General features: G+C 72.6%; 46 protein-coding genes (1 of these 46 running past the window's edge). 15 read left to right on the forward strand and 31 right to left on the reverse strand.

The genetic code is table 11. The features are described from left to right. Positions 1-80: 80 nt before the first annotated feature. From ABZ923_RS22345 to ABZ923_RS22365, 5 genes are all read right to left on the reverse strand, one after another. Positions 81-968 (reverse strand): FadR/GntR family transcriptional regulator, encoded by an 888-nt coding sequence (locus ABZ923_RS22345; protein ID WP_361474560.1) that lies wholly within the window; start codon positions 966-968, stop codon positions 81-83. A gap of 162 nt (positions 969-1130) precedes the next feature. After that, entirely contained in the window at positions 1131-3710 is a 2580-nt protein-coding gene (locus ABZ923_RS22350; RefSeq protein WP_361474562.1) for an ATP-binding cassette domain-containing protein, read from the reverse strand. Between the two features lie 186 nt (positions 3711-3896). After that, positions 3897-4655: an NUDIX hydrolase gene (locus tag ABZ923_RS22355; protein ID WP_361474565.1), complete on the reverse strand. Its 759-nt coding sequence runs from the start codon at positions 4653-4655 to the stop codon at positions 3897-3899. Positions 4656-4806: 151 nt separating this feature from the next. Continuing rightward, a complete protein-coding gene (locus ABZ923_RS22360; RefSeq protein WP_361474568.1) occupies positions 4807-6717 on the reverse strand; it encodes a glycogen debranching N-terminal domain-containing protein in 1911 nt (636 codons plus the stop codon). Positions 6718-7671: 954 nt separating this feature from the next. Beyond that, positions 7672-9213: a DUF4192 domain-containing protein gene (locus tag ABZ923_RS22365; RefSeq protein ID WP_361474571.1), complete on the reverse strand. Its 1542-nt coding sequence runs from the start codon at positions 9211-9213 to the stop codon at positions 7672-7674. Between the two features lie 142 nt (positions 9214-9355). On the opposite strand from ABZ923_RS22365, the gene ABZ923_RS22370 reads away from it, so the two are divergent. Next, positions 9356-11521, forward strand: a complete 2166-nt coding sequence (locus ABZ923_RS22370) for a RecQ family ATP-dependent DNA helicase (RefSeq protein WP_361474574.1) — start codon at positions 9356-9358, stop codon at positions 11519-11521. Positions 11522-11849: 328 nt separating this feature from the next. Further along, the gene (locus ABZ923_RS22375; RefSeq protein ID WP_361474577.1) at positions 11850-12470 is read left to right on the forward strand and encodes a hypothetical protein; all 621 of its coding nucleotides are present in this window, start codon (positions 11850-11852) and stop codon (positions 12468-12470) included. Positions 12471-12906: 436 nt separating this feature from the next. Here the strand turns inward: ABZ923_RS22375 and ABZ923_RS22380 are convergent, their stop codons facing one another. From ABZ923_RS22380 to ABZ923_RS22390, 3 genes are all read right to left on the reverse strand, one after another. Continuing rightward, entirely contained in the window at positions 12907-13539 is a 633-nt protein-coding gene (locus ABZ923_RS22380; protein ID WP_361474579.1) for a hypothetical protein, read from the reverse strand. Positions 13540-13607: 68 nt separating this feature from the next. Beyond that, positions 13608-14309, reverse strand: coding sequence for a ribonuclease HII (locus tag ABZ923_RS22385; protein WP_361474582.1), 702 nt, complete (start codon positions 14307-14309; stop codon positions 13608-13610). Positions 14310-14390: 81 nt separating this feature from the next. Beyond that, positions 14391-15014, reverse strand: coding sequence for a TetR/AcrR family transcriptional regulator (locus tag ABZ923_RS22390; protein ID WP_361474585.1), 624 nt, complete (start codon positions 15012-15014; stop codon positions 14391-14393). Positions 15015-15195: 181 nt separating this feature from the next. Here ABZ923_RS22390 and ABZ923_RS22395 point away from each other — a divergent pair, with 181 nt between their 5' ends. Further along, entirely contained in the window at positions 15196-16746 is a 1551-nt protein-coding gene (locus ABZ923_RS22395; RefSeq protein ID WP_361474588.1) for an MFS transporter, read from the forward strand. A gap of 352 nt (positions 16747-17098) precedes the next feature. Here ABZ923_RS22395 and ABZ923_RS22400 read toward each other — a convergent pair whose 3' ends face one another. The 3 genes from ABZ923_RS22400 to ABZ923_RS22410 form a co-directional block, all read right to left on the reverse strand. Then, on the reverse strand, positions 17099-18004 hold the full coding sequence (locus ABZ923_RS22400) for an ADP-ribosylglycohydrolase family protein (RefSeq protein WP_361474591.1): 906 nt from the start codon (positions 18002-18004) through the stop codon (positions 17099-17101). Positions 18005-18016: 12 nt separating this feature from the next. Continuing rightward, positions 18017-18676, reverse strand: coding sequence for a histidine phosphatase family protein (locus ABZ923_RS22405; RefSeq protein WP_361474593.1), 660 nt, complete (start codon positions 18674-18676; stop codon positions 18017-18019). A 149-nt stretch (positions 18677-18825) separates the two neighbouring features. Further along, positions 18826-19431 carry a YdbC family protein gene (locus tag ABZ923_RS22410; protein ID WP_361474596.1) on the reverse strand — a complete coding sequence of 202 codons (606 nt, stop codon included), beginning with the start codon at positions 19429-19431 and terminating at the stop codon, positions 18826-18828. A 153-nt stretch (positions 19432-19584) separates the two neighbouring features. On the opposite strand from ABZ923_RS22410, the gene ABZ923_RS22415 reads away from it, so the two are divergent. Then, positions 19585-20118 (forward strand): TerD family protein, encoded by a 534-nt coding sequence (locus ABZ923_RS22415; RefSeq protein ID WP_361474599.1) that lies wholly within the window; start codon positions 19585-19587, stop codon positions 20116-20118. 68 nt (positions 20119-20186) lie between these two features. Here ABZ923_RS22415 and ABZ923_RS22420 read toward each other — a convergent pair whose 3' ends face one another. Beyond that, positions 20187-23087: a vitamin B12-dependent ribonucleotide reductase gene (locus tag ABZ923_RS22420; protein ID WP_361474602.1), complete on the reverse strand. Its 2901-nt coding sequence runs from the start codon at positions 23085-23087 to the stop codon at positions 20187-20189. Between the two features lie 165 nt (positions 23088-23252). Next, a complete protein-coding gene (gene nrdR / locus ABZ923_RS22425) occupies positions 23253-23804 on the reverse strand; it encodes a transcriptional regulator NrdR (RefSeq protein ID WP_361474605.1) in 552 nt (183 codons plus the stop codon). Positions 23805-24392: 588 nt separating this feature from the next. Between nrdR and lexA the strand changes: the two genes are divergently transcribed. Then, positions 24393-25172 (forward strand): transcriptional repressor LexA, encoded by a 780-nt coding sequence (lexA, locus tag ABZ923_RS22430; protein WP_030342891.1) that lies wholly within the window; start codon positions 24393-24395, stop codon positions 25170-25172. Positions 25173-25365: 193 nt separating this feature from the next. On the opposite strand, the gene ABZ923_RS22435 is transcribed toward lexA, so the two are convergent. The 4 genes from ABZ923_RS22435 to ABZ923_RS22450 all read right to left on the reverse strand — a co-directional run bounded on the left by ABZ923_RS22435 (position 25366) and on the right by ABZ923_RS22450 (position 32560). Continuing rightward, the gene (locus ABZ923_RS22435) at positions 25366-27357 is read right to left on the reverse strand and encodes an ATP-dependent DNA helicase (RefSeq protein ID WP_361474608.1); all 1992 of its coding nucleotides are present in this window, start codon (positions 27355-27357) and stop codon (positions 25366-25368) included. A 466-nt stretch (positions 27358-27823) separates the two neighbouring features. After that, positions 27824-28594, reverse strand: coding sequence for a GNAT family N-acetyltransferase (locus ABZ923_RS22440; RefSeq protein WP_361474611.1), 771 nt, complete (start codon positions 28592-28594; stop codon positions 27824-27826). 109 nt (positions 28595-28703) lie between these two features. Further along, positions 28704-30899: an IucA/IucC family protein gene (locus ABZ923_RS22445; protein ID WP_361474613.1), complete on the reverse strand. Its 2196-nt coding sequence runs from the start codon at positions 30897-30899 to the stop codon at positions 28704-28706. A 188-nt stretch (positions 30900-31087) separates the two neighbouring features. Next, the gene (locus ABZ923_RS22450; protein WP_361474616.1) at positions 31088-32560 is read right to left on the reverse strand and encodes a diaminobutyrate--2-oxoglutarate transaminase family protein; all 1473 of its coding nucleotides are present in this window, start codon (positions 32558-32560) and stop codon (positions 31088-31090) included. 512 nt (positions 32561-33072) lie between these two features. On the opposite strand from ABZ923_RS22450, the gene ABZ923_RS22455 reads away from it, so the two are divergent. Continuing rightward, positions 33073-34302: a hypothetical protein gene (locus ABZ923_RS22455; protein ID WP_361474619.1), complete on the forward strand. Its 1230-nt coding sequence runs from the start codon at positions 33073-33075 to the stop codon at positions 34300-34302. A gap of 88 nt (positions 34303-34390) precedes the next feature. Here ABZ923_RS22455 and hflX read toward each other — a convergent pair whose 3' ends face one another. The 6 genes from hflX to miaA form a co-directional block, all read right to left on the reverse strand. Continuing rightward, positions 34391-35881 (reverse strand): GTPase HflX, encoded by a 1491-nt coding sequence (hflX, locus tag ABZ923_RS22460; protein ID WP_361474622.1) that lies wholly within the window; start codon positions 35879-35881, stop codon positions 34391-34393. 176 nt (positions 35882-36057) lie between these two features. After that, on the reverse strand, positions 36058-37587 hold the full coding sequence (locus tag ABZ923_RS22465) for a M1 family metallopeptidase (protein ID WP_361474625.1): 1530 nt from the start codon (positions 37585-37587) through the stop codon (positions 36058-36060). A gap of 82 nt (positions 37588-37669) precedes the next feature. Next, the gene (locus tag ABZ923_RS22470) at positions 37670-39925 is read right to left on the reverse strand and encodes an HD domain-containing protein (RefSeq protein WP_361474628.1); all 2256 of its coding nucleotides are present in this window, start codon (positions 39923-39925) and stop codon (positions 37670-37672) included. A 186-nt stretch (positions 39926-40111) separates the two neighbouring features. Further along, on the reverse strand, positions 40112-40981 hold the full coding sequence (gene dapF, locus ABZ923_RS22475; RefSeq protein ID WP_361474631.1) for a diaminopimelate epimerase: 870 nt from the start codon (positions 40979-40981) through the stop codon (positions 40112-40114). Positions 40982-41072: 91 nt separating this feature from the next. Beyond that, positions 41073-41576: a hypothetical protein gene (locus ABZ923_RS22480; protein ID WP_361474683.1), complete on the reverse strand. Its 504-nt coding sequence runs from the start codon at positions 41574-41576 to the stop codon at positions 41073-41075. A 368-nt stretch (positions 41577-41944) separates the two neighbouring features. Beyond that, positions 41945-42883, reverse strand: a complete 939-nt coding sequence (miaA, locus tag ABZ923_RS22485) for a tRNA (adenosine(37)-N6)-dimethylallyltransferase MiaA (RefSeq protein WP_361474633.1) — start codon at positions 42881-42883, stop codon at positions 41945-41947. Between the two features lie 183 nt (positions 42884-43066). On the opposite strand from miaA, the gene ABZ923_RS22490 reads away from it, so the two are divergent. Then, positions 43067-43372, forward strand: a complete 306-nt coding sequence (locus ABZ923_RS22490) for a hypothetical protein (RefSeq protein ID WP_361474636.1) — start codon at positions 43067-43069, stop codon at positions 43370-43372. A gap of 25 nt (positions 43373-43397) precedes the next feature. Then, positions 43398-43685 (forward strand): antitoxin, encoded by a 288-nt coding sequence (locus ABZ923_RS22495; protein WP_361474638.1) that lies wholly within the window; start codon positions 43398-43400, stop codon positions 43683-43685. Positions 43686-43820: 135 nt separating this feature from the next. Here the strand turns inward: ABZ923_RS22495 and ABZ923_RS22500 are convergent, their stop codons facing one another. The 3 genes from ABZ923_RS22500 to ABZ923_RS22510 all read right to left on the reverse strand — a co-directional run bounded on the left by ABZ923_RS22500 (position 43821) and on the right by ABZ923_RS22510 (position 47721). Then, positions 43821-44534, reverse strand: a complete 714-nt coding sequence (locus ABZ923_RS22500) for a class III extradiol dioxygenase subunit B-like domain-containing protein (RefSeq protein ID WP_361474641.1) — start codon at positions 44532-44534, stop codon at positions 43821-43823. A 294-nt stretch (positions 44535-44828) separates the two neighbouring features. Then, complete coding sequence (gene miaB, locus ABZ923_RS22505) at positions 44829-46355, reverse strand: tRNA (N6-isopentenyl adenosine(37)-C2)-methylthiotransferase MiaB (protein WP_361474644.1); 1527 nt, start codon at positions 46353-46355, stop codon at positions 44829-44831. A 469-nt stretch (positions 46356-46824) separates the two neighbouring features. After that, complete coding sequence (locus ABZ923_RS22510) at positions 46825-47721, reverse strand: LysR family transcriptional regulator (protein WP_361474647.1); 897 nt, start codon at positions 47719-47721, stop codon at positions 46825-46827. 52 nt (positions 47722-47773) lie between these two features. Between ABZ923_RS22510 and ABZ923_RS22515 the strand changes: the two genes are divergently transcribed. From ABZ923_RS22515 to ABZ923_RS22525, 3 genes are all read left to right on the forward strand, one after another. After that, positions 47774-48643 carry an oxidoreductase gene (locus ABZ923_RS22515; protein ID WP_361474650.1) on the forward strand — a complete coding sequence of 290 codons (870 nt, stop codon included), beginning with the start codon at positions 47774-47776 and terminating at the stop codon, positions 48641-48643. Between the two features lie 243 nt (positions 48644-48886). Then, positions 48887-49342, forward strand: a complete 456-nt coding sequence (locus ABZ923_RS22520) for a regulator component (RefSeq protein ID WP_361474653.1) — start codon at positions 48887-48889, stop codon at positions 49340-49342. Continuing rightward, positions 49335-50492, forward strand: coding sequence for an MAB_1171c family putative transporter (locus ABZ923_RS22525; RefSeq protein ID WP_361474656.1), 1158 nt, complete (start codon positions 49335-49337; stop codon positions 50490-50492). The genes ABZ923_RS22520 and ABZ923_RS22525 overlap by 8 nt, the downstream gene beginning before the upstream one ends. 7 nt (positions 50493-50499) lie before the next feature. On the opposite strand, the gene ABZ923_RS22530 is transcribed toward ABZ923_RS22525, so the two are convergent. Next, a complete protein-coding gene (locus ABZ923_RS22530) occupies positions 50500-51336 on the reverse strand; it encodes an SDR family oxidoreductase (RefSeq protein ID WP_361474659.1) in 837 nt (278 codons plus the stop codon). A 454-nt stretch (positions 51337-51790) separates the two neighbouring features. Here ABZ923_RS22530 and ABZ923_RS22535 point away from each other — a divergent pair, with 454 nt between their 5' ends. Next, positions 51791-53056 (forward strand): cation:proton antiporter, encoded by a 1266-nt coding sequence (locus ABZ923_RS22535; protein ID WP_361474662.1) that lies wholly within the window; start codon positions 51791-51793, stop codon positions 53054-53056. 17 nt (positions 53057-53073) lie between these two features. Here the strand turns inward: ABZ923_RS22535 and ABZ923_RS22540 are convergent, their stop codons facing one another. From ABZ923_RS22540 to ABZ923_RS22555, 4 genes are all read right to left on the reverse strand, one after another. After that, entirely contained in the window at positions 53074-53694 is a 621-nt protein-coding gene (locus ABZ923_RS22540) for a DUF1697 domain-containing protein (RefSeq protein ID WP_361474665.1), read from the reverse strand. 4 nt (positions 53695-53698) lie between these two features. Then, complete coding sequence (locus ABZ923_RS22545) at positions 53699-54391, reverse strand: RES family NAD+ phosphorylase (protein ID WP_361474667.1); 693 nt, start codon at positions 54389-54391, stop codon at positions 53699-53701. Further along, on the reverse strand, positions 54391-55074 hold the full coding sequence (locus ABZ923_RS22550) for a hypothetical protein (RefSeq protein ID WP_361474670.1): 684 nt from the start codon (positions 55072-55074) through the stop codon (positions 54391-54393). The genes ABZ923_RS22545 and ABZ923_RS22550 overlap by 1 nt, the downstream gene beginning before the upstream one ends. Before the next feature lie 134 nt (positions 55075-55208). Then, positions 55209-55751 (reverse strand): hypothetical protein, encoded by a 543-nt coding sequence (locus ABZ923_RS22555; protein ID WP_361474672.1) that lies wholly within the window; start codon positions 55749-55751, stop codon positions 55209-55211. 294 nt (positions 55752-56045) lie between these two features. On the opposite strand from ABZ923_RS22555, the gene ABZ923_RS22560 reads away from it, so the two are divergent. The 3 genes from ABZ923_RS22560 to ABZ923_RS22570 all read left to right on the forward strand — a co-directional run. After that, entirely contained in the window at positions 56046-56405 is a 360-nt protein-coding gene (locus tag ABZ923_RS22560; RefSeq protein WP_361474674.1) for a DUF6204 family protein, read from the forward strand. 60 nt (positions 56406-56465) lie between these two features. Then, positions 56466-56909 (forward strand): MarR family winged helix-turn-helix transcriptional regulator, encoded by a 444-nt coding sequence (locus tag ABZ923_RS22565; protein WP_361474676.1) that lies wholly within the window; start codon positions 56466-56468, stop codon positions 56907-56909. A 201-nt stretch (positions 56910-57110) separates the two neighbouring features. Further along, positions 57111-57671, forward strand: partial view of a hypothetical protein gene (locus tag ABZ923_RS22570; RefSeq protein WP_361474677.1) — the beginning only. Its footprint extends 855 nt past the window's final position; only the first 561 of its 1416 coding nucleotides appear in the window; it begins with the start codon at positions 57111-57113; its stop codon lies off the right edge, out of view.

Below are 57671 nucleotides of genomic sequence, written 5' to 3' on the forward strand. Positions count from 1 at the left end.
GCCGGCGCCCGTGGCCCGGCGCCGCCGTGAGCACCACGAGCACGCCGCACACCGGCGACCGCACCGCGCCCCTCGCGAGGTCAGTGCTCGCGCGGGGCAGGCACCACACGCTCCACCTCGGGGTGGACCGTGAGCAGCTGGCGCATGGCCGCCTCCGCCGCCGTACCGTCGCCGGTGCCCAGCGCGTCCACGATCCGCGCGTGCTGGGCCAGGGACGCCTCGTTCGGCCGGTCGCAGGCCGTGACCGGGCCGCCGGAGACCTGGAGGGCCGCCGAGACGATGCCGGAGAGGTGCTCCAGCATGCGGTTGCCCGCGATCTGGATGAGCAGCGCGTGGAACTCGGTGTCGGCGCGCGAGTAGGTGAGCGCGTCGCCCTGCGCCATGGCGTGGCTCATGATCTCGACCATGTCACAGAGGCGCTGCTGCACCTCCTCGCGCCCGTGCCCGGCGGCGAGACGGGCGGCGAGCGGCTCGATCGTCCAGCGCAGCTCGCTCAGCTCCCGGCGCTGGTCGTCGCGCTGCGGCCCGAAGGCCCGCCACTCGATGATGTCCGGATCGAGGAGGTTCCAGTCACTGACGGGACGTACGCGCGTGCCGACGTTCGGGCGGGCGCTGACCAGGCCCTTGGCCTCGAGGACGCGGAGGGACTCGCGGACGACGGTGCGGGACACCTCGAAACGCTGGCCGATCTCCTCCGGCACCAGCGGGCGGTCCGCCCCGAGGTCGCCGGAGACGATCATCTGCCCCAGCTGCTGGACGAGTTGTCCGTGCAGCCCGCGTCCGCGGCTGCCCGCGGCCCGCCGGCCGACACGGCCCAGCTCCGGCTCCCCGGTGTCCCAGTGGGGCGCGCCGACGCGGTCGGCCACCGGGGCCTCGGCGTAGGGGTAGCGGTCGAGTTCGCCCGGGCCGACCAGACCAGAGTCTGCGGAGCGGGCGGCGGTCATCATGGTGTGCGCAAGGGTACTCACGGATCCTTTGTCGGCGTCGCCTCCAACTCCCTTGAGGTCTTTGGTGAAAAGCACACGAAAGGGTGATCGCTCACGCCGTCGCAATTGACGCCTTATCGGAAAGAAATGGGCTTTCTTCGGGGAGTTGTGTGCACATCGGAACCGGAAGCGTACGCACGGTAGTCATCGGAAGCGGGTGCGCAGTGCCGTGAGCAGGTAGGCACAGAGCAGCGCCGCGAGCGACAACGCCAGTGCTCCACCCACGGGTTGGGCGAGGATCCGCGCGGCCGCGAGCAGGTACCGCTCGCCTCCGAACGGCCACTGCAGCAGGTAGACCTCCCGCAACCGCACCGGGAAGTCGGCCGCCATCCGCAGGGCCGGGCCCTGCAGGGCCCGGTGCACGAGGGGTACGACGAGGACGGGTACGGCGAGGACGGCGGCCAGTCCGGCCGTCGTGGACCGGAACACCCCGGCCGCCAGCACACCGGCCCAGGCGCAGCCGACGACCAGCCCGAACCAACCGGCGGTGAGCGAAAGCCAGTCCGCGGGAACTTCCGTCAGCTCCCGTCCGTAGACGATGTAGAGCACTTCGGCGTCGCAGCCCACGGTGAGGAAGGCCAGCAGCAGCGCGGTGGCTCCGGAGACGAGCAGCTTCGCGGTGAGCAGCCCCAGCCGGCGGGGGACGGTGCCGCGGTCCGCCGCCAGGGCGGGGTGGCGGAACTCGTCCCCGAAGGCCAGTGCGCCGAGCAGCCCTGCCGCGAGCGCCGCGGGCGGCAGCGGCAGCTCCCGCGGCCACGCCGCGAACAGCCGCTCCTTCGGAGTGTGACCGAGCCGCGCCAGGAGTACGGCGGTGAGCGCGGACACCACCAGCACGGCGCCGCAGGTCAGGAAGCCGGTACCGATTCCGGTGGCGCGCCGGAGTTCGTAGCGCAGGGGGCGCAGGGGGCTGCGGGCGGGGCGGACGGAGATGGGGGGCGGGAGGGGGGAGGGGGCGGCGAGGGAGCGGACACCGTCGGGGCGGCTGGTGCGGTCGGCCTGCCACTGCCGGGCGTCGGGGTTCCTGGCACCGGGGAGGAAGGTGCGGGCGCCGGTGCCGGTCCTGGCCGGGGTGCGGGCGCTGCCGGTCTCCGGCTCGGAGGCTGTCACCACTCCGCCCGTGCCGGGGGCGGGGGTGGCCGCCGCGCCGCTGGACCGGCCGGCGCCGGCTCTGGCAGGCGTCTCGCCGAGGCTGCCACCGGCCGCGCCCTTCTCGCGGGGCGTGGTCGGGCTGTGCGCCGCGCCGTCCTCCGGCGAGGCCATGGCGGCCGGTGATCCGTCGCAGGTCGGCGGACGGTCCGGCGCGGCTTCAGCGACAGCTTGGCCGGATGCGGGCCACTCGCCGTCGGCGGTGGCCGGGTCGGGCTCCGGCGCGACCGGGAGTCCCCGCGCCGGCGTGTCCGGATCCGGTGCGGACCGGTCGAGGGCGGCGGTGTGTGGTCCGGCCGTTGCAGGGTCGGGCGTCATGGAGCCGGATTCCGCTGTCGGCCCGGTGGTGTGCGGCTCCTCCACCGGAGGGCCGGCAGTCATGGGGTTTTGCGACACCTCGACCCTCGCGTGCACGGGTGCCGGCGAGGACACGTCCACGGCTCGGCCGGGGTCCGCGGGTGAGCCGCCGAGTGCGGCGGGGCCGGATTCCCGTGTGGAGACACCGGACGCCACGTGTTCGCCATCCGCCCGCGCCCGGCCGGCCGGGGCGCGCTCCCGCTCCCCGTGCGGGGTGTCGAAGGCGGCCGGGGCCTGTTCCGCCGGGCCGCGTTCCGGGCGGGCCTTCCGGTCCGCCGACGCGTCCTGCAGGACCTGCTGGGGCTCGGCGGAGCCTTTCCCGCCGCCGTCCTCGGTACCGGCGCCCGGCCCCATGTCGCCGACTTCGTCGGCCAGTTGGTGGACGAGGATGCCGTGATGGAACGCGATCTCGCCGACTTCGGCGGTCGTCGTGCCGTACACCGACAGGCGGTTGCCGCCCTCACGGACGACTTCGACGGAGCGGCGGGCGGTGCGGGCGTCCTTGGTGAGCAGGGCCGCGAGGCGGGCGGCGTGGGGGCTGCGGACGGCCACGCGCGGGCGCAGCCGGGTGCGGGCGAAGTCCCTGGCCTCCTGGTCGGCGACGAGTCTGCCGCCGTCGAGCGTGACGACCCGGTCGGCGGTGCGTGCGGCCTCCTTGGTGTCGGCCGTGGTGAAGAGCACCGTGCCGCCCTGGGTGGCGTGGGCCCGCAGCATGCCGTGCAGCCACTGGGCCTCCCGGACGGAGAGACCGTCCGTCGGCTCGTCCAGGACGAGCGTGTGCGGGTCGGGCAGCAGGGCGCAGGCGAGGCCGAGTCTGCGGTCCATGCCTCGGGACAGCGTGCCCAGGCGCTCTTCACGGAGGCTGACGAGACCGACCACTTCGAGGACCTCGTCGGCTCGTCGCGCGGGAACTCCCGCCGCGGCGCACAGCATGCGCAGGTGCCCGCGGACCGTGCGGGACGGGTGACCCGGTACGTCGGCGAGGAGTACGCCGACTTCCCGCGAAGGGTGGGTGATCGCATGCAGGGGACGGCCTCTGAAGTAGGTGATGCCGCGCCCCGTTTGGAGCTCAAGCATCAGTTTGAGCGCCGTCGTCTTGCCCGCGCCGGCGTTCCCGAGGAGCGCGGTGACATGCCCGGCGCGCGCTTCGAAGGAGACGTCGTCGACGGCGGGCGGATGCGCCTTGCGGGGATTGCTGGTCAGTCCGAAGGCCTGGATCACCTGCAGCAAGATAGCGCGAGATATCCGGTTTTTCCGTTATAAGGCGCCTTGTGAGCACAAGCCGCGTGGTCTGTCGCCTCATCTGTCCGCCGTTCGATGGAGCACGACGGGGAGATCGTGCTCGGCCTCGTGCTCGGCAGGGGCGACCGGCGTGCCGGTCGGGCGACAGGCCCGCCGCCGTGCCTCTCAGACCTCGGGGCGCAGCATCGGCGGGTTGAGCAGGGTGGCGCCGCCGGCGCGGAACAGCTGGGCCGGCCTGCCGCCCTGGCGTGTGGTCGTACCGCCCGTGGGGACGAGGAATCCCGGGGTCCCGGTGACCTTGCGGTGGAAGTTACGCGGGTCGAGTGCCACGCCCCACACCGCCTCGTACACCCTGCGCAGCTCTCCGACGGTGAACTCGGGCGGGCAGAAGGCGGTGGCCAGCGACGAGTACTCGATCTTGGAGCGGGCGCGTTCCACTCCGTCGGCGAGGATCTGGGCGTGGTCGAAGGCGAGCGGTGCCACGGGTTCGCCGTCGCGGCCGTAACCACCCTGTTGGAGCAGTTCCTCGACCGGGGCCCAGCGGGCGTTGCTGGCGTCGCCTCCGGCGCGCGGTGCGGGCAGGTCGGGGGCGAGCGCGAGGTGCGCGACGCTGACCACGCGCATGCGCGGGTCCCTCTTGGGGTCGCCGTAGGTGGCGAGCTGTTCCAGGTGGGCTCCGTTGTCCTGGGCCGGGACCGCGGGGTCGTGGGCGCACAGCCCGGTCTCCTCGGCCAGCTCGCGTGCCGCCGCCTGGGACAGGTCCTCGTCGGCCCGTACGAAGCCGCCGGGCAGCGCCCAGCGCCCCTGGAAGGGGGGCTCACCCCGGCGGACCGCCAGCGCGCACAGGGCATGGCGGCGCACGGTCAGCACGACCAGGTCCACGGTGACGGCGAAGGGCGGAAAGGCTGACGGGTCGTAGGGCATGCCGCGATCATAGTCGTCTTCCTGACGATAAACACTCCCCTCATCGGGCGCATCGGTGGTGGTTCCGCTTCGTTCCGGTACGGCTTGCCGGGCCGGCTTCCTCTCCGCCGGACCGGTGGTGTCGTTCGAGGTCACCAGCCTGGCGGGGAGCTCAGGCGCCCAGTTGCAGGCCGTCCGCCGCCTCCTCCACCATGGCCAGTCCCAGTCGGCTGATCCGTACGGCGAAGGGCGCGCCCGCGACACGCATTCCGCTGAGGTTGAGTTCGCCGAGCGGGGCGCTCCGCACGGGCCGCAGGGTGACGGTGCGGGCCGGGACGTCGGGACGGATACCGGCGAGGGCGGTGAGCAGCAGGACCACGGAGGCCGCGGCGGTGGCCGCCGGGCGGCAGGCGGCGGGGTGCGGGAGGGGCGCGGCGCCGACGGAGCGCTGTTCGCCGGCGAACATCTCGGGCAGCCGGTGACCGAAGTGTTCCGCCGCTTCCAGCAGCCCTTTCAGCAGGCCGGACGCCTCCTTCTCGTAGCCGGCCGCCGCCAGTCCCGCGACGGCGAGTGCGGTCTCCTGGACCCGCACCGCTCCCGTCCGGTGACCGAACGGGTTGTGTCCCGCCTCCTTGGCCCCGAGGCTCCGCAGTCCCCAGCCCGCGTCCATGGCGGGGGTGCCGAGCAGCCGGGCGAGGTGTTCGGTGTGCACCTTGTCGAGCAGGCCGGGGGCCGGTCGGCCGCCGCCGAGCAGGCCGGTGTCGAGGAGGTGGACGGCGGTGGCGGACAGGTGGGGCACGGGGCGGCCGTCGGGGGCGAGGGCCGCGGCCGGGCGGCCGCCGCCGCGGTCCTCCACCCAGAAGTCGGCCAGGAAGGCGGTCCGCAGGGTCTGGGCCCACTGGTGTAGCTCCGTGGCGCCCGGTCTGTCGTAGGCATCGAGGAGATCGGCGCCGATCAGGGCGGCGCGATAGGCGTGGGCCTGGGTTTCGCAGCGGGCCGGACCCCCGGGGTGCGGGTCGGGGAGGTAGGTGCCGTCGCCGACGGTGGTCCGCAGCCAGGTCAGGCAGCGCTCGGCCGCGGGCAGCAGTTCCTGTGTCTCCTGCTCGGGGAGCCCCCAGCGGCGGGCTTCGGCGAGCAGGACGGGGAAGAGCAGGGTGGCCTCGGTTCCGGTGCAGCTCGGTGGAAGGTGCGGGCCGGCGTCGCGCCGGGGGCCCGGGATCATGCCGGCCCGGGGGTCCGGGCCCCGGAGCTGGGTGCGGGCCAGGGTGCGCAGGGTGCCCGCGGCGAGGCGGGTACCCAGGGGCAGCGTCATGCGGGCGGCGGCGAGCGCCTCGGCGGGAGCCATTCCGCAACGCCAGGGGGCGCCGGCCGCGAGATAGGTGTCGGACGGGTGTGCGGGGTCGCGCAGGAGCAGTGCCTGGAGGTCGGCGACGGCCGAGTGCAGCAGCGGGGCCACCCGGGGGTCGTCGCCCGCCGCCCTCGCGGGGGCCAGGGGGCTGGTGGCCGCGTGTCCGGCTGGTCGCAGAGGGCCTGCGCCTTCGGGCCGCACCCGCAGCTCCACCGTCGCCGTCCCGGCCGGTGGCAGTTCCAGCTCCCAGCGCAGGAGTCCGGCGGACGCCAAGGCGTCGGAGGGCGGAGGGTCAGCGGTGACGCAGGCGGCTGCGTCGGCCGTGGCCCAGCGCAGGCCCGAGTCGTGAACGCTGGCCGGGAGTTCGGGGACTGCGGCACCGGCGGCGATGGCGGCGAGTTCCGCCAGGTCGGTGCCGAGGGCGATCTCGACGGGCAGGCGCAGCGGGCGCAGGGCGGCGTTGCGGAGTGTGATGCGTTCCGTGCCGTCGGCGTGACGGGTCCGTTCGACGACGACATCGGGGTCGGGGCCGGCGGCCGGGGAAGCGCGCAGCGTCCCCACGAAGCGGGCGCTGTCGGCTCCGGTCATCCTGGCCTGCACCGGCAGCGGCTCGCGGCCTGCCACCCGGACCTGGCACCGGGAGAGCAGGCGTCTGCCGCCTCGGTAGAACCCGTCCAGTCCCCGGCCGGCCAGTTGGCCCGGCTCGCCGGAGATGACGAGGCCGGGCAGAGCCACACAGATCAGTGCGGTGTGCGTGGGCGGCAGCTCGAGTGCCGGGCGGCCGGGCGGTGCCGTGGCGGGACGGCGGGGCCGGGTGGTGGCGGGGGACGCAGGGCTCGGCTGGGTGGCCGGGGACGGCGGACGTGGGTCCCCGGACGACGGCGGTGGTGGATCGGTGGGCGCCGGTGTGCCGGGGCGGGGGCCTGCCGTCGGGAACGGCTCGTGCCTGCTCCAGGGCGGACGTTCGGCGGTGGAGGGCGGAGTCGGCTGTTGGTGCATGGCGTCGCTTCTTCTGCGCTCGGTGCGCCTCGGACGTGCTGGGCGGTCGGTGGGCCGCCCCGGAGGACGGGGGAGGTTCGACGGCAGCGCCCGTTCAGGCGTTCCGCCACTCAGGTGAACGGAAGCGGACTCGCCCGGGTCACGGCTCGCCTGACGGAAGACGACCGAATGGCGGTGTGACCGGCCGGCTGGGGCGGCCGGTCAGAGCCCGCCAGGCCCGCCGACCTCGGCTCTGCGCTGGAAATGCGGTCCGCTGGTGTGCGGTGCCGTCTCCGGTGTCCGCCGCTGGAACGTCGGCCGTTCCGGTGAACGCCGGCGCCGGCTCGGACCCGCGCCGACGGGCGTTCGTCCGACAAGCTGCGGGTGCCGGCCGGCCGACGGCACACCGCCGCACGTGGCGTCGCCGCGAGCCACCGCGTGCGTGCGCGTGCCGGCCGATGCCGCCGGTGCCGGGACCGGCGGCATCGGTGAGTGACACCCGTTCCCGGGGAGCTGATGCCTGCCTGGACTTGCGCCGGCCGACCCTCGTCCGTCCACCCCGCGCCGCAGGTGCCGGCCGGCCGCCAAGGCACCGCCAGCCCACACCCATGCGCGTGGCACTCGGGCTGCGGGCGTCCGGCCCCGCGGCGATCGGCTGGCGTCGGCGTTCCGGTGAGCGCCCACGCCGGTCCGACTCCCGCCGGCCGGCGTTCATCCGTCGGCCTCGGGCTGGCGGCTGTCCGACGGGACGCCGCCAGGCGTGGCGTCACCGGGGGCCGCCGCACGGGTGCGTGTGGCGGCCGGGCCGCGGGTGCCGGGGCCGGTGGCGTCGGTGGCGGGCGTCCGGGGGCGGGAGTCGGCCGGCCTCCGCCGGTCTCGCTTCGCCCGGGCCGTGTGGCGGCCGTCGTCCCCCTCGCCGCGTACGCGGCGCCGTCGCTGCCCGCCCTTCCTGGAGCCGGGTTCGGCATGCTGGTCGCTCTGCTGGGGGTCGGCTTCGGGCGCCAGGGGCGGGGCCTGCGGAGGCTCGGCGAGAGCAGGCTGAGGTGCCGGGGGCGTCGGTCGGGTCGGCGTGTGCTCCGCCCGTTCGGCGCGCAGGCAGCGGCGGACCGCCTCGGGGTCGAGTCCTTCGTTGCAGGCTTGGTGGAGCAGGCGGGCGAAGAGGTAGTCGGGGTCCGCGGCCAGTGCCATGGCCAGTGCTTCCCGTGCCTCCAGTTCGTCGCCCGTGGACCAGGCGACCCAGCCCGCGAGGGTCAGCGGTGCGGCGGCGTGCTCGCCGTAGGGTCCGACACAGCGGCGGGCCAGGGCGCGCCAGAGGCGGAGCGCCGGACCGGCCTCGTCTCCTTCCATCCAGGCGGCGGCCTTGTCGCGGGTCGTGCGGTCCTGGAGACCGAGGATCAGGGTTGCCGCCTCGTCGTCCGCGAGGAGGTCGTCGTCGCGTACGTCCGCGGGGTGAGTGCCGGAGACCGGCGTGGCCGTGGCGTAGCGGCGGATGATCCGCTCGGCGAGGGCGATGGTCTCCTCCGCCACTTCCAGGCGGCTCCCCTCGTCCAGCATGCGGGGCACCACGCTCATGCCGACCGCGTCCAGAGCGATCTCCTGTTCCAGTGCGGCAGTGGTCTCCCACGGCTGGAGCCTGGCGCGCAGCTCCCGCAGGGTGCCGCGCACCTGGATTCCGGCGTAGGTGGCCGCGGCCGCGAGCACGGAGGTGCCGGGGAGGCCCATCGGTGAGCCGTCCGCGGGGCAGCAGCCCTCGACCGGGCAGCAGTACGACCAGAATCGGCCGTCCGAGATGCACAGGGCCTCGATGACCGGCACGTCGAGGCTGCCGCACTCGGTGCGCATCAGGTGGGCCAGCCTCTCCAGCCGCCGTTTGACGTCCCGGCCGGACTCTCCCGGACCCGGCTCCTGGCAGACGTAGGCCACCATCCGCTCGGGCCGGCCGCCGCGCCGCTCGCTGCCGGTCACCAGCCCGCGGGCCAGCTGCCGGGCGGCAGCCTCCCAGTCCTCGTCGTTGGCGGGGATGCCGAGCCGGGCCCGGCCGCCGAACCTGCCGCGGCCCGCGTGGTCGTGCAGGGCGACGAGCACCATGCTGTCCTCGGGGCGGTAGCCGAGGAGGTAGGGCAGGGCGTCGGCCAGCTCGGCCGGGGTGCGCAGAGTGACCTGGGTGGCGTGCTCGGTCGGCCCGGACGGCGGCTCCTGCCCCGAGATGTCGTTGCTTTCGAACGGTCCGGTGGTTTCGCTGTGATTCGTCATGCGCCGACGATCTCGCGGATCTTGAGATTCCGGTTGAGCCTGTGGATAAGTCGAATCAGGGACACGACAAGGCCGTTCTCGTCGTCCACAGCCTCGGCCCTGGCCCGCCCGGTTGTCGGTCCCGTCCTGTTGTATGGGACGCATGGAGCACACGAGCAACGCGGACCTCCGCGCACAGGCCGACGCCGTCCTCGCCCGTCTCGTCGGGGATGCCACCGGCGCCGCCCGGCTGCGCGAAGACCAGTGGCGGGCGATCGAGGCACTGGTCGCCGACCGGCGCCGGGCCCTGGTCGTGCAGCGCACGGGATGGGGCAAGTCCGCGGTGTACTTCGTGGCGACGTCGCTGCTGCGGGCCGGCGGAAGCGGGCCCACGGTGATCGTCTCGCCGCTGCTCGCGCTCATGCGGAACCAGGTGGAGGCCGCGGGCCGGGCCGGCATCCACGCCCGGACCATCAACTCCGCCAACACCGAGGAGTGGGAGTCCGTCCAGGCCGAGATCGCGGCGGGCGACGTCGACGTGCTGCTCGTCTCGCCGGAGCGGCTGAACAACCCCGACTTCCGTGACCAGGTCCTGCCCAAGCTGTCCGCCGCCACCGGCCTGCTGGTCGTGGACGAGGCCCACTGCATCTCCGACTGGGGCCACGACTTCCGCCCCGACTACCGCCGCCTGCGCACCATGCTCGGCGACCTGCCGCCCGGCGTCCCGGTACTGGCCACCACCGCGACGGCCAACGCGCGGGTGACCGCGGACGTCGCCGAGCAGCTCGGCACGGGCGGCACCTCCGACGCTCTGGTGCTGCGCGGGCCGCTCGACCGGGAGAGTCTGAGCCTCGGCGTGCTGCGCCTCCCGGACGCCGCGCACCGGATGGCCTGGCTCGCGGACCATCTCGACGACCTGCCGGGGTCCGGCATCATCTACACGCTCACCGTCGCCGCCGCCGAGGAGGTCACCGCCTTCCTGCGGCAGCGCGGGCACGCCGTCGCCTCGTACACGGGCAAGACGGAGAACGCCGACCGGCAGCAGGCCGAGGACGACCTGCTCGCCAACCGCGTCAAGGCGCTGGTCGCCACCTCCGCGCTCGGCATGGGCTTCGACAAGCCGGATCTCGGTTTCGTGGTGCATCTCGGCTCGCCCTCCTCCCCCATCGCCTATTACCAGCAGGTCGGCCGGGCCGGCCGCGGCGTCGACCACGCCGAGGTACTGCTGCTGCCGGGCAAGGAGGACGAGGCGATCTGGGAGTACTTCGCCTCGCTGGCCTTCCCCTCCGAGGATCTGGTGCGGCGCACACTGGACGTCCTCGCCCGGGCGGACGGGCCCCTGTCGCTGCCCGCTCTGGAGCCGCTGGTCGAGCTGCGCCGCTCACGCCTGGAGACCATGCTGAAGGTCCTCGACGTGGACGGGGCGGTGCGCCGCGTCAAGGGCGGCTGGATCGCGACCGGACAGCCGTGGTCGTACGACGCCGAGCGCTACGCGTGGGTCGCCCGGCAGCGCGCGGCCGAGCAGCAGGCGATGCGCGAGTACGCGACCACCACCGAGTGCCGGATGGAGTTCCTCCAGCGTCACCTGGACGACGAGGGCGCCAAACCCTGTGGCCGCTGCGACAACTGCGCGGGCCCCCGCTTCACGTCCGACCTGTCCGCCACGGCGCTGGACGCGGCGCGGAGCGACCTGGGGCGGGCGGGGGTGGAAGTGGAGCCCCGTCGCATGTGGCCGACCGGCCTCCCGGCCATCGGCATCGACCTCAAGGGCCGTATCCCGGCCGGAGAGCAGGCCTCATCGGGGCGTGCCCTGGGGCGCCTGTCGGACATCGGCTGGGGCAACCGGCTGCGGCCGCTGCTCGCTCCCCAGACGCCGGACGCCGACGTGCCGGACGACGTGGCGCGAGCCGTGGTCGATGTCCTGGCGGACTGGGCCCGGGGTCCCGGCGGCTGGGCCTCCGGTGTCTCCGACGCCCAGCCCCGGCCGGTGGGCGTGGTCACCGTGGCCTCACGCAGCCGGCCCCGGCTGATCCACTCCCTGGGCGCGCGGATCGCCGAGGTCGGCCGGCTGCCGCTGCTCGGCTCGGTGGAATACGGCGGGGACGCGCCCCGGTTGCCGCGCAGCAACAGCGCGCAGCGGCTGAAGGCCCTCGACGGCGCGTTGACGGTGCCGCCCGCACTGGCGTCGACGCTGGCCGAGGCGCAGGGCCCGGTGCTGCTCGTCGACGACTTCACGGAGACGGGCTGGACCCTGGCTATCGCGGCACGCCTGCTCCGCAAGTCCGGGGCGCGCGGCGTGCTGCCTCTGGTCCTCGCCGTCCAGGGGTGACCAGCGCGTCGCCACCGCGCCTCCCGGGACCGAGCGGTGTGTCGCGGCTGGTCCTCGCGAGTCCGGGAGGCTCGCGCGGCCGCTCGCCGGGCGCTGACGGGACACCTCAGGCGTCATGAGCCAACCCTTTGGGTAGGGATATAAGCCACGCACCACCTGATAACAGTCGGCGGCCCCAATTGCTCGTTGCCGCAACCAAGTTCGACAGGAAGAATTGAGGTCCGCTCCCCGCACGGCTCGTCCGTGATCCGGTTGGGCTCCGCTGCGGTGCGCGCTCCCCCGAATCCGACCTCGCCCGCAGTATGGGCGCGTAGCCGAAGGGAGGAACGTGACCTTCGGATTCGCCTCGTCCTCGGCGGCCTCGTTGTCGACGTCCGCGTCCGCCGCTTCCGCCAGTCGCCTGCTCGAGCCGGCCGAATGGGCCGCCGCCGGAATCCCTCTGCTGCGCAACCCCCGTGAGGTCGTCAGCGGGCTGCACGCCCGCCACCACCCGAAGCCGCTCACGGCGATCGTGGCGGTTCTGGACCCGGACGAGCGGCTGCAGGCCAGCGCCTCGTTCACGCGCCGTCCGGCCCCGGCCGACGGCTGGATGTTCCGCAACGCGCTGCTGGCCCAGCTGCGCCGGGTGATCCCCCACGACCTGCGTCGCCGTACCCCCGTGCGCACGGCCGTCCTGCTCTACTGCCGGGAGGGCGACGCGCGTTGGACCGAGGAGGACGGCGCCTGGATGTGGGGGCTGCGCGATGCCTGCACGCTGCACGGCCTGCGGTGCGGGGCGTACATCACGCTGACGCACGAGGGCTGGCAGGTGCTGGGCGAGGGTCGCGGCGGACGCCAGCCCAACGCACACTCGGTGCCGGAGCCCGTCGCCACCGCGGAGGCCCCGCCGCTGGTGCCGCGCACCGGCGGCCCGGTCTCCGATGTGCTGCGCCGGGCGGCGGCCCGCTGAAGACGGCGGGACCGGCGGTACGACGACTCGTGCCGCCGGTCGGCGGCACGAGCGGCACTCGGGACCGGTGTGACGGTGACCGGGCGAGCCGGCCCGCCCCGCGAACCTCGCCGAAGAGCAGACACAGGCTCTCTCCTGGAGTTCCGGCACGAGAGCAGCCCGGGAAGCGGCCTGCCCGGTCGCCTGAGCCGCGGCCGCTCAGGCCGGCCGCAGGCTCGGAACTCGGCGCTCCACCACGGCGATCTGGATCAAACCCGCCCGACGACCCCGCTGCCGCTCCCCGGGGCGTCCTGTCGTTCCCCGGGGCATCCGGGAAGGCAGCCTCACCACCGGTACGACGCCGGCCCGTCGTCCGGGCATGCCAAAAGCCGCACCGTGCGGATTCCGCCGGAGCGGCTCCTTCGGCACCCCGGTGTCCCGAGGGGCCGGGCGCGGCTCAGACGCCGGCGCCCAGCACCGAGTTGATCTGCTGCGGGTCGCCGCAGACGATCAGCAGTGCACCGGCTCGGGCGTGCGCCAGCGGGAGGGCGGTGGCAGCGGCGGAGGCGGGACCTCCGTTGACGGCCACGACGACCACCGGGCGGGACGCGGCGCGGGAGGCGACGGTGGCGTCCGCATAGAACACGTCGTCGCCGGCGTCGTGCTGCGCCCAGTAGGACGTTTCACCGAAGGACAGTTCGTGCTCGGCCCACGGGTGCTGGCTACCAGTGGTGATCACCAGCACGTCGCCGGGGGCACGGCCCGAGTCCAGGAGCAGGTCCACCGCCTCCTCGGCGGCGTCGAGCGCCCCCTCGGCCGAGGCCGGGATCAGCTGGATCTGCGGGCTCGCCGCGGTGGCGGCTGGAGCGGCCTGGCCGGAGGGGCCGGGCTTGGCCGGAGCCACGTCACGCGGCGTGCGCTGCACCGGCGCCGCGGGCCGCGGAGGGCCGGGACGACCGGGGCGGGCCGGAGCCGCGGGGCGGGGGCCGGGTACGGGGCGGGGGGTCGGCGCGGTACGGCCGCTGGCCGGCGTGGCGCGGGGACCCTGGGCACTCTCGTAAATCTGAGGCTCCTCGGGAATGAGAGGCATGAGCTGATATTTATCAAACGTTGGTGCGGCGCGGATGACCGGGTGGCACATCAGTGCGAGCGGAACCGTCAGAAATCGAAGCCGAGCTGACCCTCAATTTCCGGAACGCTTCCGTCCGCCCAGCTGCGGACCTTCTTGAGGTGCCGCCACTGAGGCAACGCATCAAGATACGCCCACGACAAGCGGTGGTGCGGGGTGGGCCCCCACTCCGCCAGTGCGGCCTTGTGCACGGGAGACGGATACCCGGCGTTGTCCGCAAATCCGAAGTGTGCATGGTCGACACCCAGTTCGGCCATCATTTTGTCGCGCTGAACCTTGGCGATCACCGACGCAGCCGCCACGGCCACGCACGACCGATCGCCTTTGATCACCGTGCGCACCTGCCAGGGGGCACCGAGGTAGTCGTGCTTCCCGTCGAGGATCACAGCCTCGGGACGCACCGGCAGGGCGTCCAGTGCGCGGCCCGCGGCCAGCCGCAGCGCGGCCGTCATCCCCAGGTCGTCGATCTCCTCGGGGGAAGCATGCCCCAGCGCATAGGCCGTCACCCACGACTGCAGGATCCGGGCGAGTTCCGTACGCCGCTTGAGGGTCAGCAGTTTGGAGTCGGTCAGCCCCTCGGGTGGGCGGCGCAGTCCGGTGATCGCCGCGCAGACGGTGACGGGCCCGGCCCAGGCACCGCGCCCCACCTCGTCGACACCGGCAATGACCTTCGCTCCGGTCGTGGCGCGCAGGGAGCGCTCGACGGTGTGAGTAGGTGGTTCGTACGGCATGGCGCCCTTAGCGTACGCCGCCGCTGTCACCCCGCGACACCCCGGTCACCCGGCCCGCGCGTAGCCCGCCGGCCGGGGCGGTCAGGTCCCGTAGGGCCGCAGCAACGGCACCATCAGCTGGTCGATCATCTCCACCAGATCCTGGTCGCTCCATTCGCTGGCGCACATTTTCGACCGGTACATCATCATGGCCGGGATGGCGTCGAAGACGTATCCGTTGGCCGCGTCATCGCGGACCTCTCCACGCTCTATTCCACGGGTGATGACCTCGCGAAGGAGTTTGACGGTCGGCTCCACGACGCTCCCGACGATGACCCCTTCGAAGCGCGCAACCTGCACGTGGTCGCATTCGTGAATGACCGAACGCAGGGCGACACCGGGGCGGGAGTACATGATGTCCCGCACCTGGCGGCACAGGGTGAGCAGGTCTTCGCGCACGCTGCCGAGGTCCGGAGCCTTGTCCACCTGAGGCAGTCCGGACACCAGGGCATCCGCGACGAGGTCCTCCTTGGAGGGCCAACGGCGGTAGACCGCGGCCTTGCCGGTCTGGGCGCCGGCTGCGACGCCCTCCATGGTCAGCCCCTTCCAGCCGACCGTACTGAGCTGCTCCAGGGCGGCGTTCAGGATCGCACGCTCCAGCACCGCACCGCGCCGACGAGGGGACGCCGTCCGGGCAGGGGCGGCCGTCCAGCGCGAGGTAACCATATTTCTCCAGCATGCAAGGGAAGCGGGGATTCCGGGGGCAGTGGCGCCGGGCTGCAGCAACAGGGGGACGCAGGACGCGACGCGCGATTAAGTGAACGCTTGCGTTCACTGTTGGGGACTCACTACCGTGGACGCGACAGTGAACGCAAGCGTTCACTAACGCCTTCAGGGGGGACCCATAGTGACGACCTCTCAGTTGCTCAAGGACGAACCAAAGCCGGGCGCGGCCCGCCGGGAGGGGCATCCCGGCATCGCACTCACCGTCATCGCGGCCTGCCAACTCATGGTGGTACTCGACGCGACGATTGTGAATATCGCACTCCCGCACATTCAAGACGCTCTCAAGTTCAGCACCACCGATCTGACTTGGGTGGTCAGCGCCTACACGCTCACCTTCGGTGGCCTGCTGCTCCTCGGTGCGCGGGCCGGTGACATCCTCGGCCGCCGCCGGGTGTTCATGGCCGGCATCCTGCTGTTCACCTTCGCCTCCCTGCTGGGCGGTCTGGCGCAGGAACCCTGGCAGTTGCTGGCCGCGCGGGCCCTGCAGGGCGTGGGTGGCGCGATCGCGTCGCCCACGGCGCTGGCGCTGATCACAACGACCTTCCCCGAGGGTCCGGAGCGCAACCGGGCCTTCGGGGTGTTCGCCGCCGTGTCCGCGGGCGGCGGTGCCATCGGCCTCCTTGCGGGGGGCATGCTCACCGACTGGCTCGACTGGCGGTGGGTGCTGTTCGTCAACGTGCCCATCGGTGTGCTGATCGCCTCGCTCGCGCCGCTGTACATCAACGAGTCCGAGCGGCACCCGGGACGCTTCGACCTCACCGGCGCCCTGACCTCCACCGTCGGCATGGCCTCGCTGGTGTACGGGTTCATCCGCGCCGCCGAGGACGGCTGGCGGGACGGGCTCACCCTCGGCTCCTTCGGGGCGGCCGTGGTGCTGCTGTTCGCCTTCGTCGTCACCGAGATGCGGGCGAAGGAGCCGATCACCCCGCTCAGGATGTTCGCCGACCGCAACCGCTGGGGCACGTACGTGATCATGCTGAGCCTGGCCGCGGCGATGTTCGGCATGTTCTTCTACATCGTGCTGTTCGTGCAGAACGTGCTCGGCTACAGCGCCATCGAGGCCGGTGTCGCCTTCCTGCCCGTGACCGTCGCGATCGCGGTGGGCGCGGGTCTGTCGCAGCGCTTCCTGCCGGTGCTCGGCCCCAAGCCGTTCATGATGGCCGGCTCGGCGCTCGTGGTGATCGGGCTGGCGTGGCAGACCTTCATCCGGCCCGACAGCACCTACGTGGGCGGAGTGCTGGGTCCCATGCTGGTGTTCGGCTTCGGTATGGGCCTGAACTTCGTGACGGCCACCGTCACCGCCGTGTCCGGTGTGGCCCCGCACGAGGCGGGCGCGGCGTCCGGGCTGCTCAACGCCATGCAGCAGGTGGGCGGTTCGCTCGGACTGTCCATCCTGACGACCGTCTTCGGTTCGGCCAGCACGGACGAGGCGAAGAAGCAGTTGCCGAAGTTCCTCGCCGGCGCCTCGCCGGAGCAGAAGGCGCGGTTCGCCGAGACGCACCAGTTGCCCGCGCCCTGGGGACACGAGGTGCTCGCCCACGGCATCTCCACCGCCTTCATACCGGCCGCCGCGATGGCCGGGCTGGCCTTCCTCACCGCCTGGTTGGTGCTGAGGGTCCGCAAGAGCGACCTCGAGTCCCTCGCGGGCACGGCGGGCCCGCACCTGGGCTGATCCAGGCCGGGCCGCGCGAAGCCGCGGGCGACCGGACCACTGCCGGGGGAAAGACGGCGCACGCGGCGGTCCGGTCGGCCGCACCACGGCAAACAGCGCACCGGGCAGGGCGAGCAACAGCACCAGAAGCAGGGCCGGGACCAGGCGCAGCACCGGTGCCTGCGCCGGCGAGACGATCGCCATCTCGCACCCCTCCGTCCCTGTTCGTCACGGTCCGCCGACCCTCGCCCCCACGGACGCGGAGCACGGCGGATACCGGAAGAACGGGCGGCGGTCACGCAGAGTTCCCGGTGCGCACGGAGAGTTTCCCCCCGGTCGCCCGTTAAGCCCGGCACGGAGCCGACGCAGGTCGTCAGACCACCGTGGGTACCCAGTCCGGCACAGCCTCGGTGCGCTGCACCCACTCGGCCGGCGGTGTCCCGGCCTTGCCCGCGGCAAGTACGCCGCCCACGATGGCGCAGGTGGTGTCGACGTCCCCGCCCACCTGAGCGGTCGTCCAGAACGCCGTCTCGTAGTCCCCGAGGGCTCGCGCGGCGGACCAGAGGGCGAAGGGGACGGTGTCATGGGCCGTCGTACGGCGTCCGCAGCCGAGCACGGCCGCGACGGTGGCCGCGTCGCCGTAGTCGAGCATGTCCCGGGCGCGGCGCAGGCCCTGGCCGACCGCGCTCTTCGGCACGAGCGCGACGACGCCGTCGAGGAGGGCCTCGGGGGCGGGCGGCCCCTCCGGCGAGCCGGCCAGTGCCGCCGCGGCGGCCACGGCCATGGCACCGACCACGGCCTCCCGGTGCTGGTGGGTGGTGTAGGCCGAGATCTCCGCCTGGTGGGTCGCCTGCTCGGGGTCGTCCGCGTACCAGGCGCCCAGGGGCGCGATCCGCATGGCCGCGCCGTTGCCCCAGGACCCCTGTCCGTTGAAGAGGCCGGAGGCCAGCTCGCGCCAGTCGCCGCCCTCCCGCACCAGGCGCAGCAGCCGGTTGACCGCGGGGCCGTAGCCCCGGTCGAAGTCGTGGTGCTCGGCGAAGGAGCGGGCGAGCGCGTCCTGGTCGATGCGGTGATGAGCAGCGAGGACGGCGACGACGGAGCAGGCCATCTCGGTGTCGTCCGTCCACTGCCAGGGGCCCGCGGGCAGCTCGCGGCGCTTCAGCAGGGGATAGTTCACGGGAACGAAGAACTGTGAGCCCAGAGCGTCCCCCACGGCCAGGCCACGCAGGCTCGACAGGGCGCGCTCCAGGCGTCCGAGGGAAGAGGAGTCAGCGGTCATCGCCCTGCCACTCTATCCGGTCACCCAGTACGGGTCAGGTTCCCGCCAGCGCTCGAAGGGCCGGTCGAGTGTGTACTTGCCGTCCTCCCCCAGAACGAGCACCCGCATCTCGGCGTTCCCGGGATTGGCCAGGGACTCGAATTCCGCGACCGTCCAGTGGAACCAGCGCATGCAGAACAGCCGCATCGCGAGCCCGTGTGTCACCAGGAGGACGTTCGGGGGGTGGTCGGGCGCCTCGAAACTGCGGAACAGGCTCTCCAGGAAGCCGCCGACCCGGTCGTACACGTCGGCGCCGGACTCGCCCTGGGGGAACCTGAAGAAGAAGTGGCCGTAGGCGTCGCGGTAGGCCTTCTGCAGGCGCACGTCGTCGCGGTCCTGCCAGTTGCCCCAGTCCTGCTCGCGCAGTCGGGGTTCCTCCCGGACACGTATGCGGTCGGGGTCGAGGTGGAACGCGCGAAGCGTCTCGTGGGTGCGGCGGTACGGGGAGACGTACACGCTCACGCGTTCGCGGCCGAAGAGCTCGCGGAGCCGTTCGCCGGTCTCCTCCGCCTGCCGCCGGCCGCGCTCGGTCAGCGCGAGGGCGTGGTCGGGCTCGCGTTCGTACACGGAGTCGTCGACGTTGCCCGTTGACTCGCCGTGTCGGACAAGGACGATGCGCCGTGGTCGTGCCATGCCAAAACCCTAGATCGAACGGCGGTGAGTCGAGCACTCGTACGCCCGGTATACGGCGTAGGTCACATGATTCCCGCGACCGGGACCGTCTCCGGGCCTGGCGTACGGCGGCTCACCCCGGTGCATTCGGTATCGAACCGAGAGACGGTTCAGACCGTCCAGGACGGCTCCATGTCCACGATGTCACCGGAGAGCGCCGCGACGTCCGCCTCGGTCTGGGCACGCAGCGCGAGGCGTTCCACACGCTCCGTACGGTACTTGCCGTGCTCGGCCGCCGAGCGCCACATCGAAAGGACCAGGAACTCGTGCTCCGGAGCCTCGGCGAACATGCCGCGGATCATGCCGGGTGAGCCGGCCATTGCGGGGTTCCAGACCTTTTCCTGCATGAGCGTGAAGTGCTCGACGCGCTCCTCGTGGATCCGGCACAAGGCCACGCGGATCAGATCGGCGTCGGTGAACCGCGGCTCGAAGCCCGTCTTCACATCGAAGCGGTACTCGAACAGCTTGGCCTGGGCGTCCTTGAAGGTGCCGGACTGGGCGGCGGCCAGGCGGTCGTGGGAACGGGCCATGAAGGAGTCGTAGAAGGCACGGCTCTCCCAGAAGGCGAAGATGTGCGCCACCCCCGGTCGCTGCCGGCTCCAGCCCCCGCCCTGTCCCCGAAATCCCGGCTCCCCCAGAAGCCCCGCCCATTTCCGCTGCCCCCGCTCGAACCCGCGGCGGTCCACCACGGTGCAACGAATCCACTTGACCAGCACCGCGCCATCGTAAGGCCACCGGGCGTGGCGTCGGTCACGCTCCGGCGGAGATCGCCCGCGCGTACGCCCCCGCGCGCGTGGCACGATGGGCAAGGAACCCCGACGGATGGGGAGTTGGGGTCGAGCGAGCCACAGGGGGAAGGGAAGAGCCTGGTGACCGGCTTCAGCAAGGGAATCCGCAAGGTCGAGGTCGCGCTCAAGTGGGACCCCAGTCCGGCAGGTCGGCCGCCGACCGATCTCGACATCGTCGCCGCGACCTTCTCGTCCGGCGATCCGTACGGGGCGCCGGCCTATCTGGTGCACTTCGACAGCCGTTCGCCGGACGGCACGATCCTCCTCAACCGTGACAGCACCGACGGCAGGGGTTTCGGCTGGGACGAGGTCATGACGCTCGAACTGGAGCGCCTGAGCGACCGCTACGCGCGCGTGGTGGTGGGTGTCGTCATCCAGCAGCGGTCCGGACACAAGACGTTCGCCGAGGTGCTCAGTCCCGCCGTACGCGTCCGTGAGGGGTACACCGTGCTCGCCGAGGACGACTTCGGCTCGGTCCTGGGGTCGACGGCCGCCACGATCGCCGAGTTCGTCCGGGACGACTCGGCGGACTGGACCTTCCATCCCGGTGTGCGCGGCTTCGACGAGGACCCGGCGGACTTCACCCGGGTCATGGGCCGGGCGCACCGGTCCTGACGCGCCTCGCGTACGAGTAAGGGGCGCCGGCATGTGCCGGCGCCCCTTACTTCACGAGCGGCGTGTCATCAGCTGCAGCCGCTGGTCGAGCCGCAGCCCTCGCAGATGTAGCAGGAACCGGCCCGCTGCATCTTCGTACCGCAGGAGAAGCACAGCGGGGCGTCGGCCTGGATGCCCAGCTGCATCTCCACCAGCTCGGCGCTGGTGTGCGCCTGCCGCGGGGCGGGCTTGGCCGCCTCCGACTCGGCCTTCGGCGTGGCGACGGCCTTCAGCTCCTGGGCGCGCGGGGCCGACTGGGCCAGACCCTCGACGTCGACCTCGTCGTCGTCGATGGACTGCTCGTACGAGCCGGTCTCCAGGTGGCGCTGGCGCTCCTCGGCGGAGTGGATGCCGAGCGCGGAGCGGGTCTCGAAGGGCAGGAAGTCCAGCGCCAGGCGGCGGAAGATGTAGTCGACGATCGACTGCGCCATCCGCACGTCCGGGTCGTCCGTCATACCGGCCGGCTCGAAGCGCATGTTGGTGAACTTCGAGACGTACGTCTCCAGGGGCACGCCGTACTGCAGACCGACGGAGACGGCGATGGAGAAGGCGTCCATCATGCCCGCGAGGGTGGAGCCCTGCTTCGACATCTTCAGGAAGACCTCGCCGAGACCGTCGTCCGGGTAGGAGTTGGCGGTCATGTAGCCCTCGGCGCCGCCGACCGTGAACGACGTCGTGATGCCGGGGCGGCCCTTCGGGAGGCGCTTGCGGACCGGGCGGTACTCGATGACCTTCTCGACCGTCTCGCGGATGGCCGCCTCGGCCTTCTCCGTGACCTCGGCCTTCTCCTTCTCCTTGGTCTTGGCGGAGAGCGGCTGGCCGACCTTGCAGTTGTCGCGGTAGATCGCGAGCGCCTTGACGCCCAGCTTCCAGGCCTCGAAGTAGATCTCCTCGACCTCCTCGACGGTCGCCGTCTCCGGCATGTTGACCGTCTTGGAGATGGCGCCGGAGATCCACGGCTGGATCGCGGCCATCATGCGGACGTGGCCCATCGGGGAGATGGCGCGCTCGCCCATGGCGCAGTCGAACACCTCGTAGTGCTCGGGCTTGAGGCCGGGGGCGTCGATCACATTGCCGTGCTCGGCGATGTGGGCGACGATCGCCTCGATCTGCTCCTCCTGGTAGCCCAGGCGGCGCAGGGCCTGCGGGACGGTGCCGTTGACGATCTGCATCGAGCCGCCGCCGACCAGCTTCTTGAACTTCACCAGCGCCAGGTCGGGCTCGACACCGGTGGTGTCGCAGGACATCGCCAGACCGATGGTGCCGGTCGGCGCGAGGACGGACGCCTGGGAGTTACGGAAACCGTTCTTCTCACCGAGGCGTACGACGTCCTGCCAGGCCTCCGTGGCCGCGGCCCACACCGGGGTGTCCAGGTCGTCCATGCGGACGGCCTTGCCGTTGGCGTCGGCGTGCTGCTTCATGACGCGGTTGTGGGCGTCGGCGTTGCGGGCGTAGCCGTCGTAGGTGCCGACGACCGCGGCCAGCTCGGCGGAGCGGCGGTAGGCCGTACCCGTCATCAGGGAGGTGATGGCACCGGCCAGGGCGCGGCCGCCGTCGGAGTCGTAGGCGTGGCCGGTGGCCATCAGCAGGGCGCCGAGGTTGGCGTAGCCGATGCCGAGCTGGCGGAACGCGCGCGTGTTCTCGCCGATCTTCTGGGTCGGGAAGTCCGCGAAGCAGATCGAGATGTCCATCGCGGTGATGACCAGCTCGACGACCTTCTGGAAGCGCTCGGTCTCGAAGGACTGGTTGCCCTTGCCGTCGTCCTTCAGGAACTTCATCAGGTTCAGCGAGGCGAGGTTGCAGGACGTGTTGTCCAGGTGCATGTACTCGCTGCACGGGTTCGACGCGGTGATCCGGCCGGACTCGGGGCAGGTGTGCCAGTTGTTGATGGTGTCGTCGTACTGGATACCCGGGTCGGCGCAGGCCCAGGCGGCCTCGGCGATCTTGCGGAAGAGGGCCTTCGCCTCGACCTCCTCGATGACCTCGCCGGTCATCCGGGCGCGCAGGCCGAACTTGCCGCCGTTCTCGACCGCCTGCATGAACTCGTCGTTCACGCGGACCGAGTTGTTGGCGTTCTGGTACTGGACGGACGTGATGTCGTCGCCGCCCAGGTCCATGTCGAAGCCCGCGTCGCGCAGGACGCGGATCTTCTCCTCCTCCTTGACCTTGGTCTCGATGAAGTCCTCGATGTCGGGGTGGTCGACGTCGAGCACGACCATCTTGGCGGCGCGGCGGGTGGCACCACCGGACTTGATGGTGCCGGCGGAGGCGTCGGCGCCGCGCATGAAGGAGACCGGGCCGGAGGCGTTGCCGCCGGAGGAGAGCAGCTCCTTGGAGGAGCGGATGCGGGAGAGGTTCAGGCCGGCGCCGGAGCCGCCCTTGAAGATCATGCCCTCTTCCTTGTACCAGTCGAGGATCGACTCCATGGAGTCGTCGACGGACAGGATGAAGCAGGCGGAGACCTGCTGGGGCTGCGGGGTGCCGACGTTGAACCAGACGGGGCTGTTGAAGCTGAAGATCTGGTGCAGGAGGGCGTACGCCAGCTCGTGCTCGAAGATCTCGGCGTCGGCGGGCGAGGCGAAGTACTTGTAGTCCTCACCGGCCTTCCGGTACGTCTTCACGATGCGGTCGATCAGCTGCCTGAGGCTGGTCTCGCGCTGCGGGGTGCCGACGGCACCGCGGAAGTACTTGCTGGTGACGATGTTGACCGCGTTCACCGACCAGAAGTCGGGGAACTCGACGCCACGCTGCTCGAAGTTGACCGAGCCGTCGCGCCAGTTGGTCATGACGACGTCACGGCGCTCCCACGACACCTCGTCATACGGGTGCACGCCGGGGGTGGTGTGGATGCGCTCGATACGCAGCCCCTTGGTGGCCTTGGCGCCCTTGGCTCGGGAACCTCGTGCCGGACCGCTCGCCGTCTCTGTCATGCCGCCTCCCTGTACGGGCAAAAACGCCCTGAAGTGCCCATTTGTTCCCGTGGGCACGTGTTTCCGTCTTGTGTTGCGGGCACCCTCAGCTGCCACCCGCAACAGGTCTCTGTTCGCCGCCTCCCGACCGGAACCCGGGTCTCCTCCCGGTTTCCGGCCCGCCGGTCAGTCGGCGGCGCGGGCGGGCACGGGGACCTGAGTGGTCCCGCCGGGCCCGCGGTCGTCTTTCTGACTCCCCGCTCCCGCGTCGTCCTCGTCGGCGGCGGGGTCTCGCGTCGCTTCCCTCAACTCCGCGATGGCGGCCTCGAAGTCGTCGAGCGAGTCGAACGCCCGGTAGACGGAGGCGAACCGCAGATACGCGACGAGGTCGAGTTCCTGCAACGGGCCGAGTATCGCCAGCCCCACGTCGTGGGTGGTCAGCTCGGCGCTTCCGGTCGCGCGCACCGCCTCCTCGACCCGCTGGCCTAGCTGGGCGAGCGCGTCCTCGGTGACAGGCCGCCCCTGGCACGCCTTGCGCACGCCATTGATGACCTTGGTACGGCTGAAAGGCTCGGTGACCCCGGACCGCTTGACCACCATGAGCGAGCACGTCTCCACGGTCGTGAAACGACGGGAGCAGTCAGGGCACTGGCGGCGCCTGCGGATGGACGTGCCGTCGTCGGTCGTACGACTGTCGACCACACGGCTGTCGGGGTGCCTGCAGAAGGGGCAGTGCATGTTCTCCAACCCTCCTCACAGCAGACTCGTCAGCCCCACCGGACCCAAAGGCCCCGCGAAGCAGCCCTAAGCATAGGCGATCGCGGAGCTGTCTCGGACCCGGGGGACCACAACTTCTGGGCTGCTGTAGCCATCCAACCACTACATGTGGGGCTCGACTCATATACCGGGGTTCACGTGCGTGTCGCGCGAACCGGGGTACACGCGCGTGTTGCGCGGAAGCAGCAGGTCCGGGACTCGCGGCGACCGATGAGGACACGCGGGCGCCGAGCGGTGCCACCTCGGCACTTACGGGGATACCGTGGGCGCCACAGGGAGGACGCGTGGCACTCCCGGGCAGAAAGGGCCCCGGATCCCGGACCGGGGGATTCCGGATGGCAGACTGGGGCGCAGCCCACGAGGCGAACAACCCCGGCGGTGAAGAGTACAGCAATGGGTGCTTTTGCCCGCCAAGTGTCGCGTCAGCCATACACCCAGACACGTGATTGCGTCAGGCGAAACGCACTTTTTCACTCGAACGTGTGTTTGGCGCAACCTTTCGAAAGCAACTACCGTTGTGCAGCAGGGAGACCATCGAGAGGGGCCGACGTGACCACCACCGCAGACAGTGCCACCATCACCGCCCAGGACCGCTCCCAGGGCCGAGTCGAGCCGGTACACGCGATGAACGAAGCCACGAATCCCGAGGCACACAAGCGCTCCCTGCCGGGGCGACCTCCAGGCATCCGGGCGGACAGCTCCGGACTCACGGATCGGCAGCGCCGGGTGATCGAGGTCATCCGGGACTCCGTGCAGCGGCGCGGCTACCCGCCGTCGATGCGAGAGATCGGCCAGGCCGTGGGCCTGTCCAGCACGTCCTCGGTCGCCCACCAGCTGATGGCGCTGGAACGCAAGGGCTTCCTGCGCCGCGACCCGCACCGTCCGCGCGCGTACGAGGTGCGCGGATCGGACCAGGCCGTCACGGTGCAGCCGACGGACACCGCCGGCAAGCCCGCCGCGTCGTACGTCCCGCTGGTCGGCCGTATCGCGGCCGGCGGCCCGATCCTGGCGGAGGAGTCCGTCGAGGACGTCTTTCCTCTCCCCCGGCAGCTCGTCGGCGACGGCGAACTGTTCGTCCTCAAGGTCGTCGGCGACTCCATGATCGAGGCCGCCATCTGTGACGGCGACTGGGTCACCGTGCGCCGCCAGCCGGTCGCCGAGAACGGCGACATCGTGGCCGCCATGCTCGACGGCGAAGCCACCGTCAAGCGCTTCAAGCGCGAGGACGGCCACGTGTGGCTCCTCCCCCACAACGCGGCCTACGAGCCGATCCCCGGCGACGACGCGACCATTCTCGGCAAGGTCGTCGCAGTGCTGCGCCGCGTGTGACGGCCGCGGCGGGCGGGCGGCCGCTCGCTCCCTGACCGGGCCCCGGAACCCCTGCGCCGGTTCCGGGGCCCTGCACGTGCCCGGCGGACCTGTGCGCGTCCGGTGGACCTGCGGGTGTCCAGTGATCCTCGGGGCCGCCGGGGCGGACTCCCTGCGGGGTAGCCCGGCCGGCGCCGGTCGGGCTACCCCGCGATCACTTCGCCACAGCTGCGGGCGTCTCCGTCTGCTTCGCCGCCGCGTCGATCGCCGCGAGCGACTTGCGGACCTGATTGCGGTCCGTCGTGTACCAGAAGTCCGGCAGTGACGCCTTGAGGTAACCGCCGTACCGTGCGGTGGCCAGCCGCTGGTCCAGGACGGCCACCACGCCACGGTCACCGGACGCCCGGACGAGACGGCCGGCGCCCTGGGCCATCAGGAGGGCCGCATGGGTGGCGGCCACCGCCATGAAGCCGTTGCCGCCGGCGTCCTCCACCGCCTTCTGGCGTGCGCTCATCAGCGGATCGTCGGGCCGCGGGAACGGGATCTTGTCCATGACGACGAGCTGGCAGCTGGGCCCGGGGACATCGACGCCCTGCCACAGCGACAGCGTGCCGAACAGGCAGGTCTTCGGGTCGGCCGCGAAGTTCTTGATCAGTTCGCCGAGCGTCTCCTCACCCTGGAGCAGGATCGGGAACTCGGGGATCCGGGAGCGCAGCTCCTCCGCGGCGAGCTGGGCGGCCCGCATGGACGAGAACAGTCCCAGGGTGCGCCCGCCGGCCGCCTGGATCAGCTCGGTCAGCTCGTCCAGCATGTCGGCGCGCTCGCCGTCACGCGCGGGGCGCGCCAGGTGCTTCGCGACGTAGAGGATGCCCTGCTTGCGGTAGTCGAAGGGCGAGCCGACGTCGACACCCTTCCACTTCGGAAGGTCCTCGCCCTCGGTGCCCTCCGGGCCGAGGCCCAGGGAGGCGCCGACGCCGTTGAAGTCGCCGCCCAGCTTGAGTGTCGCCGAGGTGAGGACGACGGCCCGGTCCGCGAAGAGCTTCTCCCTGAGCAGGCCGGAGACCGACATGGGGGCGACCCGGAGGGACGCGCCGAAGCGGTCGTGCCGCTCGTACCAGACGACGTCCCACTCCGAGCCGTTCAGGACGCGCTCGGCCACGTCGTGCACCGTCTCCACCGAGGCCAGCGCCTGCTTGCGGACGGCGTCCTCGTCCTGGACGGACTTGTCGCGGGTCGCGCCGATCCCGCTGATCACCGTGCGGGCGGCGTCCCGCAGCGCCATCAGGGCGTAGCCGAGGTCCTCCGGGATCTCCTCCAGGCGGCCCGGCAGCGCGAGTTCCATGAGCCGCTCGAAGCCCTCGGCGGCGGTCTGGAGCTGATCGGCGGCCTTCTCGTTGACCAGTTTGGCGGCACGGCGCACGGCGCGGTTGACCTGCCCGGGCGTGAGTTCGCCGGTGGCGACGCCGGTGACACGGGAGACGAGTTCGTGCGCCTCGTCCACGATCAGCACCTCGTGCTGGGGCAGCACCGGGGCGCCCTCGATGGCGTCGATGGCCAGCAGGGCGTGGTTGGTGACCACGACCTCGGCGAGCTTGGCCCGCTCGCGGGCCATCTCGGCGAAGCACTCGGCGCCGTACGCGCATTTCGACGCGCCCAGGCACTCCCGGGACGACACCGACACCTGCGCCCAGGCACGGTCCGAGACGCCCGGGGTGAGATCGTCGCGGTCGCCGTTCTCCGTCTCGTCCGCCCAGTCCCGCAGTCTCAGCAGGTCCTGGCCCAGCTTGCTGGTGGGCGCGGCGGCCTCGAACTGGTCGAACAGCCCCTCCTCCTCGTCCTGCGGCATGCCCTCGTGCAGGCGGTGCAGACAGAGATAGTTCGACCGGCCCTTGAGCATCGCGAACTCCGGGCGGCGCCGCAGCAGCGGGTGCAGGGCGTCGACCGTGCGCGGCAGGTCCCGCTCCACGAGCTGGCGCTGCAGGGCGAGCGTGGCCGTCGCGACGACCACCCGTTCTCCGTGCGCGAGCGCGGGCACGAGATAGCCGAGCGACTTTCCGGTGCCGGTGCCGGCCTGGACCAGCAGGTGGGATCCGTCGTCGATCGCTTCGGCGACCGCTTCGGCCATGGTCACCTGGCCGGGGCGCTCCGTGCCGCCGACGGCTGCGACGGCGGCATGCAGGAGTTCGGAGAGGGAGGGCTTCGTCATAGCCAGACCACCCTACGGCCCTGCACTGACAAGCGGGTGGTCACGGCGGGGGCAAGGGGTGGGATCACGGCCGGGGCTCCTGGGCGGGGTGGGCTGGTGCTTGTGTTCGGGCGGGCTGGGGCTTCTGTTTGAGTGGGCTGGGCTGGGTTTCGGGCTGAGGCCGGGCTGATGGCGGGGAGTGGGACGGACGTACGGGCCCGGCCGCCGGTTCGGGTGGCTTCGGCGGCCGGGCCGAGCGCCGGTGGTCGGGCAAGGTGCTGGTGCCTCGCCGGTGCGGGACCGTCAGCGCTTGGGCGGGGCTGGACGGCGGTGACCAGCGCCGCCAGAGCCGTGCCGGGGCCGGCGGCGACCCCCGATCTTCGGCCGGCGGAACGGGCCCGCCGGATGTCCCTCGAATTTTTTCCCGAACCGGGAACACCGCGAGCCCGCCGCTCGTATCTCATTGTGAGCGCCCGATCACGTGGCGCTACAGGACATCGCGCAGGACTCGGTCCCGGATCATGAGGGCGGCCCGCTTGCCGGGCAGGTCGACCTCGGCCGCGTACCGGAAGCCGGCGCTCAGGAACGCGGCGACGGAGGGGGTGTTGCGGAGATCGGGTTCTGACACGACGCGTGCGCAGGTGGGACACCGGTCGAGGATCAGGTCGGCCACGGCTCGGAGCAGGGCGGAACCGAGCCCGCGCCCCCGGTCAGCGGCCTCGCCGACGAGGAGGTGGACGCCGGTGTCGTACGGACGGGCCGGGTAGTGGTGGGCCAGCGGATCGAGGTCGGCCCGGTAGACCTCCCAGTAGCTCATCGGGGTGCCGTCGAGGACGCCGAGACACGGCACGCTACGCCCGTCGCCGTGGAGTTGCGCCCGCAGGTGGTCCTCCGTCCGGTTCCGGGGCCCGGCCAGCTCCCAGAACCGCGCGACGGCGGGGTCGTTCATCCAGCGGTGGACGAGCGGCAGGTCTTGATCGAGGTGTACGGGCACGAGTCGGAAGGAGCCGGCAGGGGTCGTGACCGGACCCCAGGTCGCGAGTCGGCTGAGGAGGCCGCCCGGCGCCCCGGCGTAGAGGGCGATGAACTGGGCGGGGAGGCACAGTTCCAGTGTGTCCTCGCTGCCCGGGTCGTCGTCCTCGACGGTGAGCCGGCCGAACCGGGAGTTCCACGGGCCCGCGGTGTCCGCTCGGGGACTGCCGCCGCCCGGGTGGGCAGAGACGGGACCGGTTCCGGCGCTCGCGTCGGTGGGAGGCACGGTGCGCTCCTCTCAGGAGACGAGGTGGGTCATGTTCCTCGGATGTGCGGGAGACGGTGCGGTTCGCTGAAGGTGCGGTCCGCTCAGTGGGTGAGCGGAGGTACGCCGCTCAGGAATGAAGGGGGTTGGCGATGGTGACGTAGACGGACTGGGTGTCGACCGGACCGACGAGTTCGTCGAGGCCGTGCAGCCGGGTCAGCAGGTTGGCCTTGCAGCGCAGGACGGGTGAGTCGAGCAGGCGGCCGGGCAGGGAGGTGCGAAGCGGGGTGGCCCCTGAGACGAGGTCGGTGAGGAAACGGCGGAAGGCCGCGAGGAGCAGTCGCTCGTCGGCGAGGCGCTGGGAGCCGAAGGCGCCGATCAGGCCGAGCACGTTGTTGACGGCGAGGTAGTAGACGAAGCGTTCGTCGGTGACCTCGTCCGGGACGAAGGTGTCGCTGTGCTCGCCGATGCCCGGTAGCCGGGCGTCCAGTTCGGTTCGCCGGGACTCGCGGAAGTAGTAGCCCTGGTTGTCCCGGTAACGGCCGCCGACGGGCCAGCCGTCGCCGTCCAGCAGGATCACCGTGTTCTGCTGGTGGGCTTCGAGGGCGATGCCGGCCTCGCTGTCCAGCCAGAGGACGGGCCGGACGACCTGTTCCAGGTAGCGCAGGAACCACTCGGCGGCGACTGCGCCGACGGGCCGGCCGGTGCGTGTGGCGAGGCGCACGACGACCTGGGCCAGGCGGGACCACATCGGCCAGGCCGTCTGGCGTGGCGGTGTGGCCGCGGTCGGCTCGGCGAGCGGACGGGGTGAGACGAGTCCGGCTACGCAGCCGGCGTCGTCGGCCGGGGTGAACGGGTTGTGCCGGATCACCACGTCGAGTCCCGGCAGGGGCAGACCGTCCGGGCCGTCGACGGCGAGCCAGGCCGGGTCCCGGACGATGTCGAACCCGGGGTGTGCCGCCTGCCACTGACGGGCCAGGCCGGTGCGGAGGAGTCGGTGCACCTCGACTCCGCGGTGCAGTTCCTTGCGGAGGTTCTCACGGCGGGAGTTGGTGATGCGCAGGGCCAGCGAGAGCTTGAGCATCGCGGGGGCACCGGATCGGTGGACGGTTCTCACAGAGGAGGTGGGGTGCCAGGAGGTGCCGAGCGGGCCGAGGTCGCGGAGGAGTCCGGAGTCGAGCAGTGCGGCGACGGATGCGCGGTGGCGTACTTGGCGCGCCTGCCAGGGGTGCAGCGGCATGGCGGTGTAGCCGTCGGGCAGAGGCAGTTCGGCTCCGGCGAGCCGTCGGACGAGGTGGCCCGCGGGGACGGGACGGCCGCGCTCGGTCCAGGCCGAGTCGGTCGCGAGGAGAGAGGGGGCGATGGCCAGCCAGTGCAGGGGGAAGGAGCCGCGCAGCTCCGGTGAGTACCGGTGGGCTTCGGTCTCCGTGAGGCCTTCCCGGCTCTTCGGGGTCGGGTGCAGGGGGTGTCCGAGGAGGAGGGCCTGTTCGGCACTCAGGAAGAGGTCGGGGGTGTCGGCGGGGTGCTCACGCCGGTACCGGACGAAGACCGCGGTACGCCGGACGGAGTCGGCCACCCTGGCCACGAGGTCGGTGCTGTCGCCGAGGGTGGGGGTGGTGCCGTCGCCGACTCCACCGGTGGCGCCTTCGCCGGGGCCGACAGCCGCCTCATCGCCGGGACCAAGCCCGGGGCGAACCCCACCGGTGGCTTCGCCGGAGCCGAAGGCGGTGCCGTCACCGCCGCCAGTGCCGCTGCCAGTGTCGTCACCGTCGCCGCCACCGGTGTCGGAGCGGGGCACAGTGGCGGTGTGGCCCGAGGAGCCGCCGGTGCCGCCGGGGCCACCAGGGCTACCGGGACTGCCAAAGCTGCCGACGCTACCGGTGCCTTCGGTGCCGCCGGCGGACTCTCTCGCGAGCAGTGCGGCGAGGGTGACGGCGTCGATGGGGGATGCCGTGTCGGGGGCGTAGGCGAGGCGTGGGGGGCCGAAGCGGTGCCAGCCGGTCGGGGACCAGTAGCGGACCGGTGCGATGAGGGCGGTGCCGCTGGCGGGCAGGGGGATGCGGAGGCTGCCGGTCGTGGGAGCGGTGAGGCCGGTCTCGCGGGCCCAGCAGCGCAGGAGGTTCTCGACGGCGGCGGCCTGGGCCACGGCGTGGGGATCGGGGTCCTCCAGCGGGTCGGCGCCGGGTGCCGTCAGCCGGGTGGGGTCCGCCTCTCGCTTCTTCTGCTGCGGGACCGACTCGGTGAGCGGTGCGGCAGAGGAGGGAGCGCCGGAGGCTCCCTGGTCGTCGGCGCCGGAGCGGCCGTCGGGGCTGGGGCTGGCGTTCATGACGGCTCCTCTGGGGCTGGTGCGGGCGTTGCGTCGTCCGCTCCCGCTCGGTTGCCGTTGCTTCGTGGCCGAGGGTGCGTGGGATGGAGAGCGGGATGTGGACGAGAGTGGGTGAAGTCGGGATGGGCTGGGGTGGCCTTCCGCAGGCCGGTGCCGGAGTGAGGGGTCGGGCGGGGCGTGGGTGGGGTTCAGCCCGTGCGTTGGGCAGGGCTGGGGTGTCGTGGCTGGTACGGGCCGTGGGTCTGGTGGTGGCGGGCCGCCGCCGCCACCGCGTCGGCCAGGCGGTCGAGTACGGCGGTCGCCTGTTCGTCGCTGATCGTCAGGGGTGGGAGCAGCCGGACCACGGACGCGTGACGGCCGCCGAGTTCGACGATCAGTCCGCGCTGCAGACACTCCCGCTGTACGGCGGCGGCCAGTTCGGGCGCGGCCGGGTGCGGGGTGCGGGTGGGTTCCAGGGCGGCCGGTACGGCATCGGGGTGGTCGGCCGTGGGTTCCGGGCGGGTGGTGGCGGGGTCGGCGTCCGGGTCCACCAGTTCGAGCCCGATCATCAGTCCGCGCCCCCGAACGTCACCCACGCAGGGGAAGTGGTGGGTGAGTTCGGCGAGTTGGGTCAGCATGCGGGTCCCGAGGGCGGCGGCTCGTTCGGCGAGGGCGTTCTCGCGGACGTAAGCGAGGGTGGCGGTGCCCGCGGCCATGGCGAGCTGGTTGCCGCGGAAGGTGCCGGCGTGGGCACCGGGTTGCCAGACGTCGAGGTCGTCGCGGTAGACGATCACGGCCAGCGGGAGGCTGCCGCCGATGGCCTTGGACAGGACCATGACGTCGGGGGTGATGCCGCTGTGGTCGACGGCCCAGAAGGCGCCCGTGCGGCCGACTCCGGTCTGGACCTCGTCGGCGATCAGCGGGATGGACCGGTCCGCCGTGAGCCGGCGCATGCGGCGCAGCCAGTCGTCCGGTGCGGGGATCACTCCGCCCTCACCCTGGACGGGTTCGATGATCATGCCGGCCGGCAGGGGTACGCCGGACTTGGGATCGTCGAGGAGGGACTCGGTCCAGCGGGCGGCGAGTTCGGCGCCGGGCCGGCCGCCGACGCCGAAGGGGCAGCGGTAGTCCTGCGGGTAGGGCAGGCGGGTGACCTGGACGTCGCGGGCACCACCGGAGGCGGCCAGGGCGCCGGCGGTCATGCCGTGGTAGGCGCCGGTGAAGGCGAGGATGCCGGAGCGGCCGGTCGCGGCCCGGACCAGTTTGAGGGCGGCCTCGACGGCGTCGGTGCCGGCCGGTCCGCAGAACTGGACGCGGGCGCGGTCGGCGAGGCCGGGCGGGAGGGTGCGGAACAGCTCGGTGGTGAAGGCGTCCTTGACGGGGGTCGCGAGATCGAGGACGGAAAGGGGGGCGCCGGAGTCGAGGACGCCGCGGATGGCTTCCAGCACGACCGGGTGGTTGTGGCCGAGGGCGAGGGTGCCGGCGCCGGAGAGGCAGTCCAGGTAGCGGCGGCCGTCGGCGCCCTCGATGGTGAGCCCGCGCGCCCGGACGGGCACGATGGGCAGGGCGCGGGCGTAGGTGCGCGCCGAGGACTCCCGCGCCGACTGGCGTCTGAGGATGCCCTCGTGCACGGCCCCCGCTTCGCCGGGTGTGCCTCCGGCGATCGACTCCGTAACGGCCACTGCGCGTCGTCCTCCCCGCTGTTCAAGGGCGAGTTGATCTCGGGGACCGGACACGGACGGCTGGCCCCACCGGCTACAACAGCGGACCGTTCGGGCGGTTACGGGGTCGCCCGGAGTTCCTTGGCGGGGACGGTACGGGGGACGCGTCTCGCCGTTCCACCGGAGGGCACCACCGCGCGGCCGGCCGGCAGGATTGCGCGGGGCCGTCGGCGCCCGCGCGGCGCACGGGCTCCGCCAACCGGTGTGCGCCTGCACCTGAGTTGCCCGGCGGGCCCCGACACCCCCGCCCCGGGCGCCGGCAGGGCCACCGCACGGCCGCCCGCGCGCCAGGCCCGGTTCAGGCGCCCTGTGACGGAACCGTTGCCCTCCCGTCGGAACTCCCCCACGGCGACGGCATAGTGTGTGTTGCCGTTCCCAGAAGGTCGTGAGACCGGCATGAACCTTCCATGAGTTCGCCGCCGGTGTCGGGGCCGAAGCGCCGAGTTCCTTTCACAGCAAGGGGAGTCAAGAACATGCGATCCATACGGCCGTCGTTCACCGCTCGGCGGGAGAGGGGCGGCCGCCGCACCTCCACCTCGCTGACGGCGGTCGCCCTCGTGTCGGCGCTGGCGCTGACCGCCACCGCCTGCAACGGCGACGGTGACGACAACGCCGACGGCAAGCCGACCTCCACCGCGACCGCGGCCGGCAACGGAGACGGAAAGATCACGATCCCGGACGACCTCAAGAAGAGGCTCAAGGATCACGGGTTCGACGTCGACAAGTGGAAGAACGGCGCCTGGAAGAACTGGAACAGGCAGGACTGGCTGCGCGAGGCCAACGACTTCATCAACCCGATCATCGAGGGCCTGTGGGACCCGGACCGGATGCGTCACGCCGACGACCCGGACCAGGGTGTCGACGACAACGACATCTCCGGTGACCAGGGCGTGACGGACCCGACGCCGCAGCCGGTGAAGGCGCGGGCGGTGGCGCCGCCGTACCACAGCAGTGCGGCCACCTCGGGCAAGCTGCTCTTCGACGCCCCCGACGGCACCATGGTCTGTTCGGCGACGGTCGTGACGGACCCGGCGCACCCGGGCAAGTCCAACCTCGTGTGGACGGCGGGGCACTGTGTGCACGCCGGCAAGAAGGGCGGCTGGTACCGGAACATCGCCTTCGTGCCGTCGTACAACAACCAGGGCAAGTCTGCGGCCGCGCTGCAGAACGCCAGCCGGTCCGAGGTCGCCCCGTACGGCGTGTGGTGGGCCGACGCGGCGAAGACCTCGCAGCAGTGGATCAGCGAGGGCGGTCAGACGGGCGGCAACGGTGCCTCGTACGACTTCGCCGTCATCCATGTGACGCCGGAGCAGGGCGGCGGCGGCAAGTCGCTGGAGGAGACCGTCGGCGGGGCGCTGCCGGTGGACTTCGACGCTCCGGCCGTGGCGCAGGTCAAGAGCATCACGGCGTCCGGGTACCCGGCGGCGGCGCCGTACGACGGTCAGCTGATGTACCAGTGCCAGGACAAGCCGGGCCGGCTGTCCATCGAGCAGTCCGACCCGACGATGTACCGGATCGGCTGCACGATGACCGGTGGTTCCTCCGGCGGCGGCTGGGTGGAGACGGGCGCGGACGGCAAGCCCGCGCTGGTGTCCAACACGTCCATCGGCCCGGTGAGCGCGGGCTGGCTGGCCGGTCCCCGGCTGGGTGAGGTGGCCAAGGGCGTCTACGAGTCGGTGAGCAAGCAGTTCGCCGGGCGGTGAGCCGACGGTGAGGCGGTCCGCCTGACGCGGCGAGCATGACGGAGGCCCGTCACCCCGGTGGGGTGGCGGGCCTTCGTGCGCGGGCGGCTCAGGCCGCGGAGACCGGGACGTACGGCGCCAGGTCTGCCGCCAGCTCCTCGTGCACCCGGACCTTGAGCAGGGTGCCGTCCGCGGTGTGCTCCTCGGAGATCACCTCGCCCTCGGTGTGGGCGCGGGCGACGAGCTTGCCATGGGTGTAGGGCACGAGTGCCTCGATCTCGACCGAGGGGCGGGGCAGCTCGTTGTCGATCAGGGCGAGCAGCTCCTCCAGGCCCCGGCCGGTGCGTGCCGAGACGGCGATCGAGCGCTTCTCGACCCGCAGCAGCCGCTGGAGGACCAGCGGGTCGGCCGCGTCCGCCTTGTTGATCACGACGATCTCGGGCACGGCGGTGGCGCCGACGTCCCGGATCACCTCGCGCACGGCGGCGAGCTGCTCCTCCGGGTTGGGGTGCGAGCCGTCCACCACGTGCAGGATCAGGTCGGAGTCGCCGACCTCCTCCATGGTGGAGCGGAACGCCTCGACCAGGTGGTGCGGCAGGTGCCGGACGAAGCCGACGGTGTCCGCCAGCGTGTACAGCCGGCCGCTCGGGGTCTCCGCCCGGCGGACGGTCGGGTCCAGGGTCGCGAACAGGGCGTTCTCGACCAGGACGCCGGCGCCCGTGAGGCGGTTGAGCAGGGAGGACTTGCCGGCGTTGGTGTAGCCCGCGATGGCGACGGACGGCACCTTGTTGCGCCGGCGCTCCTGGCGCTTGATCTCGCGGCCGGTCTTCATGTCCGCGATCTCCCGGCGCATCTTCGCCATCTTCTCGCGGATCCGGCGCCGGTCCGTCTCGATCTTGGTCTCACCGGGGCCACGCGTGGCGAGGCCGCCGCGACCGCCACCCATCTGCCGGGACAGCGACTGACCCCAGCCGCGCAGCCGCGGCAGCATGTACTGCATCTGCGCGAGCGCGACCTGCGCCTTGCCCTCGCGGGACTTGGCGTGCTGGGCGAAGATGTCAAGGATCAGGGCAGTACGGTCGATGACCTTGACCTTGACGACGTCCTCCAGCTGGATCAGCTGGCCGGGGCTCAGCTCACCGTCGCAGATGACGGTGTCCGCGCCCGTTTCGAGGACGATGTCGCGCAGCTCCGCGGCCTTGCCGGAGCCGATGTAGGTGGCCGCGTCGGGCTTGTCGCGGCGCTGGATCACGCCGTCGAGCACGACCGCGCCCGCGGTCTCCGCGAGGGCGGCCAGCTCCGCGAGGGAGTTGTCGGCGTCCTGCGCGGTGCCGGTGGTCCACACGCCGACGAGCACGACCCGCTCCAGGCGGAGCTGGCGGTACTCGACCTCGGTGACGTCCTCCAGCTCGGTGGAGAGGCCCACCACGCGGCGCAGGGCCGCGCGCTCGGAGCGGTCGAACTGGTCGCCGTCCCGCTCGCCGTCGATCTCGTAGCTCCAGGCGACGTCCTCTTCCATCAGGGCATCGGCCCGAAGACCCTCGGGATAGGTGTGCGCGAGGCGCTTGGTGTCCTGGGAAGGGGAAGAAGAGGAGGTCATTGGATCCTTACGTCGATGAGATACGTCGATGGGACTGCCGTTATGGCGTCGGTACGGCGGTCGGTCGCCCGGGCCGCTCGTGGTGTTCAACGTATGAGTACCCCGGGAGATTCCCGTGTCCCGTGCGCGTGCCGACCTCTAGATGGTCGCACGGTACGGCCCGTCTCGTCACCGGGTTATCGCCGGGTGCGGGGCGGGGCGGCCTTGGGTGGGGGAAGCTGCTTCCAGTCCGGGTGGCCGGGCATCGGCGGGGTCTTCTCGCCGTACAGCCAGGGCGTGAGGAACCCTCTGAGATCGCGGCCGGCGACGGCCGAGGCCAGTCGGACGAAGTCGCCGGTGGTGGCGGTGGAGTCGCGGTGTTCCTGGACCCAGATCCGCTCCAGCCGCTCGAAGGCGGGCCGGCCGATCTCCTGCCGCAGGGCGTAGAGCGCGAGGGCGGCGCCGTCGTAGATGTTGGGCCGGAAGATGCTGATCTTCTGGCCGGGCACGGGCGGCTTGGGCCGGGCGGGCGGGCCGCCGGCCTCGCGCCAGCGGTCCGAGGCGCCGTAGGCGGCCTTCATCCGCTCCTCCATGGGCCGGTGCGCCGTTTCCTCGGCGTACAGCTCCTCGTACCAGGTGGCGTGGCCCTCGTTCAGCCAGACGTCGGACCAGCTGCGGGGGCTGACGCTGTCCCCGAACCACTGGTGGGACAGCTCGTGCACCATGACCGACTCGATGTACCACTTCGGGTAGGCGGGCTCGGTGAACAGGCTTTTCTCGAAGAGGGAGAGGGTCTGGGTCTCCAGTTCGAAGCCGGTGTCGGCTTCTGCCATGAGCACGCCGTAGGTCTCGAAGGGGTAGTGGCCGAGCTTGCCCTCCATCCAGGCGATCTGGTCGGGTGTCTTCGCGAGCCACGGTTCGAGGGCCTGGCGGTCGCCGGCGGGCACGACGTCGCGCAGGGGCAGCCCGTGCGGGCCCTGGCGGTGCACCACGGCGGAGCGGCCGATGGACACCTGGGTGAGTTCTGTGGCCATGGGGTGCTGGGTGCGGTAGGTCCAGGTGGTGGTGCGGCCGACCCGGTCGGCACCGGCGGGCAGGCCGTTGGCCACGGCCGTGTAGCCGTTCGGCGCGGTGATCCGGAAGGTGAACATCGCCTTGTCGGACGGGTGGTCGTTGCACGGGAACACCAGGTGGGCGGCGTCGGCCTGGTTCGCCATGGCGAGGCCGTCGGAGGTGCGCACCCAGCCGCCCTGCTGGTCCTCGCCGTAGACGGGGTCGCTGGTGTGCCGCACGGTGATCCGGGTCCAGCTGCGCTCGCTCAGGGGGTGCTCGGGGGTGACGACCAGGTCGTCGCCGGCGCTGGTGAAGCGCGCGGGACGTCCGTCGACCTCGACCGACCGGACGGTGCCGTGCGCGAAGTCGAGGTTGAACCGCTCCAGGTGGTCGGTGGTCCAGGCGTCGATGGTGGTGACGGCCTGCAGCGGCTTGTCGTTGCTGCCGGGGTAGGTGAGGGAGATGTCGTACGAGGCGACGTCGTAGCCGGGGTTGCCCAGGTACGGGTAGAGCCGGTCGCCGACGCCGACCGGCTCGGCCGGGGCCGCGGCGGCGACGAGGCAGACGGAGACGGCGGAGGCGAGCAGGGCCGCCTTGCGGTGCCGGGAGAGCGTGCGCGGACTCCGGCGCCGGGAGAGCGGAGGCTGGGTCCGGGGGCGGGGGGTGAGCAGCATGGACCACCGCTACCAGTGCGTGCCCGCCCGGTGGCGGCGACGCGCGCCCGGCCCACCCGAACGGGTAGGCCGGGCGCCGTCGTCAGGAGGCCGGTGCCTGGTGCTGGGCGCGGCTCACGTCGTACACCCCGGGTACGTCCCGCATGGCGCGCATCAGGACCGGGAGGTGGGCCGCGTCGGGGAGCTGGAGGGTGTAGGTGTGACGGACCCGCTGCTGGCTGGGCGGTTCGACGGTGGCGGAGACGATCTCGGCGCCCTGGAGGGCGATCGCCTCGGTGAGGTCGGCGAGGAGGTGGGGACGGCCGAACGATTCAGCGACCAGGGTGACCCGGCATGCGGTGGTGTCCCCCCAGCGCACACCGATCTCTGCGCGCCCCTTGCTCTTCATGTGCGCCACCGTGGCGCACTCCGCGCGGTGCACGGTCACCACTCCCCCGCGCACCGCGAACCCGGTGATCTCGTCGGGCGGTACGGGCGTACAGCACCCGGCGAGGCGTACCGCGGTGCCGGGCCGGTCCGCGAGGACGTCGGCGCGCCGGGGGTACGGGGCCGGGGCGCCGTCCGGGGGGCGCGCGGACGAGGCGGCGGGGGCGGCTGCGGGCTCGGCCGGGGCGGCCTCCGCGTACCGGGCCGGAGCCGGGTGGACGGGGTCGGCGGGGGTGCCCGGCTCGGCGGTGCCGGTGCCGCCGCCGGGGTGGGCCGCCAGCCAGCGCTGGATGGCGATGCGGGCGGCCGGTGTGTGGGCGTGCTCCAGCCACTCCCGGGAGGGTTCGGAGGCCGGGTCCTGGCCCATCAGGAGCTGGACGGTGTCGCCGTCGCGCAGGACTGTGCTGAGGGTGGCCAGCCGGCCGTTGACGCGGGCGCCGATGCAGGCGTGGGCGTCCTCGCCGTACTGCGCGTAGGCCGCGTCCACGCAGGTGGCGCCCTCGGGCAGGCCGAGGGTGCCGCCGTCGGGGCGGAAGACGGTGATCTCGCGGTCCTGGGCGAGGTCCTCGCGCAGGGTGGACCAGAAGGTGTCGGGGTCGGGGGCGGCCTGCTGCCAGTCGAGGAGGCGGGAGAGCCAGCCGGGACGGGTGGGGTCGACGCGCTCGCCGTCGGCCGGGACGTCGGAAGTGGCGGGGTCGGAGGCGGGGGTGTCGGAGGCGGGTGCGTACGGGTTGCCGAGGGCGACGACACCGGCCTCGGCGACCTTGTGCATCTGGTGGGTGCGGATGAGGACTTCGACGACCTGGCCGTCGGGGCGGGCGACGGCGGTGTGCAGGGACTGGTAGAGGTTGAACTTGGGTACGGCGATGAAGTCCTTGAACTCCGAGACCACCGGTGTCATGCAGGTGTGCAGTTCGCCGAGGACGCCGTAGCAGTCCGCGTCCTCGTTCACCAGCACCAGCAGGCGGCCGAAGTCGGTGCCGCGCAGCTGTCCGCGTTTGCGGGCGACGCGGTGGACGGAGACGAAGTGCCGGGGGCGGATGAGGACTTCGGCGGGGATGCCGGCCTCGCGCAGCACCCCGCGCATCTCCTCGGCGACCTCGGCGAGGGGGTCGCCGGAGCGGGCGGCGTTCTCCGCGATGAGTTCTCTGGTGTGCTCGTACTCCTCGGGGTGGAGGATGGCGAAGACCAGGTCCTCCAGCTCGGTCTTCAGGGCCTGCACGCCGAGGCGTTCGGCGAGCGGGATGAGGACGTCGCGGGTGACCTTGGCGATCCGCGCCTGTTTCTCGGGGCGCATCACGCCGAGGGTGCGCATGTTGTGCAGGCGGTCGGCGAGTTTGATCGACATCACGCGCACGTCGTTGCCGGTGGCGACGAGCATCTTGCGGAAGGTCTCCGGCTCGGCGGCGGCTCCGTAGTCGACCTTCTCCAGTTTCGTGACGCCGTCGACCAGATAACGAACCTCCTCGCCGAACTGTTCCCGCACCTGATCCAGCGTCACCTCGGTGTCCTCGACGGTGTCGTGCAGCAGGGAGGCCGTCAAGGTCGTGGTCTCGGCGCCGAGTTCGGCCAGGATCAGGGTGACGGCGAGCGGATGCGTGATGTACGGCTCGCCGCTCTTGCGCATCTGTCCGCGGTGCGAGGACTCCGCCAGGACGTAGGCGCGGCGCAGGGGTTCGAGGTCGGCGTCGGGGTGGTGGGCCCGGTGCGCCTCCACGACGTGGCCGATCGCGTCGGGCAGCCTGTCGCGGCCGGCGGGGCCGAGCAGCGCGGCCCGGCCCAGCCGGCGCAGGTCGATCCGGGGCCGGGACTTCCTGCGCGCCGCCGCCGGCGCCACGGACGCTGTGAGCGCTTGTGGCGCTGGGGGCGCTACCGGGCCAGCGGTCGCAGGGTTCGTGGCCTCCGCACTCATGGGCACCTCCGGCTCGTGGACCGGCGGACGGAGCCCCAGGGCATACGCGGCTCAGGGAATGGCGACGTTCCCCCGTCCGTGCCGGTGCTTGATGCTACCGAGCCCACCACGCACGACAGACCGCCTCTCGCCGAGCGTGAAACGGATCACCCATTCGAGCGATGGAATCGAGGTTTAGTTTTCGATTCAGCCGAGCACGCGGGCCAGCCAGTCGGCGTCGATCTCGCCCTCGGCCACGATCACGGCGGGCCCGGTCATCTCGATCTCGCCGTCGGGCCGCTCGGTGATGACGAGGCGCCCGCCGGGCAGGTCGACGGTGTACGTCGCCGGGGTGCCGGTGACGGCCGGGTCGGTGCCGTCGCGCCGGGCGGCGGCCACGGCGACGGCGCAGGCGCCCGTGCCGCAGGAGCGGGTCTCGCCGGAGCCGCGCTCGTGCACGCGCATGGCGACGTGGCGGGGACCGCGGTCGACGACGAACTCGACGTTCACCCCGTCCGGGTAGGCGGACGCCGGGCCGACCGGCGGGGCGGTGTACAGGTCGCCGGCGTGCGCGAGGTCGGCGACGAAGGCCACCGCGTGCGGGTTGCCCATGTTCACGTTGCGCGCGGGCCAGCTGCGCTCGCCGACGGTCACCGTGACCTCTCCCTCGGGGAGGCGGGCGCGGCCCATGCCGACGGTGACGTCACCGTCCTTGGCGAGGTGGACGGTCCGCACGCCCGCGCGCGTGGCGATCGTGAGGTCGCCTTCGGCCACATGCCCGGCGTGCTGGAGGTAGCGCGCGAACACACGGACGCCGTTGCCGCACATCTCGGCGACGGAGCCGTCGCCGTTGCGGTAGTCCATGAACCATTCGGCTTCGGCGGCCATCTCCCGGGCCTCCGGGTGTGCCGCGGACCGCACGACGTGCAGCACGCCGTCGCCTCCGATGCCCGCCCGGCGGTCGCACAGGGCGGCGACGGCGGCCGGGGACAGGTCGATGGCGTTCTCGGGGTCCGGGACGATCACGAAGTCGTTCTCGGTGCCGTGCCCCTTGAGGAAGGCGATCCTGGTGCTCATTCCTCGATCGTACGGGGTGGGTGCGACAGAGCCCGTCCCGGCGGGGTCCAGGGTCTTTCTTCCGACACCGGCGAGATCCGGAAGAGAGGCCCTAGCGGAGCCGGGCCACGCGCCACACCGCGAGCACGGCCACCAGGGCGACCAGCAGGACGTAGCCGAGGACGACCCGCCAGTCGGGGCGGCGGCCGGAGCCGCGCGGGGGCAGGCCGGGCCAGGTGTAGCCCACCCGGCGGGCGGCCATCATGCCCCAGCCCGCCGCGCAGGAGCAGATCAGCAGGCCGAGCATGGCGATGACCGCGCCGCTGTCGCCGAAGTCGAAGGCGAGCGGGAAGGCGAACATCAGGGAGCCGACGGCGGCGAGGCCGACGATGGGGGCGAGCTGCCAGATGCGCAGCCGGCCCTGCGGGCGCAGCTCGACCTCGACCTCGGGGCCGCCCGGGTACATCTCCTCCGGCTCCGGTCCGTCGTCGGTCACACCGCCGGCGGTGTCGTCGGGACCGTCGTCGGTGAGACGGTCCCCGGAGAGGTCGGACAGGTCGGTCAGGTCGGACAGCGAGGCGCCGGACAGGGTGTCACCGGGCAGCGGGTCGCCCATCAGGCGATCATCCGACAAACGGTCCTCGGCCAGTTCCGCGTCGGTCGGGAGATCGCCGATCAGGCCGTGGTCGCCGCTCGGACCGGGGTCGCCGTTCGGGCCGGAATCGCCGTTCAGGCCGTCGCCGTGCGGAGCGCCGTCGGGCAGACCGTTCACCCGTGGGCGGTCCTCACCGGAGCAGGGCTCGTCGCGGTCCGGTCCGTCACCCTCAGTGGTGAGGTGCTCGGCACTTGGTGCGGTGTCGCGAGGGCCGGCCTCCATCGCCACGCGCCCTCCCAACTAGGCTCCACTTGGTCGATCGAAGCTCGATGATGGCACGGCGCCGGAGGCCGCGATGACCGGCGGCGCATCCCGATGCCATGACGTGATCAGGCTGTAACCGGTCGTTCGACCAACGCCAGGGCCTGCTGCGGAAGTTCCCCCCGGTCCGCGGCGGCCCCACTCAACCAGTGCACCCGGGGATCGCGCCTGAACCATGAATCCTGGCGGCGCGCGAAGCGCTTGGTGGCACGGACGGTCTCGGCCCGCGCTTCCGCTTCACTGCACTCCCCGGCGAGCGCCGCGAGGACCTGCTGGTAGCCGAGCGCGCGCGAGGCCGTGCGCCCCTCGCGCAGCCCCTGCGCCTCCAGTGCGCGCACCTCCTCCACGAGGCCCGCGTCCCACATGCGGTCGACGCGCCGCGCGATCCGCTCGTCCAGTTCCGGCCGGGCCACGTCGACGCCGATCTGGACGGTGTCGTAGACGGAGTCGTGGCCGGGCAGGTTGGCGGTGAAGGGCTGGCCGGTGATCTCGATCACTTCCAGGGCGCGGACGATACGGCGGCCGTTGCTCGGCAGGATGGCGCGGGCGGCCTCGGGGTCGGCGGCGGCCAGCCGGGCGTGCAGCGCGCCGGAGCCGCGCAGCGCCAGCTCCTCCTCCAGCCGGGCCCGGACCTCCGGGTCGGTGCCGGGGAACTCCAGGTTGTCGACGGCACCGCGGACGTACAGCCCGGAGCCGCCGACCAGGACCGGCCAGCGGCCCTCGGCGAGCAGGGCGTCGATCCGCGCGCGGGCGAGCTTCTGGTACTCGGCGACCGAGGCGGTGACCGTCACGTCCCAGATGTCCAGCAGGTGGTGCGGGACGCCGTCGCGCTCCTCGGGCGTCAGCTTGGCGGTACCGATGTCCATCCCTCGGTACAGCTGCATGGAGTCGGCGTTGACGACCTCGCCGCCTAGTTGCTGGGCCAGGAAGACGCCGAGATCGGACTTTCCGGCCGCGGTGGGTCCGACGACGGCGATGACGCGGGGGGCGGGGGGTGCACTGCTCACCGCACCAGTCTCGCAAACCTCCTGGCGAGGTCTCGAACGAGTTACGTGACGGCGCCCTTCCCGGGTCGTTGCCCGAGGCGAGGTGCCGCCCGCCGGGGTGCCGGAGGCGGTGACCCTGGTGGCGCAACCGTACGCACCGGGCGACGCGGGAATTCGCCCGCACGAGTACCGTATGGAGTGGATATGGGTGTAATTGCACGGCTTCTCGGCAGGTCGAAGGCGGCTCCGGAGGCGTCGGCCGCAGCGGCGGACTCCGACGCGGAGCCGGCGGGAGCCGAGGCGGAGCAGGACGAGGCGGCGGAGGCGGCGACGGCGACGGCGCGGGCCGGGTCGGCGGAGGCGGAGGACGCGTCCGGGGACGGGCCCGGGAACGGCGCCGTGCAGTCGGACTCCGGTACGGACGACGCGTCCGAGGGTGCCGGGATCCCCCGGCAGCAGTCCGCCGGCGAGGCCGCCGACAGCGAGGCCGGCGAGGGCGCCCGCAGATGACTGTCCCGTGAGGGAAGGTGGACCAATGGGTCTGATGGACAACGTGAAGGCCAAGCTCGGACCGGCCAAGGACAAGGTGTCGGACCTCGCGCGGCAGCATGGGGACAAGGTCCAGCACGGGCTCGACAAGGCCGCGAAGGCCGTCGACGACCGGACCAAGCACAAGTACAGCGACAAGATCCAGGCGGGCACGGGCAAGGCCAAGGAGGCGATGGACCGCCTCGCGCACAAGAGCGGCCCGGGAGCGGCGCCCCACGACCCGACGACCCCGACCCGCCCGACCCCTCCGGAGGGCCCGCCGCCGGCTTCGTGAGATCCGGCCCGGCTCCGCACGGGTGCGCCGCCGGCTTCCCGAGGAGCCGGCGGCCCTCCCGCGTGATGTGCGCGCGGAGCCTCCCGTGACCTCCGGGTGCGCCGGCGGCGGTACGGCGAGCCGGGGCTGCGGGGCTCAGGACCAGGTCGCGACCAGGTAGCCCACGCCGTACGGCGCGTCCTCGTACAGCAGGCTGCCCGTGAGGTGCGCGTCGGCGGCCGCGCCGGCCAGGATCTGCCAGGGCGCGCGGCCGGACGCCTTCAGTTCGCGGGCCAGTCCGGGGTCCAGGGCGAGCAGGGCCGCCGCGTCCGCCGTTCCGAGCGCCCGGGCGGCCTCGGCGTCGAAGGGCGCCGCCCGCTCGTCCAGGTACCCCGGTGCCTTCAGCGTGCGGCAGGCGCTGCCGTCCCCCATCACCAGCAAGGCCACGCGCCCTGCCCGGCCGGCCAGTTCCCGCCCGGTCCCGGCGCACTGCTCCGGCTCCAGCGTGTCCGCGACGCCGAGTCCCTCGATCGGGGCGTCGGCCCAGCCGGTCCGCTCCAGCAGCCAGGCCCCGACGGCCAGCGAGGCCGGCAGCTCGCGCTCGTCGACGGGGTGGGCGGCGGGCCCCAGGCGGACGTCCAGGTCGACCCCGAAACCACGGAAGGTGCCCGGGCTGCCCTGCGGGAACGCACCGCGCCGGCCCTGCTCGGCGGTGCCGACGACCACCAGCAGGTCGGGGCGGGCGGCGGCGAGCACGCCGAGCGCGTCCGCGCACGCCGCGCGCGCGGCGTCCAGTTCCGGTGCGGCACCGGCGGCGACCTCGGGAACGAGCAGGGGCGGGCAGGGGCACACGGCGGAGGCGACAAGCATGATCGGCAGGGTAACCCGCCACGGGCGGGCCTCGGCTCACTCCTCGGTCCGCACGTCCGTCGGGTCGATCAGCGGGACGGCCGGGCCGCACTCCGGCACGTCCCGCCGGCCGCAGGGCAGGCCGTCCCGGACCCGGGGGGCCCGGCCGGCGGGCAGGCCATCCCAGGCCCGGGGGCCCGCTCGACGCCGTACATCACCGACGCGTGGTGCCCCTTCCAGCGCCGCAGCTGCGCCGCCCCGGCCGGCGGTCGGCCGGGGACGCGCTGTGCCGGTGGCCGCCGGCGCGCCAGGAGCTCAGTCGCAGCCGCAGGCGCTCGCCGCCGCCGGCAGCGGGGCCGGGACGCCGATCTTCGGCAGGCCGAGCATGACGCCGGCCGGCTTGGCGGCCGCCTCGGCGGTGCGCTTCTCCCAGGCGTCGCCCGCGCGCGTGCGGCGCACGCCGAGGACGGGGCCCTCGGCGAGGAGGTGGTGCGGGGCGGCGTACGTCACCTCGACCGTGACCACGTCGCCGGGGCGCACCTCCTGGTCCGGCTTGGTGAAGTGGACCAGGCGGTTGTCGGGGGCGCGGCCGGAGAGGCGGTGGGTGGCGCCGTCCTTGCGGCCCTCGCCCTCGGCGACCATCAGCTCCAGGGTGCGGCCGACCTGCTTCTTGTTCTCCTCCCAGGAGATCTCCTCCTGGAGGGCGACCAGCCGCTCGTAGCGCGCCTGGACGACCTCCTTGGGGATCTGGTTCTCCATGGTGGCGGCCGGGGTGCCGGGGCGCTTGGAGTACTGGAAGGTGAAGGCCTGCGCGAAGCGGGCCTCGCGGACGACGTGCAGGGTCTGCTCGAAGTCCTCCTCGGTCTCGCCGGGGAAGCCCACGATGATGTCGGTGGTGATCGCGGCGTGCGGGATGGCGGCCCGCACCTTCTCGATGATCCCGAGGTAACGCTCCTGGCGGTACGACCGGCGCATCGCCTTCAGGACGGTGTCCGAGCCGGACTGCAGCGGCATGTGCAGCTGGGGCATCACGTTGGGCGTCTCCGCCATGGCGGTGATCACGTCGTCGGTGAAGTCGCGGGGGTGCGGGGAGGTGAAGCGCACCCGCTCCAGGCCCTCGATGTTCCCGCAGGCGCGCAGCAGCTTGCTGAAGGCCTCGCGGTCGCCGATGTCGGAGCCGTAGGCGTTGACGTTCTGGCCGAGCAGGGTGATCTCGGAGACGCCCTCGCCGACCAGGGCCTCGATCTCGGCCAGGATGTCGCCGGGGCGGCGGTCCTTCTCCTTGCCGCGCAGGGCCGGGACGATGCAGAAGGTGCAGGTGTTGTTGCAGCCGACGGAGATGGACACCCAGGCCGCGTACGCGCTCTCACGCCGGGTCGGCAGCGTGGAGGGGAAGGCCTCCAGCGACTCGGCGATCTCGACCTGCGCCTCCTCCTGGACGCGGGCGCGCTCCAGCAGCACGGGCAGCTTGCCGATGTTGTGCGTGCCGAAGACGACGTCCACCCAGGGCGCCTTCTTCACGATGGTGTCGCGGTCCTTCTGCGCGAGACAGCCGCCGACCGCGATCTGCATGCCGGGACGGCCGGCCTTCTTCGGGGCGAGCCGGCCGAGGTTGCCGTAGAGGCGGTTGTCAGCGTTCTCGCGGACCGCGCAGGTGTTGAAGACGACGACGTCCGCGTCGCCGTCCGAGCCCTCGGGGGCCCGCACGTATCCGGCCTCCTCGAGCAGCCCGGCCAATCGCTCGGAGTCGTGGACGTTCATCTGGCACCCGTAGGTGCGGATCTCGTAACTCTTGGGGGTGGGAACGTCCACTGCCGGGCTCCGGTCGCTGCTGCTGGTCATTCCTCAAGGGTAGGCGCTCCGCGGAAGACCCTGTCCCCGGTTTCCCCGCGGCGGACGCCTCCCGGCGGCCCACCGTCTGCGACGGCTCGGCCGGCGCCGCGGACGGCCCGGGCGGCCGTCGCCTGCACGTCGGCGGCACCCGCCCGTGGACCCGCCCGCGGATCGGCCACGTCCGGCCGCGCCGCGAGCCCCGGCCGTCGCGTCGAGCGGCACCGCGTGCCCGGGCCGTGCGGCTGCTCCCGTTCGCGGCGGCACGGACGTCGACCGACGCGACGTCGCTCACGGGCCCGCCGGCGCCGCAGGGCGGAGGCGGAGGCGCTCCGCGCCGGCCGCCCACGTCGGCCGGCCGCCCACGTCGGCCGGTCGGCCCGGCGGTCAGCCCGGCGGACGGCCCGGTGATCGATCCGGCGGTCGGCCCGGTGATCGGCCTACGACCGGTCGCCCCCGTCGGCCGGCAACGCCCCCGCGGTCACAGCGGAATGGCGGTGTCCGTGACGAGGTCTCGTACGGTGTCCGCGAACCCCTGGATCAGGTCGGTCTCCGCGCCCCGGACCCAGGCCATCGCGACCCGCATGGGTTCGACGCCCAGCAGCGGGACCCAGGCGAGGTCGGGACGCGCGTAGTAACGGGCCATGCCGGCCGGGGCGAAGCAGATGGCTTCCCCGGAGGCGACCTGCTCCAGCATCTCCTCGACGTTGTTGTTGGTCGGCCCCCAGCGTGGTGTCGAACCGTCGGGTCTCGGGTTCACCGCCCACCAGTCCACCCAGGGGCGGGGAGCCCGCTCCGTCCAGGTGAGGGGTTCGTCCCGGACGTCGGCGAGGGTCACCCCGTCGTGCGCGGCCAGCCGGTGCCCGCGGGGCAGGCCGACGACCCTGGGCTCGGAGTGGATCACCTCGGTGTGCAGGTCGGTGAGGTCGGCCGGCAGCCAGATGAAGGCGACGTCCGCCCGGCCGTCGCGCAGTGCCGCCACCTCCTCGCCCCAGTCGAACCGTCTGGGTTCGACTCGGACGCCGGGCCGGCGGCGCGCGAACTCGCTGCGGGCGCGCGTGGTCAGCCCACCGGCACCACTGGCCTCGAAGCCCACGCGCAGCACCCGGCCGCCCGAGGGCCGGTGGCGCTCGGCGACCACCCGGACGCGGTCGGCCTGACGCAGCGTACGGCGGGCCTCCGCCACGACGTCCCGCCCGGCCGCGGTGGCCGTCACCCCGCCGGCGTGCCGGTCGAAGAGCCGCACGCCGAGCTCGGACTCCAGGGACTTCAGGGCGTACGAGAGGGAGGGCTGGGTCACGTAGAGCGCCGCGGCCGCCCGCCTCAGGTTCCCCTCGTCCACGATCGCCACGAGATAGCGCAGCTGACGTAACTCCACCCTGCGATCATAAATCGTCTTTATCGAGCAAGTGATCTTCTGTCTTGGACAGATGCCCCGGCGGCTGACACAACTGGGAGGCGAACAGCCCGACTTGGAGGATGCAGTGACCACCGGTGCGTCGTCCGGCTTCGGCCAGGCCATCGCGGAGGCGGCACTGGCGGCGGGAGACACCGTCATCGCCACCGCCCGCCGGACGGAGACGCTCGACGGCCTGATCGCCGCCCACCCGGACCGCGCGGTGGCGGTCCAGCTGGACGTCACGGACCACGGCCGTATCGCCGAGGTGGTGGCCGAGGCCGTCCTCCGGTTCGGACGGATCGACGTCCTGGTCAACAACGCGGGCCGCGGCCAGGTGGGCGCGGTCGAGGAGACCACCGACCGCGAGCTGCGGGACCTGATGGACGTGCACTTCTTCGGCCCCGCCGCGCTGGTCCGCGCCGTGCTGCCGCACATGCGCGGGCGGAACTCGGGTGCCATCGTGCAGATGAGCAGCTACGGCGGGCAGTTGTCCGTCGCCGGGTTCGGCGCCTACTCGGCGACCAAGTTCGCCCTGGAGGGGTTGTCCGAAGCGCTCGCCCAGGAAGTGGCCCCGCTGGGCATCAAGGTGCTCATCGTCGAACCCGGCGCCTTCCGTACCCGTTTCTTCGGCGACGCCCTGCACGAGTCGGCGCCCCTCCCGGCGTACGAGGCGACCGCCGGCCGCACCCGCGCCGGCATCGGCGACGCCCACGGCGCGCAGCCCGGCGATCCCGCCAAGGCCGCCGCGGCCATTCTCGGCGCCCTCGACAGCGACAGGACACCGCTGCGCCTGCCACTGGGCGGCGATTCCGTGGACGCGCTCAAGGACCACCTGGACGGTGTCCGGGCCGAACTGCTGGCCTGGGAGCCGGTCAGCCGGGACGTCGGTTTCGACGCGTGATCCCGGGCGTCCGCCGCCGGTTCACCGGCCCGCCCGCGGGAGGACGTTTTTCGCCAAAGGGCGACCGAAAGACCGGGCAGGCGTGTGCAAGGGGGCGGGCGACCTGCTTAGGTGTGACCCACGGCTTGTCCGCTGGAGCGGGAAGTGCTTTCTCGCCCGAACGGGGTGACACAGCAGGTGAGGAGAACGGGCGAGTACGCCGCGCTACGGCGCCGATGCACCGCGATTCTGCGTGATCTCGGGGTGCAGCGGTCGCTGTCCCTGGACGCCGTCCGGGAGCGGGTGGAGGAACTCAGAGGCCGTCCGCTCGTGCTGAGGGAGCTGCCCGAGGAGGCCGCGGCCACCGGGGCCTGCGGCCTGTGGCTGGGCACCGCCAACGCCGACTACGTCTTCTACGAGGCCCGGACCGCCCCGCTGCACCGCGAGCACATCATCCTCCACGAGATCGGTCATGTGCTGTGCGACCACCACCGCAGCCTCCTGGAGGACGGCGAGCAGCCGGCCGGTGACCTGCTGGCCGGCCTCCAGCCCCACCTCGTCGCACGGCTGATGGCCAGGACGAGCTACACGAACACCGAGGAACAAGAAGCCGAGATGATCGCCACCCTGATCCAGAGCGCCGGGACGACCGGCCGGGTGGCCGGACCCCTGGGCCGGCTCGGCGCGTTCCTCGGGGTGACGGCGGACGCCGGTGAGTGAACTGGCGGCGCACGTCGGACTGGCCAGCGTCCTCGCCCTGTGGTTCGCCCTGGTCTGGCGGGCCCGGTCCGCGCTGCGCCAGCCCCACCTGCGAGGGCTCTGGCTCACGGTGCTGGCCGCGACCACCGCCATCACCCTCTTCCAGCCCCGGGTCGTCGGCCGGCTCGCGTCCGCCGGGATCGACGTCCACACGGTGTCGCTGGCCCGCAACCTGATCGGCGTCCTGAGCGCGGGACTGGTCCTGCTCTTCGTGGTCGACTCCAGCCGCACCCCGCGCCTGCGCCGGTACGTGGCGGTCGGGATGACGGCGGCCCTGGTCGCGCTGCCCGTCCTGGATCTGCTCCAGGTGGACCAGGCGGGCGGAGGCACGGCGTCCGCGCAGCGGCCCGCGTCCGCGTCCTCCGCCTACTGGCTGATCCTCATCGGCTCCCACCTCGCCGGTGACGCCGTCGCCGTCGTGGTCTGCTGGGCGTACAGCCTGCGCACGACGGAGCGGGACCTCGTCTGGTCACTGCGGCTGTTCGCGGCGGGCAGCGTGCTCGCGCTCGTCTTCTGGTCGGGTTACCTGTTCCATCTCTACGTCCCCGCCCCGCCGCTGCTGCCCTACCTGTCCGTGATCATGGGCGCGCACGGCCTCCTGCGGGCGGCGTCGCTGCTGGCCCCCACCGCGAGCGCCCTCGCCCGGTCGGCCGGAGCGCTGCGGACCATCTGGCGGCTGTGGCCGCTGTGGCGCGACCTGGTGACGGCGGTGCCCCATGTGGCCCTGGCCGGTCCCCGGCGGACCCGGCTGCTGGAGCTGCTCCAACCGCGCCACCCGCTGGCGTTGCAGGCGCACCGGCAGACCATCGAGACGTACGACGCCCTGCTGACCCTCCAGCAGTACGTGCGGCCGGACTCCTACGACAGGGCGCTCCGGCACGCCCGGCGGGCCGGGGTGCCGGAGGACCGGCTGGCGTCCGCGGCGCTCGCCGGTGCCGTGGACGAGGCCCGGCGGGCCGTCCTCGCCGGCGTGCCGCCGTCCGACCCGCACCCGCTGCCCGGTGTGACGCACGGCAGTCCCGAGACACTGCTGGGGATCGCCCGGATGTGGCCCGTCATGTCCGGCGTACTGCCCTGCCCCGACCGGACGTCGCCGGCCCGGCCGAGCTGAGGCCCGGTCAGCGGGGAGCGCCGGAGCCGTTCCCGCCGCCGCGGGGCGCGATGTGGTAGTCGAAGGCGAGGGTTCCGGGGTCGAGGGCGGTGGCGCCGCCGTCGACGGTGAGCACGGCTCCGTTGACGTACGACGCGGCCGGGGACAGCAGCCAGTCGATCGCCTCGGCGATCTCGCGCGGCTCGCCCGGGCGTCCCTGGGGCAGCAGCCGGGTCGCCTCCTCGTAGGCGGCCTCCATCCCGCCGCCGGGCAGCTCCGCCTCCTCGGCGAAGCGGGCCATGCGCCGGTCGGCCATCTCGGTGCGCACCCAGCCGGGGCACACGATGTTGGCGCGCACGCCCTGCCGCCCGTAGTCGACGGCGACGGAGCGGCACAGCTGGAGCAGGGCCGCCTTGGAGGTGGCGTACGGGGCGTTGCTCGTGCCGTTGCGCAGCGCGGACACCGAGGCGACGGCGACCACCGAGCCCTTGGACTCCAGCAGGTGCGGGATGGCGGCGCGGAGCAGGAGCAGCGGACCGGTCAGGTTGGTGCGCATCACCTCGTCCCAGTCCCGCAGCGACATGTCGCCGACGGCTCCGCCGCGTCCGATGCCGGCGTTCAGCACCAGTCCGTCGAGCCGTCCGTACGCGGCCAGGGCGGCCTGGACGATCCCCTCGGCGGCCTCCGGGTCCCCGACGTCGGACGGATGCGCCAGCGCGCCCGTCTCCTGCGCCAGGCGCTCCAGGGGTTCGGCCCGCCGGCCGGAGACGACCACGTGGTGACCCGCCTCACCCAGCAGCCGGGCCGTGGCCTGCCCGATGCCCGAGCCTCCGCCGGTCACGACGACAACGCGTTTGTCCTCCACCGCAGTTCAGGCCCCTTCACCGAGATCACCGAGACGTCCGTCGCCTGGCTCGCCAGACGCCTTTCGAGCTTAGAGCCCCTTGATCCACTGGAGACGACTTCCAGCCAGCGTCCGCTCCGGTCGCCCGGAACCCGGCCGGCGCGGCCGTCCTGCGCGGACGCCGTTCCCGACGCGGGCCCGGCGGCCTGAAAGGTACGGGTGGCGGCGGTCGGGGCGCTGAAACGCGCCGGGGCGGCCACCGGCATTCTTCCATGATCACTGCATTCGCCCTTTTTTCCGACTCCGCTCGCACATTCCACGTCAAGGGTATTTCCGGCCTCTTATCCAAAGCCACGCGGCTCGCGAGATCGCCGTTGACAAAGAGGGTCTATACAACGAAGCATGGCGGGGCACGTCGGCGGCACCTCATCGAATTTCGGGCAGCGCCCGCAAAACGACAACAAGGCAGGGACCGGTGACCACGAACCAACTGTTCGCGCTCTTTTCCGACCTGGCCCTCATACTCGTCCTGGCGCAGCTCCTGGGCGCCGCGGCCCGACGATTCTCCCAACCCGCGGTCATCGGCGAGGTACTCGCGGGCATCATGCTCGGCCCCACTTTGCTGGGCCACCGGGCCTCCGATTTCCTCTTCCCGACCGATATCCGGCCGATGCTCACCGCACTCGCCGACGTGGGCATGGCCGTATTCATGTTCATCGTGGGCCTGGAGCTGGACCGGAAAATCCTGCGCGGTACCGGACGACTGGCGGCCACCGTGTCGCTGTCCTCCATTCTCCTGCCGTTCGGACTCGGCGCCCTGCTCGCCCTGCTGCTGGTCGAGGACAACGCCCCGGACCACCGGCTGGGATTCGTGCTCTTCATGGGTACGGCGATGTCGGTGACCGCCTTTCCGGTGCTGGCCCGCATTCTCACGGACCGGAAGATGCAGCACACCCCGGTCGGCGGCCTGGCGCTGGCCTGCGCCGCGATCGGGGACGTGCTCGCCTGGTGCATGCTGGCCGCCGTGGTCGCGCTGGCCGGCGGAGGAGGCGCCCACCAGTGGTATCTGCTGCTGCTCGTGCCGTACACCGGCGTGATGCTGTGGGTCGTACGCCCGCTGCTGCGCAGGCTGCTCGCCGCCGGTGACGGCACCGCCCGGCTGAGCCCCGCGGCGCTGACGGCCGTGCTCGCCGGTCTGCTCGTGTCGGGCGCGGTCACCGAGAAGATAGGCCTGCATTTCATCTTCGGCGCGTTCTTCTTCGGCGTGGTGATGCCGAAGGAATCCACCGAGCGGCTGCGCGCGGACATCACCGACCGGATCGGCCATGTCAGCACCCATCTGCTGCTGCCGGTCTTCTTCATCAGCGTGGGCCTGAAAGTCGACCTGTCGGATCTGGGGCGGTCCGGGTGGCTGGACTTCGCTCTCATCCTGCTGGTCGCGGTCAGTGGCAAGTTCCTCGGCGCGTTCCTGAGCGCCCGGGCGCACGGTGTCACGGCGCGCCAGTCGGCGGTTCTGGCCACCCTCATGAACACGAGGGGCCTGACCGAGCTGATCATCCTGACCGCCGGTCTGCAACTCGGTGTGCTCAACGAGCGGTTGTACTCCCTGATGGTCGCCATGGCCGTCGTGACCACGGCGATGGCCGGGCCGCTCCTGTCGGTCCTCCAGCCGCGTCCCCTCGCCGACCACCACCTCGTCCGCCCGGCCCGCGACGCCCAGCCGCCCGCCGCCAAACGCTGATGCGGCCGGCCGCCGGCTCAGTGCCCGGCGGCCAGCTCGTGCAGCGCGGTGACCGTCTTCCAGTTGCGGGTGGTGGCCCGCATGCCGAGGCGGCGCTCGATGAAGGCGTTGTTCAGCCTGGTCCGGCCGTACCCGTCCGGGACGTGCAGGTGGATCTCGTCGCCGACCAGCGCGAAGACGGCCGTCTCCCCGGCGGGCACCGCCAGGCGGGCGGCCTGCTCGGCGGTCGGCTCCTGGGCGAGGAAGGTGACGTGCAGCTTGGCCGGGTCGTCCTCCCGGCCGAGGTACGGGTTCGCGGCGAGGGTACGGGCCAGCGAGTCGCCGGTGCGCAGCAGGACCGTGCAGGACACCCCGAGGTCGTCGGCGATCCGCTTCTCGATGCTCACGGCGAGGTCGGCGGGGCGCTGCGTGCCTGCCGGAGCGGGGACGGCGGAGGCGGTGGCCGCGGCGGAGTCGGTGGCGGTGGCCGCGGCGGAGGTGGAGGCGGTGGGTGCACGGAACACGACGTTCCCGCTCTGCAGATACGTCCGGACGTCCTCGAACCCCATGCCGGCGAACAGGGCGCGCAGATCCTTCATGGCGATCCGCGCGCTGCCGCCGACATTGACCCCGCGCAGCAGAGCGATGTACGTCGTCATGGCATCAAGCTCTCACACCCGCCCTTGATGGCCACTCGGGCCCGGCGATCCGCGCCCACAGCGGTGCGAGGAGCTCGTTGGCGCGTGCCCGGCCCTCCTGCGAGCCGAGGTCGGGGATGCCGCGGTCGGGCAGCACCTCCAGCGGCGGGCCGTCCGGGCCCGGGCAGCGGTCGTGGTAGAGCACCATCGCGTGCTCGGAGCGGTTGCGCCGCGATTCCCAGATCAGCCCCATGGCGTCGGACGCCTGCGCCCGGATCTCGCTCGACCAGCGCCGTGCCCGCGCGTAGTTGCTCTCGTCCTCCAGAAGCGTGGCGTCCTGGCACACCGCGGCCAGGTCGGCGCCGCTGACCAGGGAGACCAGGATCAGGTCGGAGCGGGTGCGCAGGCAGCTGAGCGAGCGCTGCCAGACCGCGCGGTAGGGGATCGTACGGCCGCCGGCCGGCGCGTCGAAGGGCCGGGAGCGCAGCACGCTCTCCGCCAGCGCGGTCAGCGCGCTCTCCGCCAGGTACAGGCTGTGGTACTGGTCGAGCACCGTGCCGTCGAAACGGCCCCCGTGGAAGTGGATGTCCGCGAGCCGCGGATTGAACTCGTCCGGTGCGTACCGGGACAGGTGCACCCGCCACAGCTCCGTACCCGCCGGGATCACCCGGCGGTTGGGGCGCAGTTTCAGGTCGATCATGGGGAAGAAGCCGCCCATCACTCCCCCTCCGCCAGTTCGAGGGCCGCGCCGACCAGCCGGTGGTCGGGCAGCCGGCCGAGCAGCGCCGCGGGGGTGCCGCCGAGCCAGGTGTTGCCGCTCAGCCACCAGGCCGCGGCGCCCCACGGGTCGATGTCCGCGAGCAGCAGCCGGTTGACCTCCAGGACGACGCCGTGCGGGGTGCCGCCGGCCGGGGCGAACTGGAACTCCGGGTAGCGGTCGCGGTCGTCCGGGCCGCGCAGTCTGATCAGTTCGGGAGGCGGCGCGCCACCGCAGCGGCCCCACGCCTCCGCGGCCGACAGCACCGGCTGCCCGAACAGCAGGTCTCGCTCGGGATCCGGCCCGTACGCCGGTCCACGCGCCGGCGACGGCAGCCCGAACCAGGCCATCAGCTCCTGCGCACCGGCCACGGTCCCCGGTCCGGCCAGCGGCACCGCCCCGCGCAGGGAGTCCAGTTCCCGGCGCACCGGATGGGCCGGCGGCAGCTTCAGCAGCGCCAGCCTGACACCCTGGAGGGCCCTGCGGACCGCCCGGTCGTCGTCCGCCGGCGCCACGGCGAGCGTCTTCAGCCAGGCCAGCAGCAGCGCATGCTGTGCGTCGTCCAGCTCCTCGCGGATGGTGTCCAGGTGCTCGCCGATGAGGGCCAGCAGCCGCTCGGCCGCCCCCGCGCGCGGTTCGTCCACACCGTCCTCCCCTCTGCCCCGCCGGGTCGGCCGTCGTCGCCGTACGGCGGTGTCGCCGGGCTCTCCGGCCCGGGATCACCGCCACTATGCCGAGCCAGGGCCCGCGTTGCGGCACGTTGCCGGATCCGGCCTGCTCAGCGCCCGGAATCCGCCCGGAACGCACCCAGTTGGGAGCGCATCTCGCGGCGCATCCGCCGCAGCCGGCCCCACAGTTCGTCGATGCCGTCCCGCACGGCGGCCGGTGAGTCGTCCGCGCGCGGGACTCCGTCGTCCAGGCGCCGGACCATGCCGTAGACCGCCCCGAGGTCGTGGCTGAGGCCGCCCACGAGGTCGAGCACCCGGTCGGGCATCCGCAGCTGGGCCTCGGCGTACACGTCCCGGTACTGGTCACGCGCCTCCGTGAGCCGCTGCCGTACGGTCCGCAGCTCCTCGTCCCGGCCCAGCGCGTGCACCTGGTCGGTGAGGGCGGCCAGGTACTGGCGGGCGGAGGTGTTCAGGGCGACGTAGCACGCGCGCAGTTCCTGGGCGTGCCGGCGCCGTTCGCGCACCTCCTCGACGCGCTCCTGCTCGCGCCGGCGGCTGCGGTCGGCCGCGCGCTGGGTCAGCAGCGCGGACAGCAGCGTCCCGACGACTCCGACGACCGCGACCACGGGCGCGGTCGCTTCCCCGACGTCCACCCCGCCTCCCCGTCATCCCGCACGATGCCAGGGAAGCAGCGTCCGCCGGCCCGGTGAACCCCCGGCCCGGACCTCGCCCGACGTTCGCCCCACGGACGCCCGGACCTGCCGCCTGCGCGGACGGCACCCGGTCGTATGCCGGTCGCGGGTGCGGCGGAGGGGGCCGGCCCGGGGCCGGGGTCCCGGGCCGCGGACGCCCGGGCCGGGCGCACGACACCCGACCGGACCCGGCGGACCCCGGCGCCCCCGGAAACCCGCTGGATGACGCACCCCCGCTCTGCCTAGGGTCGCGGAATGAGTACGCGAACCTTCCGCATCACCGTCCGCGGCGTCTTCGACGCCCTCACCGACGCCCAGCGCGCCGCCCTGCTGGCCGACGCCGCCGAACACGACGTCCTGCGCGCCGCCTTCACCCCCGAGGGGAACCTCACCTACGACATCGCCGCCCGGCCCGCCTTCGTCTTCCGCTTCTCCGCGGCCGGGGAGAAGGAGGAGGACATCCTGGAGGCGACGGAGCAGGCCGAGGAGACGGCGAAGGCCTGGCTGACCGGGCGAGGCTACGGCTTCAAGCGCCTGCGGACCACCGCCGAGGACCTCTCCCAGGCGCCCCTGGGCAAGCGACAGCGCCGCGCCGCCCGCAGCACCGGCGCGTGAAAACAGCCCATAAACTTGAGTAGTCAAGGACATCGCAAGGATGAGCAGGAGGCGAGGCGAGTGAACGACGCCCTGGACACGGCGCTGCGCCTGGTCCGCGCCCAGACGGCGCTCGTACGACGCTTCGACGCCCGGCTGAGCGGGCTGCACGGCGTCAGCCTCGCCGACTTCACCCTGCTGCTCCGGCTGGGACAGGCACCCGGCGGCCGGATGCGCCGGGTCGACCTCGCCGAGGCGCTGGGGCTGACCGCCTCCGGGGTCACGCGCGGGCTGGCCCCGCTGGAGCGGATCGGGCTGGTGACCCGGGAGCCGGACGCCCGGGACGCGCGCGTGGCGTACGCGGCCCTGACCGCGACGGGCCGGCGGCGGCTGACGGAGATGCTGGCCACGGCGGAGGAGACCGCCGCCGAGATCTTCGCCGGCCCGACGTGGCCCGCGGCGGACGTCGCGGGCCTCGCCGAGCTGCTGACCCGCCTCGGCGGTACGGGGCCGGCCGGGCGCTGATCCCGCCCTGCCATCACCGCCGCAACTCCCCGTGGCGTAGGTCACGTTGAGCTGTGGCCGGTTTGTACGCGGCCCGTGCACAGGGGGTGGCATGCTCATGCGCGTCACCGAGTTACCAACCGGTTCTACTCATGAGTAGGGCCGGTTCCGGTATCTCCCTGCCACCCCCCACTCCACACAGGACCCACCTTGCGCAGACGCATGAGGCACAGGCGTGCCCTGCTGCCCGCCTTCGCCGTGACCTCGCTGTTCCTCGCCGCGGCCTGCTCCTCGGCCGTACCGCGGGCCGCGGAGCTGCCGGCCGCCGGACAGGAACAGCAGATCCGGGCCACCGAGCCCGCCGCCGAGAGCACGGACCACCCGCTCACCGTCGCCGCCGCTCCCACCGCCACCGCGACCGCCACGGCGGCCCCGCGCGGCTCCGGGCAGCGAGCGCACAAGACGACGCTCACCGTCAGCTCGTACGACGGCCACACCCGGCGGGCCGTCATCTCCGACCACTCGAAGGGGAGTTCACCGCACTCGCCCGCACCGTCCACCGGTTCCTCCGCCGCCCCGCACCGCACCGCCGTGGGCGACGTGATCGCCAGCGCGCCCGCGCCGGGGGCACCGCGCGGACTGCTCGCCAAGGTCACCAAGGTGATCGGCGAGACGGACGGCGGCACCGAGGTGCAGACCGAACCGGCCACCCTCAACGCGCTGCTCGGCGACGCGACGGCGAAGGGCGACGTGCCGGTCGACCCGTCGTCGTTCACCGTCGAC

This window comes from Streptomyces sp. NPDC046881, from assembly GCF_040645015.1.
In the GTDB taxonomy this organism is placed as follows: Bacteria; Actinomycetota; Actinomycetes; order Streptomycetales; family Streptomycetaceae; genus Streptomyces.

What these genes read in the sequence shown, in the direction of transcription:
- ABZ923_RS22355 (WP_361474565.1), bottom strand. Translation starts at nt 4,655, where the DNA reads ATGCCCTACGACCCGTCAGCCTTTCCGCCCTTCGCCGTCACCGTGGAC.
- ABZ923_RS22365 (WP_361474571.1), bottom strand. Translation starts at nt 9,213, where the DNA reads ATGACGAATCACAGCGAAACCACCGGACCGTTCGAAAGCAACGACATC.
- ABZ923_RS22370 (WP_361474574.1), top strand. Translation starts at nt 9,356, where the DNA reads ATGGAGCACACGAGCAACGCGGACCTCCGCGCACAGGCCGACGCCGTC.
- ABZ923_RS22380 (WP_361474579.1), bottom strand. Translation starts at nt 13,539, where the DNA reads ATGCCTCTCATTCCCGAGGAGCCTCAGATTTACGAGAGTGCCCAGGGT.
- ABZ923_RS22385 (WP_361474582.1), bottom strand. Translation starts at nt 14,309, where the DNA reads ATGCCGTACGAACCACCTACTCACACCGTCGAGCGCTCCCTGCGCGCC.
- ABZ923_RS22390 (WP_361474585.1), bottom strand. Translation starts at nt 15,014, where the DNA reads ATGGTTACCTCGCGCTGGACGGCCGCCCCTGCCCGGACGGCGTCCCCT.
- ABZ923_RS22400 (WP_361474591.1), bottom strand. Translation starts at nt 18,004, where the DNA reads ATGACCGCTGACTCCTCTTCCCTCGGACGCCTGGAGCGCGCCCTGTCG.
- ABZ923_RS22405 (WP_361474593.1), bottom strand. Translation starts at nt 18,676, where the DNA reads ATGGCACGACCACGGCGCATCGTCCTTGTCCGACACGGCGAGTCAACG.
- ABZ923_RS22420 (WP_361474602.1), bottom strand. Translation starts at nt 23,087, where the DNA reads ATGACAGAGACGGCGAGCGGTCCGGCACGAGGTTCCCGAGCCAAGGGC.
- nrdR (WP_361474605.1), bottom strand. Translation starts at nt 23,804, where the DNA reads ATGCACTGCCCCTTCTGCAGGCACCCCGACAGCCGTGTGGTCGACAGT.
- ABZ923_RS22435 (WP_361474608.1), bottom strand. Translation starts at nt 27,357, where the DNA reads ATGACGAAGCCCTCCCTCTCCGAACTCCTGCATGCCGCCGTCGCAGCC.
- ABZ923_RS22445 (WP_361474613.1), bottom strand. Translation starts at nt 30,899, where the DNA reads ATGAACGCCAGCCCCAGCCCCGACGGCCGCTCCGGCGCCGACGACCAG.
- ABZ923_RS22455 (WP_361474619.1), top strand. Translation starts at nt 33,073, where the DNA reads ATGCGATCCATACGGCCGTCGTTCACCGCTCGGCGGGAGAGGGGCGGC.
- hflX (WP_361474622.1), bottom strand. Translation starts at nt 35,881, where the DNA reads ATGACCTCCTCTTCTTCCCCTTCCCAGGACACCAAGCGCCTCGCGCAC.
- ABZ923_RS22465 (WP_361474625.1), bottom strand. Translation starts at nt 37,587, where the DNA reads ATGCTGCTCACCCCCCGCCCCCGGACCCAGCCTCCGCTCTCCCGGCGC.
- ABZ923_RS22470 (WP_361474628.1), bottom strand. Translation starts at nt 39,925, where the DNA reads ATGAGTGCGGAGGCCACGAACCCTGCGACCGCTGGCCCGGTAGCGCCC.
- dapF (WP_361474631.1), bottom strand. Translation starts at nt 40,981, where the DNA reads ATGAGCACCAGGATCGCCTTCCTCAAGGGGCACGGCACCGAGAACGAC.
- ABZ923_RS22480 (WP_361474683.1), bottom strand. Translation starts at nt 41,576, where the DNA reads ATGGGCGACCCGCTGCCCGGTGACACCCTGTCCGGCGCCTCGCTGTCC.
- ABZ923_RS22490 (WP_361474636.1), top strand. Translation starts at nt 43,067, where the DNA reads ATGGGTGTAATTGCACGGCTTCTCGGCAGGTCGAAGGCGGCTCCGGAG.
- ABZ923_RS22495 (WP_361474638.1), top strand. Translation starts at nt 43,398, where the DNA reads ATGGGTCTGATGGACAACGTGAAGGCCAAGCTCGGACCGGCCAAGGAC.
- ABZ923_RS22500 (WP_361474641.1), bottom strand. Translation starts at nt 44,534, where the DNA reads ATGCTTGTCGCCTCCGCCGTGTGCCCCTGCCCGCCCCTGCTCGTTCCC.
- miaB (WP_361474644.1), bottom strand. Translation starts at nt 46,355, where the DNA reads ATGACCAGCAGCAGCGACCGGAGCCCGGCAGTGGACGTTCCCACCCCC.
- ABZ923_RS22515 (WP_361474650.1), top strand. Translation starts at nt 47,774, where the DNA reads ATGCCCCGGCGGCTGACACAACTGGGAGGCGAACAGCCCGACTTGGAG.
- ABZ923_RS22540 (WP_361474665.1), bottom strand. Translation starts at nt 53,694, where the DNA reads ATGACGACGTACATCGCTCTGCTGCGCGGGGTCAATGTCGGCGGCAGC.
- ABZ923_RS22545 (WP_361474667.1), bottom strand. Translation starts at nt 54,391, where the DNA reads ATGGGCGGCTTCTTCCCCATGATCGACCTGAAACTGCGCCCCAACCGC.
- ABZ923_RS22560 (WP_361474674.1), top strand. Translation starts at nt 56,046, where the DNA reads ATGAGTACGCGAACCTTCCGCATCACCGTCCGCGGCGTCTTCGACGCC.